The 51,816-nt window shown below is 64.7% G+C and carries 66 protein-coding genes and 1 tRNA gene (2 of these 67 only partly in view); 18 read left to right on the top strand and 49 right to left on the bottom strand.

Features of this window, described 5'->3' with window-relative positions:
- A protein-coding gene (locus ADJ79_RS11065) for a YbjN domain-containing protein (RefSeq protein WP_050716015.1) crosses the window boundary here: on the top strand, positions 1-373 show its 3' portion. 89 nt of this gene lie to the left of the window's left edge; the window shows 373 of its 462 coding nt (coding positions 90-462); its start codon lies beyond the left edge, outside the window; the stop codon is at positions 371-373.
- 309 nt (positions 374-682) lie between these two features.
- On the opposite strand, the gene ADJ79_RS11060 is transcribed toward ADJ79_RS11065, so the two are convergent.
- The 4 genes from ADJ79_RS11060 to ADJ79_RS14515 form a co-directional block, all read right to left on the bottom strand.
- The gene (locus ADJ79_RS11060) at positions 683-1,141 is read right to left on the bottom strand and encodes a hypothetical protein (RefSeq protein ID WP_050716014.1); all 459 of its coding nucleotides are present in this window, start codon (positions 1,139-1,141) and stop codon (positions 683-685) included.
- A 77-nt stretch (positions 1,142-1,218) separates the two neighbouring features.
- Positions 1,219-1,341: a hypothetical protein gene (locus ADJ79_RS15595; RefSeq protein WP_256381496.1), complete on the bottom strand. Its 123-nt coding sequence runs from the start codon at positions 1,339-1,341 to the stop codon at positions 1,219-1,221.
- An 82-nt stretch (positions 1,342-1,423) separates the two neighbouring features.
- Entirely contained in the window at positions 1,424-1,957 is a 534-nt protein-coding gene (locus ADJ79_RS11055; protein ID WP_050716013.1) for an Ivy family c-type lysozyme inhibitor, read from the bottom strand.
- Positions 1,958-2,318: 361 nt separating this feature from the next.
- Entirely contained in the window at positions 2,319-2,585 is a 267-nt protein-coding gene (locus ADJ79_RS14515) for a hypothetical protein (RefSeq protein ID WP_156304166.1), read from the bottom strand.
- 20 nt (positions 2,586-2,605) lie between these two features.
- Here ADJ79_RS14515 and ADJ79_RS11050 point away from each other — a divergent pair, with 20 nt between their 5' ends.
- The 5 genes from ADJ79_RS11050 to ADJ79_RS11030 all read left to right on the top strand — a co-directional run bounded on the left by ADJ79_RS11050 (position 2,606) and on the right by ADJ79_RS11030 (position 8,021).
- A complete protein-coding gene (locus tag ADJ79_RS11050; RefSeq protein WP_082203272.1) occupies positions 2,606-4,096 on the top strand; it encodes a mechanosensitive ion channel family protein in 1,491 nt (496 codons plus the stop codon).
- Positions 4,097-4,293: 197 nt separating this feature from the next.
- A complete protein-coding gene (locus tag ADJ79_RS15255; protein ID WP_050716012.1) occupies positions 4,294-4,617 on the top strand; it encodes a hypothetical protein in 324 nt (107 codons plus the stop codon).
- Between the two features lie 12 nt (positions 4,618-4,629).
- A complete protein-coding gene (locus ADJ79_RS11040) occupies positions 4,630-5,652 on the top strand; it encodes a homoserine kinase (RefSeq protein ID WP_050716011.1) in 1,023 nt (340 codons plus the stop codon).
- Complete coding sequence (locus tag ADJ79_RS11035; protein WP_050716010.1) at positions 5,649-6,443, top strand: BPSS1780 family membrane protein; 795 nt, start codon at positions 5,649-5,651, stop codon at positions 6,441-6,443. Before ADJ79_RS11040 ends, ADJ79_RS11035 begins: the two co-directional genes overlap by 4 nt.
- Before the next feature lie 378 nt (positions 6,444-6,821).
- Positions 6,822-8,021 carry an amino acid aminotransferase gene (locus ADJ79_RS11030; protein WP_050716009.1) on the top strand — a complete coding sequence of 400 codons (1,200 nt, stop codon included), beginning with the start codon at positions 6,822-6,824 and terminating at the stop codon, positions 8,019-8,021.
- A 168-nt stretch (positions 8,022-8,189) separates the two neighbouring features.
- Here ADJ79_RS11030 and ADJ79_RS11025 read toward each other — a convergent pair whose 3' ends face one another.
- The gene (locus ADJ79_RS11025; RefSeq protein ID WP_050716008.1) at positions 8,190-9,935 is read right to left on the bottom strand and encodes a LysM domain-containing protein; all 1,746 of its coding nucleotides are present in this window, start codon (positions 9,933-9,935) and stop codon (positions 8,190-8,192) included.
- Positions 9,936-10,317: 382 nt separating this feature from the next.
- Here ADJ79_RS11025 and ADJ79_RS11020 point away from each other — a divergent pair, with 382 nt between their 5' ends.
- Together ADJ79_RS11020 and ADJ79_RS11015 are read left to right on the top strand one after the other, a co-directional pair.
- Positions 10,318-13,245 (top strand): LysM peptidoglycan-binding domain-containing protein, encoded by a 2,928-nt coding sequence (locus ADJ79_RS11020; RefSeq protein ID WP_172674056.1) that lies wholly within the window; start codon positions 10,318-10,320, stop codon positions 13,243-13,245.
- A 153-nt stretch (positions 13,246-13,398) separates the two neighbouring features.
- A complete protein-coding gene (locus ADJ79_RS11015; protein WP_146006791.1) occupies positions 13,399-13,614 on the top strand; it encodes a hypothetical protein in 216 nt (71 codons plus the stop codon).
- Here the strand turns inward: ADJ79_RS11015 and xseA are convergent.
- A complete protein-coding gene (gene xseA / locus ADJ79_RS11010) occupies positions 13,599-14,993 on the bottom strand; it encodes an exodeoxyribonuclease VII large subunit (RefSeq protein ID WP_050716582.1) in 1,395 nt (464 codons plus the stop codon). The two genes, ADJ79_RS11015 and xseA, sit on opposite strands and share 16 nt — an antisense overlap.
- Before the next feature lie 417 nt (positions 14,994-15,410).
- Here xseA and ADJ79_RS11005 point away from each other — a divergent pair, with 417 nt between their 5' ends.
- Together ADJ79_RS11005 and ADJ79_RS11000 are read left to right on the top strand one after the other, a co-directional pair.
- Complete coding sequence (locus tag ADJ79_RS11005) at positions 15,411-16,052, top strand: MotA/TolQ/ExbB proton channel family protein (protein WP_050716005.1); 642 nt, start codon at positions 15,411-15,413, stop codon at positions 16,050-16,052.
- Positions 16,049-16,468, top strand: a complete 420-nt coding sequence (locus tag ADJ79_RS11000) for a biopolymer transporter ExbD (RefSeq protein WP_050716004.1) — start codon at positions 16,049-16,051, stop codon at positions 16,466-16,468. The genes ADJ79_RS11005 and ADJ79_RS11000 overlap by 4 nt, the downstream gene beginning before the upstream one ends.
- Before the next feature lie 146 nt (positions 16,469-16,614).
- Here the strand turns inward: ADJ79_RS11000 and ADJ79_RS14500 are convergent, their stop codons facing one another.
- Entirely contained in the window at positions 16,615-16,812 is a 198-nt protein-coding gene (locus ADJ79_RS14500; protein ID WP_156304164.1) for a hypothetical protein, read from the bottom strand.
- Here ADJ79_RS14500 and ADJ79_RS14495 point away from each other — a divergent pair.
- The 6 genes from ADJ79_RS14495 (at position 16,811) to ADJ79_RS10975 (ending at position 23,096) form a co-directional block, all read left to right on the top strand.
- Complete coding sequence (locus tag ADJ79_RS14495) at positions 16,811-17,029, top strand: hypothetical protein (protein ID WP_156304163.1); 219 nt, start codon at positions 16,811-16,813, stop codon at positions 17,027-17,029. The two genes, ADJ79_RS14500 and ADJ79_RS14495, sit on opposite strands and share 2 nt — an antisense overlap.
- A gap of 2,083 nt (positions 17,030-19,112) precedes the next feature.
- The gene (gene greA / locus ADJ79_RS10995; RefSeq protein ID WP_050716003.1) at positions 19,113-19,589 is read left to right on the top strand and encodes a transcription elongation factor GreA; all 477 of its coding nucleotides are present in this window, start codon (positions 19,113-19,115) and stop codon (positions 19,587-19,589) included.
- A 21-nt stretch (positions 19,590-19,610) separates the two neighbouring features.
- Positions 19,611-20,039, top strand: a complete 429-nt coding sequence (locus ADJ79_RS10990) for a DUF4149 domain-containing protein (protein WP_050716002.1) — start codon at positions 19,611-19,613, stop codon at positions 20,037-20,039.
- Between the two features lie 259 nt (positions 20,040-20,298).
- Complete coding sequence (locus tag ADJ79_RS10985) at positions 20,299-21,576, top strand: aspartate kinase (protein WP_050716001.1); 1,278 nt, start codon at positions 20,299-20,301, stop codon at positions 21,574-21,576.
- Positions 21,577-21,630: 54 nt separating this feature from the next.
- Positions 21,631-21,723, top strand: a tRNA-Ser gene (locus ADJ79_RS10980).
- 167 nt (positions 21,724-21,890) lie between these two features.
- The gene (locus ADJ79_RS10975; RefSeq protein ID WP_050716000.1) at positions 21,891-23,096 is read left to right on the top strand and encodes a site-specific integrase; all 1,206 of its coding nucleotides are present in this window, start codon (positions 21,891-21,893) and stop codon (positions 23,094-23,096) included.
- A gap of 83 nt (positions 23,097-23,179) precedes the next feature.
- On the opposite strand, the gene ADJ79_RS15725 is transcribed toward ADJ79_RS10975, so the two are convergent.
- The 11 genes from ADJ79_RS15725 to ADJ79_RS15720 all read right to left on the bottom strand — a co-directional run bounded on the left by ADJ79_RS15725 (position 23,180) and on the right by ADJ79_RS15720 (position 28,455).
- The gene (locus ADJ79_RS15725) at positions 23,180-23,359 is read right to left on the bottom strand and encodes an AlpA family transcriptional regulator (protein WP_050715999.1); all 180 of its coding nucleotides are present in this window, start codon (positions 23,357-23,359) and stop codon (positions 23,180-23,182) included.
- Positions 23,352-23,846, bottom strand: a complete 495-nt coding sequence (locus ADJ79_RS10965) for a hypothetical protein (protein WP_050715998.1) — start codon at positions 23,844-23,846, stop codon at positions 23,352-23,354. Before ADJ79_RS10965 ends, ADJ79_RS15725 begins: the two co-directional genes overlap by 8 nt.
- Positions 23,843-24,052 (bottom strand): hypothetical protein, encoded by a 210-nt coding sequence (locus ADJ79_RS10960; protein ID WP_050715997.1) that lies wholly within the window; start codon positions 24,050-24,052, stop codon positions 23,843-23,845. The genes ADJ79_RS10965 and ADJ79_RS10960 overlap by 4 nt, the downstream gene beginning before the upstream one ends.
- Complete coding sequence (locus ADJ79_RS10955; protein WP_156304162.1) at positions 24,049-24,294, bottom strand: hypothetical protein; 246 nt, start codon at positions 24,292-24,294, stop codon at positions 24,049-24,051. The genes ADJ79_RS10960 and ADJ79_RS10955 overlap by 4 nt, the downstream gene beginning before the upstream one ends.
- A gap of 12 nt (positions 24,295-24,306) precedes the next feature.
- Positions 24,307-26,919 carry a replication endonuclease gene (locus ADJ79_RS10950; protein WP_050715995.1) on the bottom strand — a complete coding sequence of 871 codons (2,613 nt, stop codon included), beginning with the start codon at positions 26,917-26,919 and terminating at the stop codon, positions 24,307-24,309.
- Positions 26,916-27,302, bottom strand: a complete 387-nt coding sequence (locus ADJ79_RS10945; RefSeq protein ID WP_050715994.1) for a hypothetical protein — start codon at positions 27,300-27,302, stop codon at positions 26,916-26,918. The genes ADJ79_RS10950 and ADJ79_RS10945 overlap by 4 nt, the downstream gene beginning before the upstream one ends.
- Positions 27,283-27,456, bottom strand: a complete 174-nt coding sequence (locus tag ADJ79_RS14490; protein WP_156304160.1) for a hypothetical protein — start codon at positions 27,454-27,456, stop codon at positions 27,283-27,285. Before ADJ79_RS14490 ends, ADJ79_RS10945 begins: the two co-directional genes overlap by 20 nt.
- The gene (locus ADJ79_RS10940; protein WP_050715993.1) at positions 27,449-27,679 is read right to left on the bottom strand and encodes a hypothetical protein; all 231 of its coding nucleotides are present in this window, start codon (positions 27,677-27,679) and stop codon (positions 27,449-27,451) included. The genes ADJ79_RS14490 and ADJ79_RS10940 overlap by 8 nt, the downstream gene beginning before the upstream one ends.
- A 111-nt stretch (positions 27,680-27,790) precedes the next feature.
- Positions 27,791-28,114, bottom strand: coding sequence for an ogr/Delta-like zinc finger family protein (locus ADJ79_RS10935; protein WP_082203269.1), 324 nt, complete (start codon positions 28,112-28,114; stop codon positions 27,791-27,793).
- Between the two features lie 15 nt (positions 28,115-28,129).
- Entirely contained in the window at positions 28,130-28,330 is a 201-nt protein-coding gene (locus ADJ79_RS10930; protein ID WP_050715991.1) for a hypothetical protein, read from the bottom strand.
- A complete protein-coding gene (locus tag ADJ79_RS15720; protein WP_371256953.1) occupies positions 28,327-28,455 on the bottom strand; it encodes a ribbon-helix-helix protein, CopG family in 129 nt (42 codons plus the stop codon). The genes ADJ79_RS10930 and ADJ79_RS15720 overlap by 4 nt, the downstream gene beginning before the upstream one ends.
- A gap of 7 nt (positions 28,456-28,462) precedes the next feature.
- Here ADJ79_RS15720 and ADJ79_RS14480 point away from each other — a divergent pair, with 7 nt between their 5' ends.
- Positions 28,463-29,338, top strand: a complete 876-nt coding sequence (locus tag ADJ79_RS14480; RefSeq protein ID WP_172673984.1) for a hypothetical protein — start codon at positions 28,463-28,465, stop codon at positions 29,336-29,338.
- Between the two features lie 63 nt (positions 29,339-29,401).
- Positions 29,402-30,037, top strand: coding sequence for a BRCT domain-containing protein (locus ADJ79_RS10920; protein WP_050715989.1), 636 nt, complete (start codon positions 29,402-29,404; stop codon positions 30,035-30,037).
- Positions 30,038-30,084: 47 nt separating this feature from the next.
- Here ADJ79_RS10920 and ADJ79_RS14475 read toward each other — a convergent pair whose 3' ends face one another.
- The 31 genes from ADJ79_RS14475 to gpM form a co-directional block, all read right to left on the bottom strand.
- On the bottom strand, positions 30,085-30,378 hold the full coding sequence (locus ADJ79_RS14475) for a hypothetical protein (protein ID WP_156304156.1): 294 nt from the start codon (positions 30,376-30,378) through the stop codon (positions 30,085-30,087).
- 108 nt (positions 30,379-30,486) lie between these two features.
- Positions 30,487-30,723: a hypothetical protein gene (locus tag ADJ79_RS10915; protein ID WP_050715988.1), complete on the bottom strand. Its 237-nt coding sequence runs from the start codon at positions 30,721-30,723 to the stop codon at positions 30,487-30,489.
- 249 nt (positions 30,724-30,972) lie between these two features.
- Entirely contained in the window at positions 30,973-31,182 is a 210-nt protein-coding gene (locus ADJ79_RS10905) for a hypothetical protein (RefSeq protein ID WP_050715986.1), read from the bottom strand.
- Positions 31,183-31,569: 387 nt separating this feature from the next.
- The gene (locus tag ADJ79_RS10900; RefSeq protein ID WP_253273817.1) at positions 31,570-32,694 is read right to left on the bottom strand and encodes a contractile injection system protein, VgrG/Pvc8 family; all 1,125 of its coding nucleotides are present in this window, start codon (positions 32,692-32,694) and stop codon (positions 31,570-31,572) included.
- Positions 32,673-33,143: a phage tail protein gene (locus ADJ79_RS10895; protein ID WP_050715985.1), complete on the bottom strand. Its 471-nt coding sequence runs from the start codon at positions 33,141-33,143 to the stop codon at positions 32,673-32,675. Before ADJ79_RS10895 ends, ADJ79_RS10900 begins: the two co-directional genes overlap by 22 nt.
- Before the next feature lies 1 nt (position 33,144).
- Positions 33,145-35,751, bottom strand: a complete 2,607-nt coding sequence (locus tag ADJ79_RS10890) for a phage tail tape measure protein (protein WP_050715984.1) — start codon at positions 35,749-35,751, stop codon at positions 33,145-33,147.
- A gap of 21 nt (positions 35,752-35,772) precedes the next feature.
- Entirely contained in the window at positions 35,773-35,907 is a 135-nt protein-coding gene (locus tag ADJ79_RS15590) for a hypothetical protein (RefSeq protein WP_256381495.1), read from the bottom strand.
- Between the two features lie 21 nt (positions 35,908-35,928).
- Positions 35,929-36,060 (bottom strand): GpE family phage tail protein, encoded by a 132-nt coding sequence (locus ADJ79_RS13345; RefSeq protein ID WP_371256848.1) that lies wholly within the window; start codon positions 36,058-36,060, stop codon positions 35,929-35,931.
- Positions 36,061-36,101: 41 nt separating this feature from the next.
- The gene (locus ADJ79_RS13340) at positions 36,102-36,488 is read right to left on the bottom strand and encodes a phage tail assembly protein (RefSeq protein ID WP_156304155.1); all 387 of its coding nucleotides are present in this window, start codon (positions 36,486-36,488) and stop codon (positions 36,102-36,104) included.
- A gap of 164 nt (positions 36,489-36,652) precedes the next feature.
- Positions 36,653-37,159 (bottom strand): phage major tail tube protein, encoded by a 507-nt coding sequence (locus tag ADJ79_RS10880; RefSeq protein WP_050715983.1) that lies wholly within the window; start codon positions 37,157-37,159, stop codon positions 36,653-36,655.
- An 18-nt stretch (positions 37,160-37,177) separates the two neighbouring features.
- Positions 37,178-38,374 (bottom strand): phage tail sheath subtilisin-like domain-containing protein, encoded by a 1,197-nt coding sequence (locus ADJ79_RS10875; RefSeq protein WP_050715982.1) that lies wholly within the window; start codon positions 38,372-38,374, stop codon positions 37,178-37,180.
- A gap of 158 nt (positions 38,375-38,532) precedes the next feature.
- Positions 38,533-38,805: a hypothetical protein gene (locus ADJ79_RS10870; protein WP_050715981.1), complete on the bottom strand. Its 273-nt coding sequence runs from the start codon at positions 38,803-38,805 to the stop codon at positions 38,533-38,535.
- The gene (locus tag ADJ79_RS10865) at positions 38,802-39,188 is read right to left on the bottom strand and encodes a hypothetical protein (protein WP_050715980.1); all 387 of its coding nucleotides are present in this window, start codon (positions 39,186-39,188) and stop codon (positions 38,802-38,804) included. Before ADJ79_RS10865 ends, ADJ79_RS10870 begins: the two co-directional genes overlap by 4 nt.
- Positions 39,185-40,201 carry a hypothetical protein gene (locus tag ADJ79_RS10860; protein ID WP_156304154.1) on the bottom strand — a complete coding sequence of 339 codons (1,017 nt, stop codon included), beginning with the start codon at positions 40,199-40,201 and terminating at the stop codon, positions 39,185-39,187. The genes ADJ79_RS10865 and ADJ79_RS10860 overlap by 4 nt, the downstream gene beginning before the upstream one ends.
- On the bottom strand, positions 40,198-40,731 hold the full coding sequence (locus ADJ79_RS10855; protein ID WP_050715978.1) for a hypothetical protein: 534 nt from the start codon (positions 40,729-40,731) through the stop codon (positions 40,198-40,200). Before ADJ79_RS10855 ends, ADJ79_RS10860 begins: the two co-directional genes overlap by 4 nt.
- A 13-nt stretch (positions 40,732-40,744) precedes the next feature.
- Positions 40,745-43,867, bottom strand: coding sequence for a DUF4815 domain-containing protein (locus ADJ79_RS10850; protein WP_050715977.1), 3,123 nt, complete (start codon positions 43,865-43,867; stop codon positions 40,745-40,747).
- 82 nt (positions 43,868-43,949) lie between these two features.
- Positions 43,950-44,447, bottom strand: coding sequence for a hypothetical protein (locus tag ADJ79_RS10845; RefSeq protein WP_050715976.1), 498 nt, complete (start codon positions 44,445-44,447; stop codon positions 43,950-43,952).
- A gap of 20 nt (positions 44,448-44,467) precedes the next feature.
- Complete coding sequence (locus ADJ79_RS10840) at positions 44,468-45,403, bottom strand: phage tail protein (protein WP_050715975.1); 936 nt, start codon at positions 45,401-45,403, stop codon at positions 44,468-44,470.
- The gene (locus tag ADJ79_RS10835; RefSeq protein WP_050715974.1) at positions 45,400-46,224 is read right to left on the bottom strand and encodes a baseplate J/gp47 family protein; all 825 of its coding nucleotides are present in this window, start codon (positions 46,222-46,224) and stop codon (positions 45,400-45,402) included. Before ADJ79_RS10835 ends, ADJ79_RS10840 begins: the two co-directional genes overlap by 4 nt.
- Positions 46,221-46,562 (bottom strand): GPW/gp25 family protein, encoded by a 342-nt coding sequence (locus tag ADJ79_RS10830; protein WP_050715973.1) that lies wholly within the window; start codon positions 46,560-46,562, stop codon positions 46,221-46,223. Before ADJ79_RS10830 ends, ADJ79_RS10835 begins: the two co-directional genes overlap by 4 nt.
- Positions 46,559-47,176 (bottom strand): phage baseplate assembly protein V, encoded by a 618-nt coding sequence (locus ADJ79_RS10825; RefSeq protein WP_050715972.1) that lies wholly within the window; start codon positions 47,174-47,176, stop codon positions 46,559-46,561. The genes ADJ79_RS10830 and ADJ79_RS10825 overlap by 4 nt, the downstream gene beginning before the upstream one ends.
- Positions 47,177-47,238: 62 nt before the next feature.
- Positions 47,239-47,730: a phage virion morphogenesis protein gene (locus ADJ79_RS10820; protein WP_050715971.1), complete on the bottom strand. Its 492-nt coding sequence runs from the start codon at positions 47,728-47,730 to the stop codon at positions 47,239-47,241.
- Positions 47,727-48,275, bottom strand: a complete 549-nt coding sequence (locus ADJ79_RS10815; protein ID WP_050715970.1) for a phage tail protein — start codon at positions 48,273-48,275, stop codon at positions 47,727-47,729. Before ADJ79_RS10815 ends, ADJ79_RS10820 begins: the two co-directional genes overlap by 4 nt.
- Position 48,276: 1 nt before the next feature.
- A complete protein-coding gene (locus ADJ79_RS10810) occupies positions 48,277-48,564 on the bottom strand; it encodes a hypothetical protein (RefSeq protein WP_050715969.1) in 288 nt (95 codons plus the stop codon).
- Complete coding sequence (locus ADJ79_RS10805) at positions 48,561-48,926, bottom strand: hypothetical protein (protein WP_050715968.1); 366 nt, start codon at positions 48,924-48,926, stop codon at positions 48,561-48,563. The genes ADJ79_RS10810 and ADJ79_RS10805 overlap by 4 nt, the downstream gene beginning before the upstream one ends.
- Positions 48,923-49,393, bottom strand: coding sequence for a lysozyme (locus ADJ79_RS10800; RefSeq protein ID WP_050715967.1), 471 nt, complete (start codon positions 49,391-49,393; stop codon positions 48,923-48,925). Before ADJ79_RS10800 ends, ADJ79_RS10805 begins: the two co-directional genes overlap by 4 nt.
- Positions 49,390-49,728: an HP1 family phage holin gene (locus ADJ79_RS10795; protein WP_050715966.1), complete on the bottom strand. Its 339-nt coding sequence runs from the start codon at positions 49,726-49,728 to the stop codon at positions 49,390-49,392. Before ADJ79_RS10795 ends, ADJ79_RS10800 begins: the two co-directional genes overlap by 4 nt.
- Positions 49,725-50,591, bottom strand: coding sequence for a hypothetical protein (locus tag ADJ79_RS10790; protein ID WP_050715965.1), 867 nt, complete (start codon positions 50,589-50,591; stop codon positions 49,725-49,727). The genes ADJ79_RS10795 and ADJ79_RS10790 overlap by 4 nt, the downstream gene beginning before the upstream one ends.
- A gap of 28 nt (positions 50,592-50,619) precedes the next feature.
- Positions 50,620-50,826, bottom strand: a complete 207-nt coding sequence (locus tag ADJ79_RS10785; RefSeq protein WP_050715964.1) for a tail protein X — start codon at positions 50,824-50,826, stop codon at positions 50,620-50,622.
- A gap of 11 nt (positions 50,827-50,837) precedes the next feature.
- On the bottom strand, positions 50,838-51,320 hold the full coding sequence (locus ADJ79_RS10780) for a head completion/stabilization protein (protein ID WP_050715963.1): 483 nt from the start codon (positions 51,318-51,320) through the stop codon (positions 50,838-50,840).
- A gap of 113 nt (positions 51,321-51,433) precedes the next feature.
- Positions 51,434-51,816, bottom strand: partial view of a phage terminase small subunit gene (gpM, locus tag ADJ79_RS10775; protein WP_050715962.1) — the 3' portion only. 445 nt of this gene lie beyond the right edge of the window; only the last 383 of its 828 coding nucleotides appear in the window; its start codon lies beyond the right edge, outside the window; it ends in the stop codon at positions 51,434-51,436.

Genomic DNA, 51,816 nt, shown 5'->3' with positions numbered 1-51,816 from the left:
GGGGCAGCTCATGAACCTGGCCCGCGAAGAGGGCTATTCCTGCTCCCTTGACGAAGACGGCGACCTGCTCTGGAAGATGGACGGCTACACCACCTACCTGTTCATATCCAAAAGCGGGCGCATCATCACTTTTCAGACGGGCTTTCAGTGCGGCGACGAAGACGAGGCCGCGCTGCTTCAGCGCATCAACCAGTGGCATCGCGGTATCCGCTTCGCGCGCACCTACTACGAAAAGCGCCCCGAAAACGCTGATCTGCTCAAGCTGGAGCTGGACATTGATCTGACCGGCGGCGTGACCAAGGAGCGTCTGATCGACTTTCTGATCACCTGCCGCGACATGTTCGGCAAGTGGCGCGCCGAAGTGCTCGATTGACTCAGCATCTTTTGCTGCAAGGAAAAGGCCAGTCTCTTTGCGGAGGCTGGCCTTTTTGTCTGGCATCCGTCCGCGCGACGCAGGTGCGGACCACGGCGGGTAGAACGCATCAATAAAAAGAGCAAATTCAAGGGAAAGAAATGCCGTTTTGCGCAGATTCCACTAGGACATCATGCTATGAATAAAAGAGCGCCATGAGGCTGCTTTTTTACCTCTCCTGGAGGGGCCGCGAACGGTTTTCGAGAGAAGCGGGCATGAAAAAAACCGGCTGGCGCATGGCGCGCAGCCGGTTTCCGGGGGCCTGCCGCGTTACTCGCTGGCGGGAGCTGATGCCGCAGCCGGTTGGGCAGGCTGCTCGATGCGCTCGACCTTCGTGCGAATGCCGCCGCCCTTGGCCGGGGTGACGGGCACGGAGCCTGCGGCGCGGCGCGCGCTCCTTTTGCCGCGCACGGCTGTACTGCGGCGAGCGGTTCTCTTTTTGCCTGCCTTGGCGCGCGGGGCGCTGGCTGAAGAGGATTTGTCCCAGGTGTCGATTTCCTTGCCGCAGTCGGGGTCGGCCACGCCAAAGCTCATGGTGGCGCCAGCGCCGAACTTGCGCGGCACGGTGTCGTGCAAGGGCAGCGACATGTCCACGGGCGGGTTGGGCGATTCGGAAATGATCTGGCCTTTGGCGTTGCGCACGATGTAGCAAGAAGCCTGGGCGGAGATGGAGGCCAGGGCGGCAGCGCCTGCAACGAGGGCGATGGCGAAGGCTTTGGATTTTTTCATGCGGGTCTTTCGCGGCTGAACGGGTTGGAGTTACAAAGTTTACAAGAGCGGCATGTTTGCCGCGCCTGCGCTGGCTGTCAAGCGTGGCGGCGCAAAGCGGCCTGGCCCAGGGCGGGCTGATGTGGCGCATAACCCACGCTGGGCTGCCGGAGCTTGCCCGCGCGCCTGCGGTTTGACTGCTGGGCGCTCATGACCAGCATGGCTTGGCTGCTCAGCCAATGCTTGAAGAGGGCATGAAAAAACCGGCGCGAGACCGGTTTTCTTTATGCAGGAAGATGGCTCTTATTCGTCGGCCATCTGGCGCTCGCGTTCAGCCTCAAAGGCTTCGCGCAAGGCGGCCTTCTCAGCGGCGGGCGGCGCGCCGTAGTACACGGGGCGGACCTTGGCGGGTTTGCCGTTCGCAAAGTTGGCATGCAGGCCATAGGCTTTGGTTTCGCCCAGCAGGAAGAAGAAGGTGTTCGGGCAGTTGTGCTGCTCGCATACGGAGCCTTGCCAGTAGCGCTTGCCATTGATGAGGGCTTCTTCAGCGGGCGAGGTGGGGCCTTCGCCTTTGCGGATCCAGGCGGGCGCACCTTTGCGGCTGGCAGTCATGCGTGCCCATGCCTTTTTGGCGGGCTGATCTTCCAGCAGGTTGTAAAGGTAGGGGCCTTCAGGCTCAGCGGCGGCTGGCTCGGCAGCCGGCTCTGGCGCGCTTTGCGTCTGGGCTGGCTGCGGTTCTGGCTGGGGCGCCGGGGCTTTTTCAGCCGATCCGAAGCAGCCTGACAGCAGGGCGATGGCGGCAACGCAGGCCGAGAGAGTGGCGAGGCGGATTTTCATGAGGTGATGCCTTTCATGAAGTTGAAGAAAGCGCGAGTGTAGGCCGGACAGGCTGGAAAAAGCTGTTTCGCAGCGGGAGAAAGAGAAACGAATTCAGGCGCAGCAATACGCAAAGGCCCCAAGTTTTATCGGCTCCCAAAGTTTGAGATGGAAAGATATGAGGTTGATGTGTTCGGGAGAAAAACCCGCCGCTCTGACGAATCACCCTCTGTGTGGAGCGTGTGCTGCGGCTGACGCTGTTATTCGTCTCCAGAATTCATTCATATGCACGCATGCAGCCGTTTTTTTCCTGATGGGAGATGCCAAACCCTGCGGCTCCGGAGTCTGTTCTCCGCCTGAGCGCAAATGCGGAAAGAACGGGTTAGACGTGGCTGCTCGCAAGCAGGATTGGCGCTTCTTTATTCATAGCGTCATGTCCTAGTGAAACCAGCGCGAAGCGGCATTTAAGCTCCTTGAATTCGCTCCTGTTTTTGATGTACCAGGGCGAGCAGCCAAAGCGCCCAGCAAAAAAGTGCCCAATAAAAGCGAAGATTCGCCCAATAGTCCGCCAGCGCCCGTGAATCGGGAGCTGGCGGCTATTAAAAAAGGAAGCAAAATCGCGCCCTTTTTTTGTTTTGCCCTTTTTCATCCACCGCTTCCTGAGCCGACATGAACGACGCCAGCCGCCTTCTTGAAATCACCCCCCGCGCGGGCACGCTGCAAATTGACAACTGGGCTGAGTGGTGGAGCGCGTTTGCCCAGCGCACCACCTGGCTGGATGCGCTGGCGCTGGCTTTGGGCGCTTTGCTGGCCTGGCTGCTGGTGCGCTGGCTGGGCGCGTGGGCTGCCCGCGTGGCCGGGCAGCTGCGGGCCGCGCGCCATGAGGCCGATGGCGCAGGCAGTGGCGCGGCGGGCCAGTCGCGGCTGTCGGTGCTGTTTGGCACGCGGCAGGTTGACGGGGCGCTGTTTCCGCTGTTCTGGCTGGGGCTGACGTATCTGGAGCGCATGGCGCTGCTGCACTGGGTGGGGCACGCGCCGCTGCTGCGGCTGGCGCTGCCCGCGCTGACGGCGCTGCTGCTCATTCGCAGCGTGGCGACGGTGCTGCGGGCGGCGCTGCCGGGCGTGGCGGCAGTGCGGCTGCTGGAGCGCACGGTGTCATGGGCGGCGTGGATGGGCATGCTGCTGTGGGTCAGCGGCGTGCTGCCAGCGGTAATGCGGCAGCTGGACACCATCACCTGGAAGATGGGCGGCACGCAAATGTCGGTGACCGATCTGATTGAGGGCGCGCTCACCGCCGGGGCGCTGATGCTGCTGGCGCTGTGGGCGTCTTCGTATCTGGAAGAGCGCCTGCTGCGCCGGGCCACGGGCGCGACGCTGTCGGTGCGCAAGGCGGTGGCCAAGGCCACGCGGGCATTCATGCTGTTTCTCGGGCTAATGCTGGGGCTTTCGGCCGTGGGCATCGACCTGACGGCGCTGTCGGTGCTGGGCGGCGCCATGGGCGTGGGCATCGGCTTCGGGCTGCAAAAGCTGGCGGCCAGTTACATCAGCGGCTTTTTGGTGCTGGCCGAGCGCAGCCTGCGCATAGGCGATCTGGTGCGCGTGGGCGGCTTTGAAGGCAGCATTGCCGACATTCGCACGCGCTACACCGTGATTCGCGCCGCCAACGGCTCCGAGGCGCTGGTGCCCAACGAAACACTGATGACCAGCACGGTGGAAAACCTGTCGTTTTCAGACTCGCGCCTGAACCAGAGCACAACCATCACCGTGGGCTACGACAGCGACGCCGCCCAGGTGCAGCGCCTGCTGGAGCAGGCCGCACTGCAATGTTCGCGCGTGCTGCGCCAGCCTGCGCCAGCCGCGCTGCTGAACAACTTTGGCGCCGACGGGCTGGAGTTCACCCTGAGCTACTGGCTGGGCGACCCTGAAAACGGCGGCCTGGGCGGCGTGCGCTCGCAAGTGAACCTGGCCATTCTGGATGCCCTGCGCGGCGCGGGCGTGGACATTCCCTACCCGCAGCGGGTGCTGCACATCAACCCGCCCGAAAGCGCCAGTGCTGCCGTTGCCGGCGCTGGCGCCAAACAGGCTCCAGGAGCCGGCCCGCAGACCATCCATGAAGGTGGGCAGGGCACGGCCGCCAGCGCTGAAGCAGGCATGCGCTAATGCGAAGGCAGCGCCTGATTAGCTCCTCTTTCAATAGCATGAAGTCCTAGAATAAAGGGCGCGAAGGCGGTTTTTCCGCCCTTCAGATTCGCTCTTGTTTTTAATGAATTGAGCGCTTCTTGGAAAGCCTTGTTCCGAGGAACAGAAGGGTATCCAGGCCGGGCATGCGAAGGAGCGGCTTCTACAATCCGCCGCCTATGTCCAAAGCACTCCTGACCACTGTCTTGCTGGCTGCTGCGCCAGCCTTTGTTTCTGTTTCCGCGCTCGCGCAGGCCGTGGCTGGGCAGGCCGCGCCTGTGGAAGCTGCCGCGCCGCAGCCGGGCGTGAAGGAGAGCGGGCAGCGCGTGGAGCATTTGCGCGTGGAAGACGGCGGCAGCCGCATTGACGAGGTGCGCGTGGGCGGGCAAACGCGCAGCATTTCCGTGCAGCCGAAGGTGACGCAGCTGCCTGCCTATGACGTGCGGCCCGCCCGCCAGGGGCAGCAGCAGGGCGATCGCGTGTGGAAGATTGGCAATTTCTGATCTGCGCGGCGCATGGCTGTCTTTACCCCGGTTCCTGAAACCGATGCCGCGCCGCTGTTCAAGGCGCTGGGCCTGGGCCGCCTCAAAGCGCTGCGGGGCATTGAGGGCGGCATCGAAAACACCAATTTCTTTGCCACGACCGAACGCGATGGCGCAGAGCATGAATGGGTGCTGACGCTGTTCGAGCGGCTGACGCACGCGCAGCTGCCGTTTTATTTGCACCTGATGAAGCACCTGGCGCAGCGCGGCATTCCCGTGCCCGAGCCGCAAGCCAAGCCCGAAGGCATGCGCCGCCGCCCCGGCGAAGACGAGCTGCTGCACACCTTGCGCGGCAAGCCGGCGGCCATCGTGAACCGCCTGCGCGGCAAGAGCGTGCTGGCGCCCGCGCCCGCGCACTGCGCCGCCGTGGGCGGCATGCTGGCGCGCATGCATCTGGCCGGGCGCGACTACGGGCGCAGCCAGCCCAATTTGCGCGGCCTGCCCTGGTGGAATGAAACCGTGCCGGTGGTGCTGCCGCATCTGGCCGCAGGCGAAGCTGCGCTGCTGCAAGCCGAGCTGGCGTATCAGAACCACGTGGCCGCCAGCAGCGCCTGGGCTGCTTTGCCGCGCGGGCCGGTGCACGCCGATCTGTTCCGCGACAACGTGATGTTTGACGATGAAGCGGGCGCGCCGGATGCGCCGCGCCTGACGGGCTTTTTCGACTTCTACTTTGCGGGCGTGGACGCCTGGCTGTTCGATTTGGCGGTGACGCTCAACGACTGGGCCACTGATTTGCCCACGGGCGCGCTGGATTTGCCGCGCGCACGCGCGCTGGTGGCGGCCTACCAGGCCGAGCGCGCGCTCACGCAGGCCGAGCGCGATCTGCTGCCCGCCATGCTGCGCGCGGGAGCGCTGCGCTTTTGGCTCTCGCGCCTGTGGGACTGGCACTTGCCCCGGCAGGCCAGCTTGCTCAAGCCGCACGATCCCACGCATTTCGAGCGCGTGCTGCGCCAGCGGCTGGCGCAGCCGCTCACGATGGCGGCGCTTGAATCATGAAACTGCGTATTGCTGCGGCCCGCGAGGGCATTGACTGGCTACGCAGCGGCGCGCGCGCCTTTGCCCGCCAGCCCGTGGCGCTCATCGGGCTGCCGCTCATGCTGGCGGCGCTGCTGGCTTTTGTGGGCATGCTGCCGCTGGCCGGCCCGCTGCTGGCGCTGGCGCTGCTGCCGGCCGGCACGGTGGGCTTGATGGAGGCCGCACGGCAAGCCACGCAGGGGCGCTTTCCGTCGCCCGCCGTGCTGCTGACGGCGCTGCGCACCGCGCCGCAAGGCGCGCGGCAAATACTGCTGCTGGGCCTGCTGTATGCCCTGTGCGGCGCGGCAGCGGAAGGGCTGGCCTGGCTGCTGCTGGGTGCGCCGCCCGACATGACCGCGCTAGTGAACCTGTCGCAAGAGAAGCTGGCCGACCCTGCCACGCTGGAGCAGGCGCACGCCGCCATGCGCTACAACCTGGGCCATCTGCTGCTTTTCGCGCCGCTTTCGCTGGCCTTCTGGCATGCCCCGGCGCTCACGCACTGGCACGGCGTGCCGCCCGTCAAAAGCCTGTTTTTCAGCGCGGTGGCCGTGCTGCGCAACTGGCGCGCCTTCACCCTTTATGGCCTGGCGGCAGCGGCCCTGATGGCCAGCGCCACCCTGGCGCTGACCTTGCTGGTGCTGCTGCTGGGCGCGCCCGCGCTGGCGGCGCACGGCGTGGCGTTGCTGGGGCTGGTGATGGCGGCCATCTTCTCCGCCTCGGTGTGGTTCAGCTTCTGCGGCTGCTTCGAGGACACACCGCCGGAGCAAAGCTGAGAGCCTGTTGGCGATTTGTTTCCGGGAGCGAAAAACGCGGTCTCGGGCGGTCTGCTGCGTTGCAAGTCTTTGCTTCGCCGGATCACAAGGCAGTCTGTCTGCGGTTTGTGCTTTGTGGCCCATCCCGATCCGCGCTTAGCCCCTCACGGCCAGATGGCAAACAGGTTCAGGGCACATGGCATGTTTTTGCTCCTCTATCCATAGCAATATATCCTAGTGCAGACTGCGCAGAACGTACATTCCTGCCTCTTGAATTCGCTCCTCTTTTTGATGCATCCTGGCCGCTGCGTCAGGCCCCGGCGCGAAACCGGTGCGCGGGGCGGACTGTGAACCGGTTCTTACAATCGGCGCATCTCTCACTCCTCTGGAAGCATCCGCATGTCCCTGTTCTCCGCTGTCCAACTGGCTCCGCGCGACCCCATCCTGGGTCTGAACGAGCAATTCGCCGCTGACACCCACCCCGCCAAGGCCAACTTGGGCGTTGGCGTTTACTTTGACGACAGCGGCAAGCTGCCCCTGCTGCAATGCGTGCAGGCAGCCGAGCAGGCGCTGATGAGCAAGCAGGCCCCGCGCGGCTATCTGCCCATTGACGGCCTGACGGCCTATGACAGCGCCGTCAAGGCGCTTGTTTTCGGCGCGCAGGCTCCCGCCGTGCAGGATGGCCGCGTGGCCACCGTGCAAACGCTGGGCGGCACCGGCGCGCTGAAAATCGGGGCGGACTTTCTCAGGCAGCTCACGCCTTCGGCCAAGGTGCTGGTTTCCAACCCCAGCTGGGACAACCACAAGGCCCTCTTTTCCCGCGCTGGCTTTGAAGTTGCCGCCTACCGTTATTACGACGCCGCCCGGCGCGGCGTGGACTTTGAGGGCATGCTGGCCGATCTGAACGCCGCCGCCGCAGGCGACATCGTTGTGCTGCACGCCTGCTGCCACAACCCCACGGGTTATGACCTCAGCGCCGCGCAGTGGGATCAGGTCATTGCCGCCGTCAAGGCCAAGGGCCTCACCGCCTTTCTCGATATGGCCTACCAGGGCTTTGGCCAGGGCTTGGCGGAAGACGGCGCCGTCATCGGCAAATTTGCGGCCGCTGGCCTGAGCTTTTTCGTCTCCACTTCTTTCAGCAAGAGCTTCAGTCTCTACGGCGAGCGCGTGGGCGCTCTCTCCGTGGTGTGCGAAAGCAAGGATGAAGCCGCCCGCGTGCTCAGCCAGCTCAAGCTCACCATCCGCACCAATTACAGCAACCCGCCCACGCATGGCGCCGCCGTGGTTTCCGCCGTGCTGAACACCCCCGAATGGCGCACCTTGTGGGAAAAAGAGCTGGGCGAAATGCGCACGCGCATCAAGGCCATGCGCCAGGCGCTGGCCGATGGCCTGAAAGCTGCGGGCGTCACGCAAGACATGAGCTTCATCGTCAATCAGGTTGGCATGTTCAGCTATTCCGGCCTGTCAAAAGAGCAAATGCAGCGCCTGCGCAGCGAATTTGGCGTTTACGGCACCGATTCGGGCCGCCTGTGCGTGGCCGCGCTCAACAGCCGCAATATTGACCATGTTTGCCAGGCTATTGCGGCAGTTATGAAATAGTCATTTTGTCCTCTCGCGGCCTGACCGCATCCGGCAAAAACGGCGCTGCAAAGCGCCGTTTGCATTCGGGCATACGCGTTCCCATGCCCCCGGCATGAAAAAGGCGGCAGGCCAAATACCTGCCGCCTTCGTGTTTTTCTGAAATGGTCTTCAGGCCATTATTGCAAATCAGCCAATGGTCAGCTGCCCTGGCAGTTTGGCATATTGTTTGTCGCCGACATCGAAACCATCTGAAATATTAAACAAGCGATAGCATGTGTTGTAATCATCGCCATTCAGGTTGCGCGCCAGACTGATTGCAAAATCTTCAACCGAAGCAGCTTGCCCGCCCAATGTGGTAGCCAGCGCCCGTAAATCCGGGTTGCGCTCGCCAGCTTTCGCGGTTTGATCAAGCAGGGTTTTCATTTCGCTGCTGGTATAAGTCAGCGTAACAGTCTGGCCCGCCTTGACGGGGCCGCTGGTGGCTTTGTTCAAATCCCCTGTTTGCGCAACATTCAGCAGCTGGGCACTGTTTTCATCTACCTTCACGGTGTAGGAATAACGCCTCTCCGAGACCACTTCCTTGCCGCTGGCATCAAATTTCTGCGTGACGGTCATGGGTACATTGCCCGAATATTGAAGGGTGACCGTGCCTTGTGCCGTACCATCCGGGAATTTCGTGATGACGGTATTGCCAGTATTTTTGGCGCCTTCCAGGCCAAGATTGACCGGTCCCAGCTTGATATCCAGCTTTGATTGCGAACTGAAATCGAGTTTCTCGATTGTCTTTACGCTCGAGATACCCGTTCCATTGTTTTCCGGCATATTGCCGTTGGCAAGAAAGTCATTATAGGCGGCCTTTCCTTCCGGGGTGGACAGATCGAATTCAGCGGTTTTCAAATGCGCAGTTTCCAGCTTGTCATTGCGCCCCAGCATGATGCTGGCCATTTCAAAATCAACGCCCACGCCGTTATACGCGTTAATGGCCTCTTTCGGGCCTGCCGTCACGCGCACCTTGTTGGTATCGGTTTTCTCCACCAGCAGGCTGACGCCGCTTTCATCCGTGATTTTGGTCTGTGTGGCCAAATGCTTGAAAGTCGCCTTGAATTCATTGGTGGAATACGAAGAACCGTCCATTTTGACCACGGTTCCGGTCGGCATGGAATCAGGCGAAAACGGGCTGACGGTGCGCGGCGCCGTGCTTTTGGCGGCCTGCTCCGGCATGGACACTTCAAAACTGCTCTTGATGCCGCTGGTATGCCCCGCGCTGAGGCCGACATGGCCACCGCTGGCGCCGCCCTGCAAACTCACGGACACATCGCCAGACGAAGTGAAGGTGGTGACGCCGTTTTTGGTGTTCAGGCCGCTGACCACCGTGGCATTGGTATTCACGCCAAAGCTGATGCCATAGCCCTTTGAAGTTTTGACGCTCTCCGTAAAGCCCGTGCCAGCCGAAACGCTGAATGTGCCTTTGCTGGGGTCCACAGACGCATCCAGGCTGCGTGACGAAGAGGATGAGCTTTCGCTGCCGTCCAGATTCGTGGTCTTGGTGGTGTCCGTCTGTTTGCCGCCAACTGAAACCTTGCCATCGGTATCCCCGCCGACATGGGTGTTGGTCTTGCTGGTTTTTTCTGTTGTAGCGCCGCCCTGCGGCACGCCAGGAGCGGAAGCAGACTGGTCGTCATTCATCGTCACGCTGCCCTTGCCCGGCTGGGCTGCTTTTGACTGTTTTTCGGGGATGTTCAGAACATCGCCCGGATAGAGCGCATCGGGATTGCTGATTTGCGGATTTTTCGCGATGAGGTCCTGCGTGCTCACGCCCTGCTTGCTGGCAATGCCGCCAATCGTGTCGCCATGCTGGACGGTGTAGGTTTTTTGCTCCTGCGGCGGCTGCACTCGCGGCAACAGGCTAGCGTTCAAGGGGGCAATGCTCATGGCTGAATCTCCTTTGGGTGGTTGCACAAAAGCGGACTTCAACACTTTAGAAGCTTGGATGTCATAGCGATAGCTGGGGTGATTACCAGTCGGGCAGACACAAGCCCCTGGGTTTTGCGTCTTCCTATACAAAGATACCCCTAGGAAAACGCCCCAGCTAGGCAGCAGATATCGCGCTCAATAGACTGGAAGCGCAAGTTCAGCTGGCTTTAAGGCGAATCCAAAGCAAGCCGTCCGGCTGGTATCACCCCCTCCATCTTTGAAAGGTCCTGTTATGGCTTCCGGTATTCATGGCACCAATCTCATTTCCCATACCAAGTTTGTGCCGCCTCCGCCCCCACCTCCGCCACCGCCACCGCCCCGCAAAGAGGTTGATAACGCCGTGCGCCAGCCAAACTTGCATGCAGGAAAGTCCGATGCGCCCCCGCCAGAGCGCTATGTGCAGCACGAAGTGCAAAAAAACGAAAACCTGACTGAAATCGCCCACCGCTACCAAACCTCCACCCCCATGCTGGAGGCAGCCAATCCGCAGCTGAACAATCCTGATGCGCTGGAAATAGGGCAAAAACTGAATGTGCCTATCGGCGCCAATTACGGAACCGAACCCACGCGCGATGTGCTGGAACCCGGCCAGACGCTGACCGACATGGCGCGTGAGCACCCAAACGTGAGCGCACGAGACATCGCCCGCGCCAACCGCTCCAGCGTGCCCAACAGCAACCGCGTGCAGGCTGGCCAAGAACTATGGGTGCCCGCGCAGAAAGATGCTTCACCGCTGGAGCAGAAAGTGCAGGCCACCGACCAGGCCCAGGCTTCGCTGGACCATGCCCAGCAGCGCTATGACTCGCTGCCGCCTGACGCCCACCCTGCTGTCCGTGAAGACGCACACCGCAGCGTGCAAACGGCGCAAGGCAATCTGAACCAGGCTGTGCGCGAAGAGCTGGACCTGCGCGCCAAAGACGCCACCCCGCCAGAAGGCGCCTGGAGCAATGATGAAGAACGCTACGCCGCTGCTGGCGCACAGCTGAAGGAACGCTATCAGGCTGACGCAGGCGCCACCAAGCAGCTGGACACGGCTTTGCAAACCCTGGCAAATGAACGCTATCGCGCCAGCCCCGCAGGCCGGGCGGAAGAAATCGTCACTCAGGCCACGGCGGCAGGCAAGTCGCCAGAGCAGCAAATGCAGGAGCTGTCCAAACGCTTGGCAGATGCACCGCCCGAAGTCAAGTCAGCCGTGGCAGCCAGCCCGAAGGGCCAGCAAATGTTGCAGGACGCAGCCAACTGGGCGACAGAACCGCTGGCAGGCGGTGATGCCCAGCAGGCTGAACGCGACCACGGCACCCCTTTGGCCGCAGGCATCCAAAGCGCAGAGCGCCTGGAGCAAGTCACAAGAGGCCTGCCGCCTGACATGGCCGCGCAGCTCACGGGCAAGGCCATGCCCACGATCGAAGCCTTCAGTGGCAGCTTCAAGGAACATTACCCCACGCTGAACTCGCCTTTCACAGACGATGGCTTCCAGAACCTGATGAAGGCAATGGACCGCGGTATCGATACCCCGCAGGGCCAGATCAACATGCAAAAACTGGCTGCGCAGGACGTATGGGACCGCACGGCCATGCATCAGCACATTGCGGAAGGAGGCCGCCCCGCCTACGCGCTTGAATGGGCCAAGCAGCAAGGCGTGGATATTGACGCCGTAAAGCAGGACATCCGTTCTGCCATGAAAACGTATGCCAGCAGCATTGACCAGACAGGCAAGGCATACGCCGAACACATGAGCGAGCTGGGCTGGCTGGTGGCCAATCATGGCGGCGCCATGACGCCTGAGCAGCTTGAGCAGGCCATTGCCCAATACGCCAAAGAAAAAGGCCCTGAATGGGAAGCCAAGGGCAATGAGCTGAAAGCCCGCCTGGTTGCGCATGGCGAAAAACTGGCAGGACAGATCGCCGATCTGGATCCGGAAGGCGGCGGCGCGGAAATCGCCAAGGAAATCCTCAGCAATCCTTCGGCGCAGCTGGCGTTCAGCTCCGCCGTGCAGTCAAACCCGGAACTTCTGGCTGGCGCGCAGGGCGAGAAAGTCGCCAACTTCTTCTCCAATCCGGGCGTGCAGGCCAAGCTGGGCGATCAGGGGCGCAAGCTGGTTAATGAACTGGCCTCGGCCTATGCCAAGGGCGTCGTTTTGGACAAGATTGGCAACCTGGACCCCAGCGATGCCGCCAGCGTGGCCAGCGCCAAACAAGCGCTGACCGGTCTGAAAGACTCACGCTTTGCCAAACTGCTGGGGCTTTCGCCCTCGCAGATGGACGAAGTCGTCTCGGCGCTGGAAAACACCATTCCCAAGGCAGGCGAATCGGCTGATGACATCGCAAAGCGCACGAGCGCGCTGGATACCAAGCTCAACGGCATCAAGGGGCTGAATGGTTCCACGGCAGCCGGGCGGCTGATACGCGGGCTGGGCATAGCGCTTTCTGGCGTGAGCTTCCTGGCTTCCACAGGCAAGGCCATCAATGACCCCACCGTCAAAAATGGCCTGCAAGCCATCGTGGGCGCTGCTGGTCTGGGCCAGCGCGGCAGTGAGCTTCTGGTGGCCATAGGCAAGGTGGATGCCGACTCCGCTTTGGGTAAGCTGGGTGGCAAAACTGCAGGCAAGGTGGTGGGTGCTTTAGGCGCCGCCCTTGACGCCTGGAGCATGGGCGAATCGTTTGCCTCTGGCGATATTCCTTCCGGCGTGCTGTACGGCACTAGCGCCGCAGGCGGCCTGATGGCCACTTTTGGCGCAGGCAGCATGGCCGGCCCCATCGGCATCGGACTGGTGGTGGTCTCCGTGATTGGCCTTGGCATATGGAACTCCGTGAAGGAAGCCAACAAGCACGAACCCGGCAGTGACGGCGGCGCATCTTTGCGGTTCCTGCAAAACGCAGGCATTTCCGAAGCAGCGGCCCAGGAACTGGTCAATCAGAACGGAAAGGGACACAGCCCAGTGCCGCTGCTGCTGCGTTATGCCGAACACAAGGGCTTGGACATGCAAAAACCGGAAGACCAGAAAAAGTTCGTTGACTGGCTCAACCACATGCCTCATGACAAGCTGGTCAATTTGCGTGACCGCCTGCACCAAACGCTTGACTACAACGACGGAAACATGGAGAAATTCCCGGCGGCCAAGGAGGGCGACGATCGCTGGAAGCCCGTCCAGAAAGTGCCAACGGGAGGCCCTGGTTACGGAACGATGGATGTCAATATGCCCCCCAGCTCCGCCGCGCAAATGGACAAGGTGCTCACCCACCTGGGTCTGCCCGTGCTCACTCCTTGACGGCAAACAAAGTCATCGCACATGTCAGCCACTACCTGTCCCCACTGCGGGCAACCCGCCATGTCTTCATTGAAGAAGCTCGCTCTCGGCTGGGCACGCAGCGTGCCTTGCAAGGCGTGCGGGCTGCGGGTTTCGGTTTCACCTTTGCCTGCCGTGGCAGCCATGCTGCCAAGCATGGCCGTGGTGCTGGCGGTCACATTGCGCTGGGTGCGCGATCCCGCCCTCATGATCATGCTGGGCGTTGTGGCCTTGTCGATTTCTTTTGTGCTGCACCTGTGGGCTGTTCCGCTGATCAGGACGCAACTGACTGATCCACGCGCCGTGGCCAGAGCGCGCGGCCAGGATCAGGGCGATCAGCCGCCTCGTTGAACAGGCGAAACCTCCGCGCTCTGCACGGTCAGCGCCAGCGCGCCGTCGGCCAGCGTGGCCCGCACGGGCTGGCCGGGCTGGGCCTGGGCGGCGCGGGTCAGGGGCAGGCCGCCGCTGGTTTGCAGCAGGGCGTAGCCGCGCGCCAGGGTGTGGCGTGGGTCGAGCAGGTCAAGCCGCAAGGCGGCGCGGGTCAGGCGCTCGCGTTCGGCTTGCAGGGCGCGGGCAGCAGCCAAAGGCCATGCCTGCGCCAGGCCTTGCAGGCGCTGGCGGGCGCTTTGCAGCGCAGGGGCGCTGGCGGCGGGCAGGCGCTGACAGGCGTGTGCCAGGCGGGCGGTTTCGCGCTCCAGCCGCAGGCGCAGGGCATGCAGCATGCGTTGCTGATGGCGCTCCAGCCGCAGGCGTTCGGCGGCCAAGGCGCTGGCAGGGCGGCCCAGACGCAGCGCCAGGTGATCCAGCCGCTGGCCTTGCGTGTCGATGCGGTGGCGCGCGGCGCGGGCCAGCCGCGCGGCTTGCGTTTGCAATGCGGCCAGCAAAGTGGCGCGGTCAGGGCAGGCCAGTTCGGCGGCGGCAGTGGGCGTGGGCGCGCGCAGATCGGCCACGAAGTCGGCAATGGTGAAGTCGCTTTCATGCCCTACGCCACTGATGACGGGAATGGGGCTGGCGGCAATGGCGCGGGCCAATGCTTCATCGTTGAAAGCCCAGAGGTCTTCAATGGCGCCGCCGCCGCGCACAAGCAAGATGACATCCACGCGCGGCTGCCGCTGCTTTTCCGGCGCCGCCGCACGGCGATGCAGCCGGGCCAGTGCATTCATGGCATGGATGAGTTCGGCCGGCGCGCCCGCGCCCTGCACAGCAGCGGGCGAGACGATGACGGGCACGTGCGGCGCGCGGCGGCGCAGGGACGTGAGCACGTCGTGCAAGGCAGCGGCGTGCAATGAAGTGACCACGCCAATGCCGCGCGGCTGCGCGGGCGGCGCCCGTTTGCGGGTGGCGTCAAACAGCCCTTCGGCCTGCAAGCGGGCCTTGAGCTGCAAAAACTGCTCAAACAATGCGCCCTGCCCGGCGCGGCGCATGGTCTCTACCACCAGCTGCAAATCACCCCGCGCCTCGTACACGCCCAGACGGCCGCGCGCCAGCACTTGCTCGCCATCGCGCGGCGCGAAATCCAGCCCGCTGGCCGCGCGGCGGAACATGGCGCAGCGCAGCTGCCCCGTTTCATCTTTCAGCGAGAAGTAGCAATGCCCGCTGGCCGCGCGCGAAAAGCCAGTGATTTCGCCCTGCACCGTCACCGGGTTCAGCCGCGCATCCAGCACCTGCGCGATGGCCTGGCACAACTGGCCCACGGGCCACACATCGGACTGCGGCAGGGCGGCTTGCAAACCACCCTGCGCAGCAGCGGAAAAACCGGCGCGAACGCTCACTGCCACGGCCACACCTGCCGTTCTTCCACAGAAAGCGCGCTCCCGGGGCAGGCGCGGCGCGCCTCCGCGCAAATGACGATTCGGCGTAGCAACTGCTTGATTTGAAATGATTTTTTCATGCCAAAAATTTCATCGACGCGCCCAAAACCGCATCAAATCAGGCTTTGCAAAGGCTTTTCCACCCGGTTTTTCACAGAGTTGTCCACAGAGCGTGTGGATGAATGCCAGCCAGCCCCCGGCCCGCCGCTTCCGGCCGTGCAACAGGCTGAAACGCGGGTAATGCGTGGGTAATAATTGCCCCTTATCACGCTTCGCAGGCGCTGGCACAGCCGGTTTCTGCTTTTTCATACAGTATTTTTGCAACGGAGAACCGTTTTGCTTTCCATCATACAAGCGGCCGGCTGGCCCATCTGGCCCCTCATCCTGGCATCCATCATCGCGCTGGCGCTGATCATCGAGCGCTTCATCAGCCTCAAGCCTTCGCGCATTTACTCGCCCAGCGTGGTGGACGAAGCCATCAAGGTCTCGCACCGTGGCGTGCCTGGGCCTGACACCGTCAATCAGCTCGCGCAGCATTCCACCGTGGGCGAAGTGCTGGCCGCAGGCTGGCGCGCGCTCAACAGCAACCCGCAATGCAGCCCTGAAGAAATGCGCGCGGCGCTGCAAGCCGCTGGCCGCAGCGCCGCGCACAAGCTGGAGCGCTTCTTGCCCGCTCTGGCCACCATCGCCTCGGCCGCGCCGCTGCTGGGCCTGCTGGGCACCGTGATCGGCATGATTGAAATCTTCGGCTCGCAAGCGCCTGCCGGCTCGCTTGCAGGCGGCAACCCGGCCAAGCTGGCGCACGGCATTTCGGTGGCGCTCTACAACACGGCCTTTGGCCTCATCGTCGCCATTCCGGCCCTCATCTTCTGGCGCTACTTCCGCGCCCGGGTTGATGGCTACGTGCTCGCGCTGGAGCTGGCCGCCGAGCGCTTCGCCCACCATCTGGAGCCGCTTTGCAAAGGCAGCAAGCGATGAAATTCAACCCCCGCCCCCACGCCGATCCGGAGATCAACCTCATCCCCTTCATCGACGTGCTGCTGGTCATCCTCATCTTCCTGATGCTGACCACCACCTACAGCAAATTCACCGAGCTGCAACTGAACCTGCCCTCGGCCAGCGCCGACGCCTCGCAGACACGACCGAAGGAAGTCGTTGTCTCCGTCGCCGCTGACGGCCGCTACATGATTGCCGGCCAGGAGCTGCCCGCCCGCGACACCGACACCGTGGCCGCAGCCCTCAGCCGCGCCGCCAGCGCGGCGGGCCAAGGCAGCGTCATCGTCATCAGCGCCGACGCACAGGCCAGCCACCAGTCCGTCATCACCGTGATGGAAGCCGCCCGCCGCCAAGGCCTGACGCAGCTGACCTTCGCCGCGCAAACCGGCGGGCAATAGCCGCCAGGCCGCCCAGATGGCAGGCGGCCGCAGCACCGAACGGCTTTTGCACGACTTTTCCGCCCAACTTCACTGCCGCCTTGCACCAGCGCTTTGGCCTGCCGCCTTCACGATGCAAGCGCGGCGGGTGAGAAGGAACCGCGCCATCAAGCTTTGGCAGACATGGCCTTATTGGCTTTAATTGGAAAGAAGTTTTCCAATTGCGCGTTTCCAAAACAGGCCATGAAATAAGAAAGGCAATGGCCGCAATCGTGCTGGCAGCCGCGCTTTTGCCGGGCTGCGGCGTTTTCAGCCACAAGCTGGCGCGGCCCATCGTTCATCACGCGCAAAGGCAATGGACGCATGAAAACACCGCCATTTACGGCAGCGTTTCCAGTTTCCGCGTGCGCCGCATGCAGGCCCGATGAAACCCATGAATTTCTCTATATCCACAGCCAACCAGCCGACGGCGCCTGCTCCTGCCAAATCATTTCCAAAATGCTGATGGCAGACTTTTTCAGCAGCCCGCCCGTCAAAGGTCCGTTCAGCCTGGGCCAATGCATTGGCGGTGCGGCCAGATAACACGCTTTCGCCGGATTTCATTCTGCGTCTTGCTGCCCATTCAATCCGCCGCCCTCCCACAAGCAGATTTCAAGCAGGCTCCAAGGGATCTTTTCGCTCTACTATCAATAGCAATATGTCCTAGTAGAACGGGCGCAGAAGGATATTTTTGCCCCATTGGATTTGCTTCTGTTTTTGATGCTGCAAGCTGTCGTGCAGCTGCTCGGTCAGCGCCGGGCCGCGTGAAGCAGTCGGCGCAGGTGAAGGCGATGACGGCGGCGCGCGCAGCACGAGCCAAGCGGGCGTAAAGCTGTTCACGGAGAAGAAAAAGCAGCGGCAATCCAGGCATGGCCGTTTGCGCGCGAGGGCGGCAAAGACGCGAGCGTCTTGACATCCAGGATTGATTTGCGCTGGCTCTCTGCTGAAGCGGCAGCGTGGGAAGGGGGCGAAAAGGGGAACGCTGTGGGGGACGCGAAAGGGAGAAGCGAAGCTTCTTGCTCCATCTTTTTGCTCCTTGTTTGATAGCGAAAACTCCCCGTATTTATTGCGACAAGGGCTGTTTCCATGCCCTTGAATCTGCTTCTGTTTTCATGAACACGCCCACGGCCTGGCCGCCTACGGCGGACTGGCCACTCAAACCGTCTGTGCCGTTCGGTCTGCCGCTGGCTGGGCACACGCTGGAGCGACGGCTGGACTGGATGGATCGCGCGCGAGGAAGGCATTTACCGGCTGGGGGCTGCTTTGGCCTGCCCCGTGGCTGATGAAGCGTGCAATGCCGTCAGCGCCCCGGTCTGGCGCTTGCTGACCAGCGGCCCGCGCGGCGTCCGCCTGCCAGCGGGTGAGCCAAAGCCAATCACCACCCGCCATTCCGCGCCTTCAGGCGGTGCGGCCCCGCCGCGCCTGGCGTTCGCTGTTTGACATTCCGCCGTTGGCTCACTGTGCAACGCCGCCCCGGGCCTGCTGGAGTAATCCGCCAATGGCATGGAGGGCCTGACAAACAACAGCCGCAGCCAACACGTGCAGCAAGCGCGCGGTCTGCCCGTGATCGCACGCTGAATACGCCAGCGGCCACGGCTACTGCGCCTGGAGTGAGGAAGTGCCGCCGGGTCTGCCAAGCCTGCTGGCGGCAGATGAGGCGGCGGGCCGCGAGGCGCACCATGAAAAAACCTGCAAATAGCCGATAGGCCGATGCGGGCGCACCCTCTGCCACCCGGCCCTGACGCGCCATGATCCGCCCGTTTTTCCGTCTGTTTCCCACCGGCGCATTCAGGCACGCCTCGCATCAAAAATAGAAGCAAATTCAAGCCATTAAAAATGCCATCAGCGCTGATTCCACTAAGACCCCCCGCTATCAAAGCAGAAGCAAATTCATGCCCCTGTCACGAGGCGGCTTGTCTGCTTGTGCACGGTGCCATCGCTTTGCCACGCCATTGCCCTTCATCGCCTCGTCCGCCCGTCCGCACTCGGCATGCGGGCAGTTCTCCATCCACTACCAAGGAGTTTTGAGCGTGATGAAAACCCAATCCATCCAGGGGCCGTCGCAGAACCCAGGCCCTGCTGCCCGCCGCCGCAGGGGCCGCTTTCGTGCCAGGCGCGCCGCAGGCCTCGCTCGAAGAGGAGGATGCGCCTGCCCAGTGGGGTGACAACGCCAGCGCCTTCCGCGTGCCCGCTTTTCGCTGATCAACGCCTGGCTCGACCGGAACCCAACCAGCCCTTTCCCGCCCTGCGCGGCAGCTTCGTGCAGCTGAACGCGCAAAACCTCGCTGGCAGGCGCTACGTGGCTTCCTGCGCTGGCGACTTTTCCCGTTTTCTGGGTCAAGGGCGCCGCGTGATGCTGAGCGCAGGCTACCGGTAGCAAGAGCTGGCAGCAACTGAAAAAAGGATGGGCGCGTCTGCGCGAACGCGCTTCGCGCGCTGCTCCCGGCCTGCATCCACCCAGCGGGATTTCCACGCCGTCCGCAACCGGCTGCGCGGCATGCGCCAGCAGCTTTCAGCCTGCCCGTCAAGGCTTGGCAAAAAAGCGGGCGCAGGCATAATCCGACCGAAATTTATTGACCGGCCGCCGCGCAGCAATGCGCGGCGGTTTGCTTTTGGAGGAACCCTCATGGCCACCACCCCCCTGACCAAGCGCGGCGCGGAAAAGCTCAAGGCCGAACTGCACCGCCTCAAAACCAAAGACCGCCCCGAAGTCATCAACGCCATTGCCGAGGCGCGCGCGCAGGGCGATTTGAGCGAAAACGCCGAATACGAAGCCGCCAAGGACCGCCAGGGCTTCATCGAAGGCCGCATCAAGGAAGTGGAAGGCAAGCTTGCCAGCGCGCAAATCATCGACCCCGCCGCCATTCACGCCGAAGGCCGCGTGGTCTTCGGCGCAACCGTCGAGCTGCAAGACGAAGCCACGGGCGAAACCGTCAAATACCAAATCGTGGGCGAAGACGAGGCCGACCTCAAGCAGGGTCTCATCAACATCTCCAGCCCCATCGCGCGCGCCCTCATTGGCAAGGAAGAAGGTGACAGCGCCGAAGTGCAGGCCCCTGGCGGCCTCAAGCACTACGAGATCATCAGCGTTGCCTACATCTGAGTCGTCTGTTCTGAAACGCCCATGCCCAGCGTTCTCAGTGCTTTCGCCAGCGCCCTGAGTGCGCGCCTGCCCTTGATGGCCGCCGCCTTGTGGTGGAGCAGCGGCATCTGCCTGGGCTTCGTCGCCGTGCCGCTGGTGTTTCAGAACGCGGGCAGCGTGGCGCTGGCCGCGCGCATCACGCCTCACCTCTTTGCCGCGCAAACCTGGCTGGCATTGGGCTGCGGCGCCGTACTGCTGCTCACGCGCCCCCACGAGCCGCAGCGGCAAGACACGGCGCTTATCAGCCTGACCGCCTTGGGGATGCTGCTGGCGCTGCTGGTTCAGCACGTTGCCGCCCCGCGCATTGCGGCCCGCATCAACCTGCCGTTGTGGCACACGGCAGGCACACTCCTTTACGCGGGCCAGTGGCTGTGCGCCACTGTCGTGCTGTGGCGGCTGGCGCGGCGCTGAGCCAGAATCAAAAACAAGAGCAATTTTGAAGGGTGAAAAAATGGCTTCTGCGCCCTTTCCACCAGGACCCAATGCTCTCATAACAAGAGCAGAAATACGCCACCCTTCTACTCCTGAACTCTTGGGCCGCGCCTGGCTTGGCCAGAAAGAACGCAGACGGGCCGGTCTGCGCTCCTCCTAGAATTCGCCCCTTTCGTACATGGGGTGAGCGCGTGATGCCCGCCCTGCTTCTTCATCCTTCACCCATACCGATTTCCCGATGGCATTGATCGTTCACAAATACGGCGGCACGTCGATGGGCTCGACCGAGCGCATTGCCAACGTCGCCAAGCGCGTGGCCAAGTGGGCGCGCGCCGGCCACCAAATGGTGGTGGTGCCCAGCGCCATGAGCGGCGAAACCAACCGCCTGCTGGGCCTGGCCAAGGAGCTGGCCCCCGAAAAGCTGACCGATGCCTGCCTGCGCGAGATGGACATGCTCGCCTCCACAGGCGAGCAGGTCTCCGTCGGACTGCTGTCACTGGCCCTGCAAGCCGAAGGCGTGCCCGCCGTGAGCTACGCTGGCTGGCAAGTGCCCATCAAAACCAGCAACGCCTACACCAAAGCCCGCATTGAAAGCATTGACGAGCAGCGCGTGCGCCGCGATCTGGCAGCGGGCAAGGTGGTCATCATCACCGGCTTTCAGGGCGTGGATGCGGACGGCAACATCACCACGCTGGGCCGTGGCGGCTCTGACACCTCCGCCGTGGCCGTGGCCGCCGCCCTCAAGGCCAGCGAATGCCTGATCTACACCGACGTGGACGGCGTTTACACCACCGATCCGCGTGTGGCCCCCAAGGCCCGGCGCATGCAGACCGTCAGCTTTGAAGAAATGCTGGAAATGGCCAGCCTCGGCTCCAAGGTGCTGCAAATCCGCTCGGTTGAATTCGCTGGCAAATACAAAGTGCCCGTGCGTGTGCTCTCCAGCTTCACGCCCTGGGACATCGACATCAACGAAGAGGCCCGCTCCGGCACCCTCATCACTTTCGAGGAAGACGAAAAAATGGAAAAAGCCCTTGTTTCCGGCATAGCCTTCAGCCGCGATGAAGCCAAGATTTCGGTGCTGGGCGTGCCCGACAAGCCCGGCATCGCCTACCAGATACTGGGCGCGGTAGCGGCGGCCAACATCGAGGTGGATGTGATCATCCAGAACCTGAGCAAGGACGGCAAAACCGATTTTTCCTTCACCGTGCACCGCAATGATTTGGCGCGCGCCGTGGACTTGCTCAAGAGCAAAGTGCTGCCCCAGCTGGGCGAAGCGCAATTGGTGAGCGACACGCACATCTGCAAGGTCAGCATCGTCGGCATCGGCATGCGCAGCCACGTGGGCGTGGCCGCCAAAATGTTCCAGACGCTCAGCGAAGAAGGCATCAACATCCAGATGATTTCCACCAGCGAGATCAAAACTTCCGTGGTCATCGACGAAAAGTACATGGAGCTGGCCGTGCGCACGCTGCACCGCGCCTTCGGCCTGGACCAAACGGCATCCTCGCCGGCCTGACGCCGTAAACGGCCGAAAGCGCCCTTTTCTCTGCTAGAATCCGCCGCTTACCTAGGAGACGTGACCGAGTGGCCGAAGGTGCTCCCCTGCTAAGGGAGTATGGGGTGTAGAGCCTCATCGAGGGTTCGAATCCCTCCGTCTCCGCCAGAACACTGTTTTTTGGTGTTTCATAAAGCCCCCTCGCGGGGCTTTTTTGTTGCCTAAATGCTTGGTTTCGTGGCACATTTCGCGCTTTCTTGTTGCGGCGCGTTTTTTGGCGTTGCGCTTTGTGCCCTTTTCTGTTGGCCCATCTGTTGGCCCATTGAGTTCGATTAATGCCAAAGGTCGCTCGTGAGCTTTCGGCGCAGGCTGTGGCTCGCCTGCGCGAAATCGGGGATCACGCCGTGGGCGGCGTGCCTGGCCTGTTTTTGCGCGTGGCCGAAAACTCACGCCACTGGTGTTTCCGGTATTCGTTGCAGGGGCAGCGCCGTCTGATGGGCCTGGGGTCTTATCCGTCGGTTTCCCTGGCCGCTGCGCGTGACCTGGCTCGCAGCGCACGCTCGCAGGTCAGCCTTGGCGTTGATCCCATACGTGACCGCGCCCAGGCTCTGGAAGCCGCCCGCGCCGCCGCGCGCAACGCGATGACATTTGACAAGGCCGCCGAAACCTACATTGCCAGCCGCGATGCTGAATGGCAAAGCAGCAAGCACCGCGCGCAGTGGATCAACACACTTGCACAGTACGCCAGCCCCGTTTTAGGCCGGCTGGATGTGGCGGCCATCGACCAGCCCCACATCCTGCGCGTACTTGACCCCATCTGGCGCACCAAAACCGAAACCGCCACCCGCGTTCGCGGGCGCATTGAGGCCGTGCTTGACTGGTGCGCCGTGCAAGGCAAGCGCAGCGGCCCAAACCCCGCTCGCTGGCGCGGCCATCTTGATCAGCTCTTGCCCAATCCCGCCCGCATTGCCCGCGTCGAACACCACGCCGCCGTCGATTGGCGCGAGGCTCCCGTCATTTACGCCCGCATCTCGCAAGTCAGCGGCGCAAGCGCCCAGGCTCTGCGCCTGCTTGTCCTGACGGCCCTACGCACTACAGAAGTGATAGCAGCAACCTGGGATGAAATCGACCTTACTGCCGCCGTCTGGACACTTGATGCCAAACGTATGAAAGTCAAAACGCAAGGCGCGCACCGTGTCCCCCTCTCGCGCCAGGCGCTGGCCCTGCTGAATGAGCTGCCGCGCATGCAGGGCGAAAAATATCTTTTCCCCGGTGCCCGCCCCTGCGGCCACATCAGCAACATGGCCATGCTGCAAACCATGCGCCGCCTGCGCATCCAGGCTGTCCCGCACGGCTGGCGCTCCACGTTTAGAGACTGGGCGGCGGAAGCCACCGACTACGGCGCTGAAGTGGCTGAAAAAGCCCTGGCTCACACCATCAAAAACAAGGTTGAGGCCGCCTACCGGCGCGGCGACCTCTTTGACAAACGCCGCCAGCTCATGCAAGCGTGGGCTGATTACCTAGCCCCGCCTGCAAACTAGTCCGCTGCGGCGGCCCACCCCCCGCAAAGCCTTTATTTACGGGACTTTGATGCTATGAATTTAATAGCTGCAAATGGGCGAAATCACCCCTGCCGCGCCAGCCAGGCATCCACATCCGCCACCCGGTAGCGCGCCGCGCGCAGCCCCAGCTTTTTAGGCGCCGGAAACTGGCGTTGCTGCTGCCAGCGCCACAGTGTGCTGCGCGTTACCTTTAAGCGCTCGCAAAGCTGCTTTGTCGTGCAAAAAGCATCCGCCTCACGCATAGTCATCCTCCCGCAAGTCAATGGCTACCCCGCCGCTGCACCGCACCCGCGCCACCGCCTGCGCGCAGGCTTGCCGGTACTCCCGGTAGCTAAGCTGCGCAAGCTGGAACTCATGCACGTGCAAAAACTCGCCCAGCAGCCTGATCTCATCTCCGCGCAAAACTGGCGCACGCCACTTTTCCGCGCTGCCTGCGCGGTTGGCAATGGCATCCAGCGCGGCATCTGTTTCCGACAGCATCCCGGCCAGCCCTTTGACAACCCCTTGTTTTTCGATCGACGCCGCAATCGTCAGCGTGGCCGCCATCACCTGCCATTGCCTATGCGTGGCCTGGCCGCGCCGCAGCGCCTCAAACGCTGCCCGCGCCGGCGCCATCTGGTGCGCCACCTCTTGCGGCGTCAGCCGCGTGGCGCGCATCAGCGCCAGCTGCATGGTGTCCACCAGCCGCCTGTGCTGGCGCGGCTTGTTGTTGCGCTTGCGCGTTTTCATCGCTTGCCCCCTTTGCTCTCAAAGATGTAGCGGAAATACTTGCCGGCCTCACTGCAAAACGGATACGGGCACGCGTCGTTCAGACTGCGGCCGGCCGCTGCGGCCTCGCTTGCTTCGCGCGTCACCGTCTGCCGGCTGATCTGCATCCGCCGCCCCTCAATTACGCCAATCAGCAGCAGCTCTTCGCCTGTTTCTGTGCGTCTCATGCCACCGCTCCCAGCAAATCCATTTGCTCCATCCGGTTCGCGCTCCCCATCCGGCCCGCGCGGCGCCCCAGCGCCAGCGCAGGCTGCGCCGCCTGCGCCTGGCGTATGCGCTCAAACGTCTTGCGCACATCCGTCTCCGCGCTTCGCACGTAGCAAAACGCCGGGTTCATCAATGACCCTTCCGGGTAGCTGTTCAGTGTTTTCAATGGCTTCATTGCCCACTCCTTTTCGTCAAAAAACACGCTGCCCGCCGCTCACGCCACGGCCAGCTCCATGAATGGCCCGCGCCGGCGCGCCAGCCCCTCGTTTTCCATGTGCGCCACGGCCTGTGGCACCGTCAAATGCAGCCTGCGCAGCAGCTCACGCCCATGCAGCAGCTGCGCCTGGCTCATTTCGTCGGCGCTGGCATGTGTCATTTGCAGGGTTTTGAGGTACTGGCCGCGTGCCCAAAGCGCTAGCGCATCCCACTTTTGCCGGTCGATCTCCGCGTTGCAGCGGCCTTCGACCCCCGCCCAAAGCTCATTCGGTGCCCCCAATCTGAGCCGGGCGGTACAGTTATTGAAACCAGTCCAAGGCAGGGCTAAAGCCCTGCGGCGCGCCTCATCCTGCGGCGCTTCCCCCCTCTTTGCGCGCTCAATGGCCTGCTGCGCCTCGCGCCCCGCATTCGCTTGCAGCTCATGCCAGCCCAGCCGGCGCGAAATCAGCCACCGGCCTGAAGGCGTCACCACCCCCACCACCGTGTTGTTCGGCAGGCGCTCGCCAAAACGCGTCACGCGCAAGCCCCCGCGCTTGGCCGCTTGCAGCGCATAGTCCTTGCGCGCCCGGCACGGCCCGCCCAATGCGCGCATGAAGGCGTGCCAGTCCGCCTGCTTTTCACCGATCTTTTGCGCCGCATGCCACGCCAGCCGCGCCTTGGCATCCGTGTTCCACGGCAGCTCTTGCACTTGGTCTTCCGTCACACGGCGCACTTCGCGCCACACCGTCACGCTGGGCTGCCCCAGCGGTTGGAACTGCCGGATGCGCCACGTGCTGGCCCAGGCATCCACCCGCATGTGCCCCGGCACTCCGCCCATCTCTACCGTAAACAGGTCGCCCGTCGCTTCGTCGATGTGTTCCTTCAATGCGTGGTGGCCAATGCTTTTCGCAATGTATTTGGCGATGTAGCCCGCCGCCCCGCCGCGCAGCATCCGTTTGAAATTCGTGCGGTTCTTGGCCGCCCCTTTTTCCTGCGCGTACTGCTTGTCGTTATGCACCCAGTATTCAAAAATGGTTTCCTGCACGGCCTTGGCTTGCGCCTCATCCCGCGCCCAGATCAGCATGTGCCAGTGCGGCGTGCCATCGTGGTGCGGCTCCGCCACGCGAAAGCCGTAGATCTGTAAGCCTTTTTTTTGCAGCGCCGTCCGGCAGCGGCTCCACTGCCGCACCAGCCAGTCCTGCGCGTCACGCGGGGTCGTGCGCCCGTCATAGCGCGGGTTGGACACTGCGCGAAACACCTCATGCGCCCGCGCCTGCGCCTCATCGCCCGCGCTCATCTGCGCCAGCTCCGCTTCGCGCTCCGCGCTCTTGTCCCGCCAGTCTTTGGACAACATGGGGTGCATGGCGCTGGGCGTGGTCAGCGTCACAAACAAGCCCACATGTCCGCTGGCGTCTGCGCACTCTTCACATCCTCTGATGCGCGTCATCAGCTCCCCACCCCGATTGACGGGGTTGGCCACGCTGGCCGCCGCCAGCTCGGCCAGTGTGAATATCTGCCCCGCTTCGTTTTGGAACAGGCGCGTAGCCAGTGTGTTTGCATTGCGCCGCAGCTGCTGCTGGCGGCGGCGCAGCGCCTCATCGCTGCAATAGCCGCCCGTGCGGCGGCTCACCATCCCCATCTTGATAGCGCCGGCCTCAGTCACGCGCGCCGCCGTCTCGCGCAAACGCATCCGCCACCAGCGCACATCCCGCGCTCTTTTCAGCGCGGCCAGCACCTCATCCATCGACGGATTGCGCTTGCGCAGCTTCGGCGGCTTGCAGCCCAGCCCCGCGCAGTGCTTGTGCACCCACTCTACGGCTTCCTGCATGGCTCCTTTCAAACGGTCAATCAGCTCGCGCGCCATCTCTTTCTCCGCTTCGTCCATCACCGCCTCACGGCGCCACAGCTCCACATCGCGCCCCGTCCGGTGCATCACCTGCCAGGGCGTCAGGCCCTTGGTCTGCGCCTCAAAGTCAGTGCAGCGCGCCATCCTCTCGCGCGCCTTTTCCGCCGCGCCTTCGGTCACCCGGTGGCGCGCAAACACTCGCCCCAGCGCCTGCGTCACGCTATCGGCCTGCTCCTCTGCCATTTGGCAGATCTCCTCATCAGTCATCGCCCAGCGCAGGGCCTGCCCGTGCTGCTTCGCAAAAGCCCCCAGCCGGTCAAGCGCCGCCCAGGCGTCTAAAAACGTCCAGGTCGCCCGCCTTTTCGGGTCTTTGGGCACGCCGGCCATGCGCTCTACGGCAGGCCGCCACTGGCGCGGCAGCGCTTCGCAAAGCAGCTCCACGGCTTCCTGCACCCGGCCCACGCTGGGCCGCTCGCCGCCGTGAAACCACTGCGCAAAGTCCGCGTCGCCTCGCACCGTGAACGTGCGCCCCGTCAGCCGCGCGCGCTTTTCGCGCCGGCCATGCGCCGCCGCCTCGCGAATCAGCCGCTGCCGCTCGGCCTGCGCTTGCTCCTGCTGCGCCTGTGCCTGCGCCGCAGCAATGGCCGCCGCATCCACCGCCGGCGCCGGCGGGGCAGGCGCATCCAGCTCATACAGCTCATCAAAAGCCGCCTCCAGCGCCCAGGCGTCAAAGCCTGCGTAATCGCCGGCGCCCGATCCAGCCGGATAGCCTGCCTGGCCGCTCATCCCCGCCCCAGCGCCATCAGCCGGCCCAGGCGGCGGCGCAGCTGGCGCACGGCCTGTGCCAGCGCCTGCCGCTCGGCGGGCGGAAACTCATCCAGCGCGCGCCGGGCGCGCTCGCTCAAAGCCTGGCCCGGCTGGCGCAGCCCGGCCAGCGCCAGCAGCACCACGCGCTCCGGCTCGCCCAGCTGCGCCCACTCGCATGCTGCGCGTGCATCCACCGACGGCCCCCCGGCGCTGGACTGGCGCAGCCCGGCGGCCCACGCCGCAAACCATGCCGGCGGCGGCCCTGTGCGCTCACCCGCCTTTTGCTGCGGCTGGCACAGCGCGGCAAAGCCCTCTGCCAGCGCCTGTGCCTGCGCCGCGTTATCAAACGTCACGGCCTGCATGCGCGCCCCTTTCCTGCTGCGTGCCTTGCCGTGCGGGCGTTGGTGCCGTTTGCACCGGCAGGCCCAGCCCGAAAAACACCGCCGCCCGCGCCAGCAGCCGCCGCACCACATCGGCGTGCAAGCCGCCTGCGGCCCTCTTGCTGCCATCAGACATGCCCCGCTCCTTTGGCCTTGTCGGCCCGCGGCAAATCCGTGGGCAGCCCAAAGCGCAGCCGGTCGGCCTGGCTCATGTCCGCCAGCCGCTTGCACACCAGCCGCGTGCCATCGCCCAGGGCGTCAAAAGCGGCGCTCACTGCCTCATTCACGCGGGGCGCCTCGAAGAAATGGCGGCTCACCTGCCCGTCCTCGGTCACATGCTCGATAAAAAACGTTGCCATCTCGCAACTCCTTTTCAGACAAAAAAATCCCCTGCCGCCCAAAGGCCGGCAAAAAAACAAAACAAATGGGTGATGGGAAAACCGCGCCGCGCGGGCGGTTTTCAGGCCGCCTCAGGGCGGCTTGTCGCTGGTAAACAGCTCGCCATTGACCGGCGGCAGCGTCTGCGCCACATACGCCGCGTCATCCGGCGACAGCGCCAGCACATCCCGCTGACGCTGGCGGTTGATGTGGCGGCTCAACGGAATCAGAACCGACTGCGAAGGCTGCGCCGGCGTGTTCAGGCGCGCCGCAATCTCTACATGCGCCACAAAGCACGCGCCGCACTCCACGTTCAGGCACTGGTAAGTGAGCCGTCGCATCGTCTCGCCCAGCTGATGGCTGGTGCGGATGCGCAAATCGGCCCCACAGTCCGGACAGGGGAAGTGATGGCTCATGCGCGCCGCCCCCAATCAGTCAGCCAGCCGGGCCAGCTCGGCCACCTGCCAGCCCTCGGGCGCCAGATGCGCGGCGTAGCGCTGCGCCTGGCCTGCGCTGGTGGCTTGAAAGCGCAGCCGCTGCACAAAACCGGCTTCCAGCGCCTGCCGGATTTCGTCGCCGGCCAGCGTGGCCGGCACCAGCAGCGCCTCGTAGCGGTAGCTGACGGCGCTCATGGCTGGGCCTCGGCGGGCTGCTTTTGCGCTACGCGTTGCATGCACATCCGCCGAATAAAGGCGGACACGCTGCGCTCGTCTTGGTCTGCCAGCTCCTGTATGGCCTTGGCGCATTCAATCGGCATGTAAACCATGACCGACACCGATCGGCCAGTAGTTCGCCGCTCTTTTCGTGCTTTTCCCTCTTCTGTCATGTTTGACTTTCTGTTAAGCGTGATGCTTAACTATAGCACATTTCAGACGAAATTAAGCATGCTGCATATTGTTTTGCTTTACCGCAAGCTAAACAATTGCGGCATGATGAACACCATCCATGACACCTACCGCGCCCGTTTGCGCCTACTTGCGGATGAAGCTGGCAGCCAGGCAAAACTGGCCGAACTGATCAACCGTTCTCCCGCGCAAATTAGCCAGTGGTTAAGCACCAGCGCCAGCGCTAGGCAGCTCTCGCCAGCGTCTGCACGACACATCGAACAAGTGCTAGGCAAACCTGCCGGATGGATGGATCAACCGCTGGATGCATTCCGCTCTGATACAGCTGCTTCGTTGCCGGAACTGCGCCGCCGCCACCTTTATGAACTGTTTACGCAGGCGGGTGGCTATGGCCCTCTTTCTCAGCGTGTAGGCATTAGCCCGTTGCATCTAATGTCTTTTGTTGAAGGTGGGCGTGAAATGGATGGCGAAACGGCGCGCCGCATTGAAAGCGCGCTTGCTCAGCCCGCCGGCCAAATGGATACCTTCATCGCTGCCCCCACCAGCAACTGGCGTCCTTTGCCTGATAGCGGTGGGCGGCTTGTCCCCCCGCCTGCGCCGTCTGTCTCGGATGATGAGCGCGCCTTGCTTGTTGCCTGGCGCAATGCAAAACGGGCCACGCAGCAAGCCGTTCGGCTGGTGCTGCTGCCGTCCCGTGACGGGCTGGACAACGAAATCAGCCTTGCCTTGCGCCTGCTTGAGCTGGCCGCTCCGGCCATCTTGAACAACAACTGCCAGCAGCCTGCGCCGGCATAACTGCAAAAACAGCCTTGGATGCCCGCCGCGCCTGCTTTCTTTGCTATTTTTTTAGGAGTAAAAATGACTGAAACCGCCGCACAAGCCGCGCAACGCCAGCAAATGGAGCGCGCCTGCGCGCAGCTGCTGGGTCTCATCGGCGGCATCACCGCCGACGGCCATTTGCACGACATGGAAATCCAGTTTTTGCGCACCTGGCTGGCTGGTGAGCGCGTGGCCTCCGATCACTGGCTGGGCCGCGCCGTCTCGCAGCATCTTGACGCCGTGCTGGCTGACGGGCATGTGACTGAAGAAGAACGCGCTTGGCTGCTTGAAAAGCTGCAATCGGCCAGCGGCGCGCAGTTTGCCGAAACCGGTTGCGCCAGCGCTGAAACCACGGCGGCCTTTCCCGCAGATGATGGCCCCGTGCACTTTGACGGCAAAACCTTTTGCCTGACTGGCAAATTCCTGTTCGGCTCGCGCGGCCAGTGCACGGCGGCCACCAAAGCCGCAGGCGCAGCCTGCACCGATCGCGTCACGCAAGACACTGATTATCTTGTCATTGGCGCCGCTGGCGCGACTGCCTCATGGAAACAGGCCAGCTATGGCGCAAAAATTGATGCCGCCATGAAGCTCAAAGAAAAAGGCCACCGCATCCTGATCCTGGCTGAACCCACCTGGCGCGCCGCTTTACCGGCCTTGCCTGATGCGCAGGCATAAAAAAACCGCCAGCCCATTAAAGGCTGGCGGCTTTGCGTTTCATCTACTTATTCACCGGGATACAGATACCACTCTTTTTTGATCTCCATGTTTGAAAGCGGCGTTTCAAACAAATGGTAGAAGTTGTTTTCTCCCTCTCCGTTTTTCTCGTTTGCCTCATTCAGTGCCGCTATTTTGTTCATTATTTCATCGGCAACTTCTCTCGGCAGACGCATACCCCAATCCGAAAACGCGGCTGACATGATTTCATCTGCATTTTCTGGAAGGCTGTCATTTCCGTAATCGTAATACGTATTGAACAGCTCGAAAGCGGTGTGCGGCCTTTGTGGATTCCATTCCATGATTTTCTCCTAAGAGTGCCAGATGCCGCCTGGCGTCGGTGTTGATCACCCCGATCAACATAGCTGTATTGTGCACGACTAACGCCCGGTAGTCAAGCGCTCATCATGTTATTTTGTTTCAAAGTGTTCATGCTTGCCCAGCCCGCGCCGGGCGACGGCCTCTACGAGCGCCTCATTGATGGCCGCTGTCTTGCTGGCCGCCCCAGCGGCCACGAGCGCATCCAGCGCATCGGCGGCGGCGGGCGTCATCAGCCCGCCGGGCAGATAGCGCGCGCCTTTCGCTATGCGCTTGCGCTCGTTGGCGCGCGTCCATTGGGCTTGTTTTTCCCTGTTAATTTTTCGCATGTCTTTTCTCCCAGGCCGCAAACAAGGCTGCCTCTTTGCACAGGCGCGTTAAGCGCGCCGTCAGGTCATGCAGCGGCACGCCGCGCGCGCATTCCCACGCGGCCCACGCCCCGCATGATTCTTCTGTGGCTGCCCAGCAGCCCAGCTCACGGTCGTACTCCACCACCAGCCCGCTGTCATGCAGCAGGCGGGTGGGACTGGCGGCATCACGCCGCCAGGCGCGATGCCATCGGTAATGCTTTCCCGTCATCAGCAAACCGTCAGGCGCACCCAGCGCGCATCCATCGTTTGCGGGGCCGCGCCACGGCCCCAGGTTTCAGGCCGCTGCCAGTCCGGGCGGGTGCATTGCAGCACGAGTTCGCCGTTGCAAAAGTCAATGGCTGCATGCCCGCCACGTGCTTTGATTTCTTCAAATTGACGGGCGATTTCTCGTGCTTTTTCGGCGCTGGTGATGTTCATGGTTTTCTCCTGAGAGTGCCAGGTGCCGCCTGGCGTCGGTGTTGATCACTGCAATCAACATGGCTGTATTGTGTATGACTATCGGGCGGTAGTCAAATCTTTTTTTATTTCCGACTTATTCGTATGGTCTTTGCCGTTGCCTTTTTGCCGCTCGCTATCGTATTAATAGCAGCAAAGCCCCGCGCGCAAAGGCTTTTCGGCGGTTGGTGCGTCCGCCGCCCATCGGGGCCAGGGCAAAAAAATGGCCCCGTGAGGGGCCATTTTTCTGGATGCGATCCAGTTCACCGTTGCCGGTTCGTTTGTTTCAACACACAGCCGCAAGCTTCGCGCGGCTGAAACACCTTGCGGTGCGTTGCGCATTGTAGCGCATGGCGGCCCTGGCTGCCGTCACTCGCCCACATCATCGGCGCCCAGCCCGCCGTCATCGCCGGCGGCATCGTCTGCGCCGGCACCGCTGTTTGTGCCCAGGGTCTCCAGCTCTAGCCGCGTGGTAAAGCCCTGGGCCGCGTCCAGCGTGTGCGTGCAGCTTTTGACCAGCCATTGCTGCCCGTCAATCTCGCGCTTGCCAAATCCGCGCACTTGCGCCGCGCTTTGCGGGGCAATGTCGGGGCGTGCAAATGCTAGGTTGATCTCTAGCGTGGCGCCGCCGCGCTCTATGCGCTGCATCTCCGCCTGCGCCGCCTCCATCGCGGCCTGCTCGCTGCCGTAAATGTCGCGCAGCTTTTTGACTTTTCCCTTTTGCCCGGCCACGGCAGCGCGCTTGCGTGCCCGTGCGTTGTCCTGCCACTCGGCTTTGACGCCCGTGTACACGCCCCGCTCGGCGCGGTGCCATCGGTGGTCGTCGCCCTGGCGGCGCTCAATCAGCACTTCGCCCAGCTGCGCGCCCGTGGCCGTGGCGCGCGCGTTGATGCCCTGAAAAATCAAAGTGCCCTTTTTGATAGTAGCCACCGCATCCCAGCGACGGCCCAGGCGCGTCAGAAAGTTGAGGTCGCTCTCATGCGTCTGGTCGATGTGCGCCACCTGCACGCCCGCCAGCGGCGGCGCCACGCGCGCGCGCAGGCCGTGGCGCTGTGCCACGCGCTGCACGATCTGGCCCAGCGTCGTTTTGTGATAGCTCGCCTCGCGCCGCTCGCGCAGGGCGCTACGCATGTCGGCCGACCGCGCGCGGATGGTCAGCACATCCGGCGCGCCCCGGTGCTCCACCTCATCCACGACAAATTCGCCTTTGTCCATGAGCGGGCTGCCCTGCCAGCCCAGGCGCAGCGCCAGCTTTTCGCCCGCCGGCGGAATGTTGATACGCCCGCTTGAGTCATCCAGCTCGATTTCCAACTGATCGGCGGCGTCGCCGCGTTTTTCCGTCAGCGTCAGCCGCATCAGCAGGGCCGCAATGCGCGGCGAAATGTCGCGCCCGCCTATGCTCAGCACGTAAGCGGGCGCGTTGTGCCCGCGCTGCGCCTCTTGCTCGCGGGCGGCGGCTTGCGCGCTCTCGCTCACACCCAGCCCCCCAGCCACCAGTCCCAGCCGTCAAATTCCCCCTGGCCGGTTGATGCATTGTCATCCGCCCCGCCGGCTGGATCCACTTGTGCGGCATCCGCCGTCTGCTTGAGCGCCAGCGTAAAAGCCACTTTGCGCGGCACGCCCTCGGCCACAAAGTGCGAGCCGGTTTGTTGCAGGCTCTCAATCACGTAAGCCCCGTAAACCTGCCCTGTTCCGTCTTGCAGCACGTAGGCCGCGCCAGCGTCGGCCATTTTGCGCAGCGTGTCCAGCGCGCGCCGGTCGCCAATCTCGGGCACGGCGCAGCCCGTCAGCGTGATTTTTTCCGACTGCGGCCCCAGGTACTGCACGCCCGGCAGCGCGCCCACGCGCGCATTGTCGGCGTGGCGCCATTCCAGCTGGCGCTGCATCTCTGCAAACGCCAGCGTGGGCAGCCCAAACGTAAATTGCCCAAGCTGCATCAGCATCTCAAATGTCCCCTATGCGTGAGTAAGCGCGCGCCGCCCGCTCACGCTCGCGCCGGTCAAGCTCGCGGCTCACGGCCTGGGCAATGGCCTGGGCATCCTGCCCCGGCGCAGCGTGAATGGTGATGTTGATCGCCGGCGCGGCCTGCGCCGCTGCGGCGGGCGCCCTGGCCGCCAGCGCCGGCACGCCGCCGGCCATTGCAGGCGCGGCGGCCATTGCGGGCATGGCCGCCATTGCCGCCGCCGCACGGGCCACCAGCGCGGCCTTGCCCTGGATGCCCAGCGCCGCGCCCTCGCTCACCCAGCCGCCCAGCCGCATAAATACGCGGCTGGGGCTGTTGATCTTGAGCTTTTCGGCAAACCAGCCGCGCGCGCTGTCGGCCACACTGACGATGGAGCTTTTCAGCTCGCCCAGCTTGGCGCGGATGCCGCCAATCACCCCGCCAATGATGTTGCTGCCCGCCTCCCACATTTTTTGCGGCAGCGCTTGCAGCCAGGCCAGACCGTCCAGAAAAGCCTGCTTGATGTCCTGCCACAGCAGCAGCGCCCCGCCCTTTATGTCTTGCCAGCGCGTCACCCACATGTAAACAGCCGCAGCCATCAGGCCAAAGGCAATGCCAATGGGTGAGGCCATGAGCGCCAGCGCCGCGCGGCCCACCACCATGAAAGCCCGTGCGGCCACGCCGCCAAACCGCAGCAGCCAGGCCCCCGCCTGCATGAGCTGCCCGCCCAGCAGGCGCAGGCCCACAATGGTTTTTTGCAGGGCAAAGCCGCCCATTTGCACCACCGCGCCCCAGGCGCTTTTCAGCCCGGCAGCGGCGCGCGCCAGCAGGCCCGCCCTGGCGGCTGTGGCGCCCATCTGTGCAGCGGCGGCGGCGTTTTTGGCGGCCAGCAATGCAAACACGGCCCGCAGGGCATATGCATTGACGGCGGCCACCGCCAGCGCGGCGGCCAGCGCGCCCAGCACGGTCATCAGCGCCCCCACGGCTACAGCGGCCATCATCAGGCGCTTGGTCAGCACCGGGTTGTCCTGCATCCACTGCGTCACGGCTTTGATGACCGGCGTCACCACCGCCAGCAGCTCGGCCAGCGCAGGCGCCAGCGCCTGCCCAGCCACCGCGCGCAGGTTGAAAAGCTGGTTTTCCAGCAGCTGCATCTGCGCAGATGTTGTGCTGTAGCGCGCCTGCGCCTCGCGGGCCATCGACCCGCTGGCCTCGGCTGAGCCGGCCAGATCCAGCTGGCGGCGCAGCTCATCGGGCTTGCTCACCAGCTTGGCCAGCGTGTCGCTGTGCTCTTTTTGCACCAAGTCCACCATCACGCCAATGCGCTTGTCCTCTGGCAGCTTTTGTATGGCGTCAAACACGCGCAGTAGCGTCCCCATTGCGTCGCGCTGCATGCCCTGCTGGATGTCCGTTGCGCCCAGCCCCAGCTCCTTGATCGCGGCGCGGAACCCCTTTTTGCCTTTTTCGGCGGCGGCAAAAGTCTGGATGATGGCATTCGTGGCCGTGCTGGCCGTATCGGTGCGCTCGCCCAGCGTCAGCAACGTGCTCCCCAGCGCGGCGGCCTGCTTGCTGCTCATGGCCACCGTCGAGACCACGCCGCTGGTGCGGTTGAGGTAGTCAATGATGTCGCTGCCCTTGCTGATCGCGTTGTCGTCAAGATAGTTGATGGTGTCCGCCAGCCCCCGGATGTCGGTCACGGGAATGCGAAAGTTTTTCGCCACCTTGCCCATGCTCTCGGCGATTTCGTCGGGCACGGCGTCAAAGGCAATCGCCATCTCCGCCGCCAGCTTGACCTGCTCTTTCAGGTGTTCGGTCGGCACTTCCATCCGCGCCGCCGCCGTGGTCATGTTGGCGATCTCCACCGTGGTCAGCGGGATGGTTTCCGACAGCTCTCGCACCTCTTTTTCGGCCTGCCGGTACACATCGGTCAGGCGCCCCATCTCATCGCGCGCGCCCGGCACCTGGCGGGCGATGCCCAGCATGGCGTCCTCGTGCGCCATGTATTGATGCAGCGGCGCCACGGATGCACGCACCAGCGCCTTGCCGCCCACCACGGCGCCCGCGCCCATGCTGCCCGCCACGGCGGCCACATGCAAGCTCTTGGTGTGATCCTGGCGCGCCTTTTCCAGCTTTTTGAGCGCCGTCTCTTGCGCCCGCAGCGCGGCTGTGGCCTGGCGCACCTCGGCGCCCATGCGCTGCTGCTGGCGCGCGATGTTGTCCACGCCCAGGCTTTGGAGTTGCTCGCGCGTGCGCCGCAGCTGGCTGAGCTGGCTTTGCTGGCGCGCTTGCAGCCGGGCCAGCGCCTTTTCGCCCGCCTTGATCTCGCCCGCATACGCTTTGTATTGCGCCCCGGCGGCGGGCAGCGCGCCCTTGAGTTCGGCCAGGCGGGCGCGCATGGCGCTCAATTGCCCGCCTGTGGCCTGCGCCTGGCCTTTGAGCCTCTGGAAAGCCTCAATTGCCGCGTTTTGCTGGCCCAGCTGGCGCAGCCGCTGCTGCGTGGCATCCAGCCCTTTTGCTAGTTGGTCGGAGCCTTTTGCGATGGATTTGAGCGGCCCCAGCGCCTTGTCCTTTACCTCTAAAAGGACTTTGAGGCTCAGATCAGAGGCCATAGCAGCCTCCGCACGCAGCGTCTATTTGCGCTCTAGCCAGTACAGCAGCGCCAGCACGTAAGGCCCCGCCGCAAGCGACAGCGCCGCCACCAGCAGCAGCAAGGCCGCGCCGGCCAGGCCGGCCCAAAGTGCAAAGGTCAGAAAAGTAGCGCCCATGCCTCATCATAGCGTGCCTTTTTATGTCGCGCCCGGCGGGTTGCGCTCCACGGCCAGCGCGTGCCAGTGCAACAGCTCCGGCAGCGTCATGTCCCACATGTCCGCCGGCGGCCAGTGCCACACCTGGGCCAGGTTGGCCAGTACGGCATGCAAATCCGCCGGCAGGCCGCGCGCCACGCCGTCCGGGCCGCTGCTTACAAAAAACTGTTCACCGCTGCATAAAGGGCCAATGTGTCCGCGTAACCCAGCTTTTGCAGCTCCGCCGGCGCCAGGCGCGGCATGGCAATACGTTCCAGCAGCGGCAGCAAGGCGGCGGCATCCATTACCAGCAAATCGGTCAGCTTGATGCCGCGCAAATCGCCCGCCTTGGGTTCGCGCAAATACAGCCGGGACACCGGCTCCATTTCGCGGCTGGCGCGCTCAATCGGTTTTTGCAGCGTCACGCGCGTGGCAAACGGCGCGCCGAAATCGTGCTCGGCGGCCACCTCGGGGCCGCTTTGCACGGCGCTATCCAGCCTTTGCGCCAGCGCCTGCGCTTCATCCTTGTTTTCGGTGTTTTCTTGCGTGATGCCGCTTTGCATTTCCGTTTTCCCAAATGATTTGATGCGTTTCAAAAAAAAGCCGGTTTTGCGGAGTGGCGGATGACCGGAAACCGCCTGCCACGAAGGGAAAAAAGCCGGTTTTTCGGGAGCGGCGGATGACCGGCAACCGCCTTCGGCGTCAAAGCCTGTTTTCCAAATGCTTTTCAAATGCCCAGCACGGCGCGTGTTTGCGCCACCCTGTCCACGCCGCCCACCACTTCAATCATGTTCAGATAATCAATTTCAACCAGCGTATTGCCATTGTCCACCCATTTCAGATAAGACAAGGCAAATTCATATTCATGCTCGGTCATATCCCCCGTTTTGGCCTTGCCGGGGTCAAATTTCACCAGCCTTCCCCGGCAAACGATTTCCACGCCTTCCACGCGCTCCGAATCGTCGGCCTGCACGGCCTGCGCCAGCCGCAGCAGCGTCCCGGATAATGCGCCGCCGTATTTGGCAATGAGCGCGGCCACATGCCCGGCCATTTTGAGCGTCAGGATCATTTCCTTGCCGCCCATGTCGATTTTCACGGGGCCATTCATGCCGCCCGCGCGGTAGTCTTCAGTTTCCCTTTCCAGCGTGGGCGGCGTGGCTTCTGTGCATTCACCCGCGTAATGCACACCATCCACGAAAATAGCCATTGCTTTGAGTTTGCGCGGCAGTCCCATTTTCCAGTCCTTTCAAAATCAAACGCCGGCGGATGCCACGCGCGTTGCGAATTCGGCCAGATATTTGTCGGTAAAGCTCTGCACCAGATGTAAATGTTCCAGCGGCGGCACAGGCGTGTATTCGTAATTGATGGTCAGCTTCCCGGCTTTCAGCTGGGCGGTTTCATTCAAATCTTCCGAATACCACACCTTGAAGCCTAAAAGCCGGTTATTCGCCACCAGATCACGCCCATAGGCCGCGATGTTTTCGATAATGTCGCGCGCCAGCGAAGGCGTCAGGGGCCGGTCTATATAGGCAAAGTGCGCCTCTGCGATGCTCTCACGCAGCACCTGGGCCGTGCGCGTGTAGCTCTCGAACATGTATTGATCGTCGGTAGCCGTGGTGCGGTTGCCCCAAAACCTAAAACCCTGCTTGTGAATCAGGCAGGATACTTTGGCTTCGTTGAGCAAATTGGCATCCGTATTGGCATCCACCAAATCAAAATGCACGGTTTTGGATTGTGAGACGCCCGTCACGCCCGATACGGGCACATTGGATAATGTTTTGTGCCACCCCATTTCGGCGTCAATTCGCGCGCGCAGGCCCAGCGCGCAGCCAATGGGCGAGATTTCATCCGTGCGCTTTTTGTCCACGTCAAACCGGGTAAAGCGCCCGTAAATGATCATGCATTCGCGGTCACCATAACCGCCTGCGTCGGCAATGGCTTCCGAAACGCTGCTTTTATGGCTCTCGATATAGGCCACGCCGTGCAGCTTTTTGGCAATACTGACCAGCACTTTGGCCGCTTCGGGCACATCCAGATACGGCGCACCTATGATTTTCGGTTTGACGCCCGTTATGGTTTCGGCGCCCAGCAGGGCATAAGCGCCCGTATAAGCGCCCGCCGTATTCGTGCCTATGGTTTTTGCCAGTTGATCGGCGGCTTTTTCGGTTTCGCTGGCGCCTGCGCCTTCGGGCACGCGCACGATGACCATGACGGGCTTGACCTGATCGGCAATATCGCGCAAGGCTTTTGACAACGTGCCTTTCGTGCCCGCCTTGCCCTGTGCGTCGCTGATTTTGGTCACCAGCTTGGGCACATTGAGCGGGAAATAATCATTATCGGCATCATCAGCCGTGGCAATCAGTCCGATAACTGACGGGCTTTTTGTGCGGATTACCTGCTGGCCGTCCAGCGTCTCGGTCACAGATACGCCGTGATGAAAAGTGCTCATTCGCCTGCCTTTGCGTTTTTGAAATCAATGGCGGCAATTGGGCCATGCCCCGCGCCATTTGAAAAGCCGGGGCGCTTGTAAGGGCGTGCGCTACTTTTTAGCTATTGTTTTAATAGCGCCGGTATTTTGAATGCCATTTTGCCGGCGCATTTTCCGGGCTATTTTCCGGGCGGCGGGCCGTCATCGGGCATTTCGGCCCACATTTCGCGCGGCAGGTGGCGGCGCCTGACCTCGGCTCGCCAGCTCTCGTAGCAGTGCTGCGCCTGCCAGAAAAACAGCGCGTCAATGCAGCCGGCCACCCAGCGCCAGCCGGGTTTGCAGGCGGCGCGTGCGCGGTGCGCGCGGCTCGATAGCGTCTCATCCGGCGCGCCGTTGGCCAGCGCATTGAGCAGCTGATCCAGCGCAATCAGCACATTTTTGAGCCGGCTCATAGCGCAATGCCCGCCGCCGTGCGGAAAAGCTCGTCCAGCCGCTCCTGCGTCAGCCCCAGCTGCTTTGCCGCCGCGTTCAAAAACGCGCTGCCGCGCTCCCAGTTGTTGCAGTCGCTCAGGGCGAACTGCGCAAAAGCCTTGTCTTCGCCTTCGGGCAGGCCTTCGACAAATGCCTCCACCTGCGCCAGCAGCCCCGCTTTGTAGAGGGCCGCCTTGCCTTGCGCGCGCGTCACGCGCTGCGGCACGGGCGCCGCCGGCGCGGGCTGCAACACCTCGGCCACGCGCCGCCAGCGCCCAGGGTATGCCTGCTGCATAAACGCCTCGCAGGCCACAATGCGATTGATCACGCGGCCCGCATCATCCAGCACTTCAAACGTGTTCACGGTTGCGCCTCCAAAAACTCAAACACCGCAAACGCATCACCGCCTTTGCCGCTTTTGTATGCGCCTAGCTGACCGTAAGTCACGTTCGCGCACACCGCGCCGCCGCCGCCGCCGGTGCCGCCTGCGCCTGCGATGCCGCAGCGCTCATACGCAGCGCCGCCGCCGGCGCCAAAGCCGCCGTCAAATGCCGTGCTGTTTGCATTGCTATCTTTATGCCCGCCATTACCGCCTCCCATGTTCTTGTTCCGATAGTTGCTGTCCTTGTCCCCGTTGTAGTAATCGGCGCCGTCGGTGGGGGCCAGCAGCAGGCAATAGCTGTTGTCTGCTGGGCGCATTGCGCGGGGGTTGTTTACCAGTTCGCCCAGCATCGTCCGTCCCGGCAGCGCGCCTGCCGTGCCAATTTGTATGTCGGAGCCGCCATTGCCTACGCCGGCGCCGTTTTCGGATTGCGCGGCGTGGCTGGCGCCGCCGGCCAGGATGCCCGCCGCCGCGCCGCCGGTGGCGCGGCCATTTTTGAGCGTGTTGCGCGCGCTGGACAGGTGCCAGTCCAGCCCCTGCGGGGCGGGGGTGGGCGCGTTTTGCTGCCCGGCCTGCGCGCCCGTGATGCCTCCGCTGGCGCCGGGCACGTTGATGTTCACGCCGGGGCCGGTGATCGTGGTCGCGCCGCCGTCCCGGCCGGGCGAGCCTTGCGTGATCACGCTTTCGCCGCCCGCGCCCAGTGCCGCCGTGAATACATCGCCTTTTTTGACCGGCACGCAGCGCATGCCCACCGTGCCCGCGCTGCCGCCGGTTGCGCCGTGCCTGTCCGTCTCTTTTTGCTGCGCGTACCACGCTGCCGTCGCGCCGCTGCCGCCGGCGCCTAGCACGCGGATCACCAGCACGCCGTCGGCGGGCGCTGTCACCTGCCTGCTGCTGGCCACGTAAATGAGGGTGCGGCGCGCAAACAGGCTGCGCGCCACGCGCGCGGCCAGCACCTCGGTTGCGGCCAGCGTGGCCGCCGTCAGCTCCATCATGCTTGTGTCCTTTCGATTTTTGTGACGCGCCCGGTGCCGTCGCGGGTGAATGTCACGCTGGCGGCCTGGCCGCCCCACTCGGTTTGCACGCGCTCAATGCCTTGCGCGCCGTAGCTCAGCGTGCTACTGCCCGCCTGGCCTTGCAGCACAAACGCCACGCGCGTGATGCGGCCTTGCGCGTCGCGCGTGAGCGCTGCGCTGGCTGCGCCGTCGGTGGGGCGGTTGGGCACCAGGGCCAAATCAGCCGGCGCCAGCTGCACCTCGGGGCCGGTCTTGCCATTGACGCGGCCCACTTTTTGCGCGGTCAGGGCCTCTACCCGCTCTTGCAGGGCCTGGTTGGCGCTGGCCATGCTTTGCGCCAGGCGCTGCACGTCGGCGGTGTCGCTTTTTTCCAGCAGCGCCGCTTGCGCGGCGGCCAGCAGCGTGTCGATGCCTTGCAGCGCCGCGCGCAGGCGCAGCACATCGTCGCCCAGGTCGTTGTCGGGGTGCGGCAGCGGCAGGCTGTTTTGGGCGGTGCGGTCGTCTCTCATGCCCCGGCTCCTTTTACAGCGTGACGGCGCGCAGGTTGCGCACCTCGGGCCGGGCCTTGTGGCTGCCTGCCAGCGTCAGACGCAGGCGCAGCGCCTGGGCCGCAAAGCTGGGCAGCTCATACGTGATTTCCAGTACCCCCGCCGTTTGCGGGCTGCTTTGCAGATACGGCACCTCCGTCCAGTCACTGCTGCCCTGGGCCTGCGCGTGCACCGTGACGGCGCTGCCGGCAGGCAGCAGCGCCTCCAGCACCACCCTCACGCGCACGCTGCCGCCCGCGCCGATCATGGGGCTGATGTACGTGCCCTGCGCCTGCAAGCTGCCGGCCACCAGTTGGATGCCCGGCTCCATCAGCGCGGCCAGCCCGTCTGCGGCGGTCAGCTCGGCCTGCACTTTCACTTTGCCCGAATACCGCTCGGCCAGGCTCACCACCTGCCCCGGCGCGGCGCGCAGCGGCTCTTTGCCTTCGGGGGTCAGGATGAACACGCCTTGCGCGCCCACCGCCGGCTGCGTCATCACGGCTTGCACCATCAGGTCGGTGGCATCCAGCACATCGGCTTCGCCCAGCTCAATCAGGCGCGTGTTTTCCGTGTAGTCGGCGGCCAGCAGCTCGAACGTCAAATCAGCGTCCTGGTGAGCCGTCCAGGTGCTGGCGTTGCTGCTGGACAGCAGCACGCCCACTTGATACGGCTGCGCCGTGACCCAGCGTTTTTTGTCTGCATCAAATTTGCCCAATTCGGCTATGGCCAGCGCGGTTTCGGCGTCATCGCAAAGGATCACCAGCGCATATTCGCGGCTGGCCTGCAAAGCCGTGGCCGCCCAGTACACGGCCTGCCACTGGCCCAGCGTGATGTCGCCTGCCTTGACGTGCGTTTCGGCCAGAACCCTCTGCGTCGGGTAGCCGTTTTCGGCCTCGCGCAGCTGCACCAGCACGCCGTGGGCGCCCTTGGCCGTAAACCACAGGCGCACGCCCACGCATTGCCGCTCGCGCGTGACCGTAAACGTTTGCGCCAGCGGGTCATAGCGCTGGTAGCGCACGATCTGCTGGCGGCGCGTCACCAGCTCGCCCTGGCCGGTGAAATCGGCATCGCCAAAGCTGCCGCCCGTGCCGCGAAACTCCACCCGGTGCGTGCCCGCTGGCAAGGTGTCGGGCACGGTGAACGCGCCGCGCAGTACGCCTTGCGCGTCCGCCGTGAGCGTGCCGCCCGGCGGCGGCTCGCACGTGAGCGACAGGCCGCCAAAGGTGGCGCTTTGCAGCCCCTCGCCGGGGCCGAAATCCAGCTCGAAACTCACGCGCGTGGCGCGCAGCTTTTCGATCTTTTGCGTGGTCTCGCTCAGCAGTTTTTCCTCTTGCGCCACGCGCCAGCGGCTGGCCTGCACGCGCTGGGTGAGCGGGTCGGCCCACTGGGTGTCAATCTGTGTCCAGCGGTCGATGGCCGGCGTCAGGCGCACGGCGCGCGGCAGCAAGTCAAAGGCTCTGTAGGGATTGACCAGCATTTGCCCCGTGCGCTCGGGCTGGCTCACCTCTGCCGCGTCGCGCCAGGCGGGCGCCTGGGTCTGGCTGATGGTTTTGCCCACGTCATGCACGTTGATTTGCATCGGCAGCCGCAAGGCGCTGGCCGTGATGGCCGCCGTTTGCGGCTGGCCGGCGTCGCGCATGCTGCTGTCCATCAACGGGTCGGCAAACAAGCCTTTGCGCACGCCGCCATAGCGTCCCGCAATGTCCACGGCCAGCCGGATTTCGGCCTGGTCTGTGCGCAAGCGGGCCAGTTGCTCGGCGTAGTCGGCCAGCTGCTGCATCGGCACCACGCGCACGCCGTCTTGCGCCACGCGCGTTTGCCCGTCTGCGCCGTCCCAAAACTGATGCACGCTGGCCAGCGCCAGCATGCCGTCGGGCACTTCGGGCGCCACCGGCTGCCAAATGGCCGGTATGCCTTTGACCCATGCAATGTCGCCGCTGGCGCTCATGCACAGGCGGTCAATGCGGCGCAGGGCGTGGTCGTAAGTGACGGTAATCAGCTGCCCGGCCAGCGCGCCCGTCACCGTAAAGCCTTTTGCATCTACGCCCGTTGGCTGGGCTACCAGCAGGTATTGGTAGGTCACTTCGTAGGTGCTGCCGGGCGTGGGTTCGGCGCCGCCGGCGCCCCAATCCACCTGGCCGGCTGAAAGAGAGTAGTCCGCAGGGCTGGCAAACGTGGCGCCGCCTTGCTTGACGCTCTCGATTTTGAGCACGCTCGCATCCGGCAGCGGGTCAGCCGCCCCGGCGTGGCCGCCGTGCGTGACCTGTACCGTCTTGCGCGCCACGATGCGCACCTGCGGCTCGCCCACCATCGGCGGCGTGTCCACATTGACGCGCTGCGCCGCCTCGGTGGTGCTGGTGTGCGGCTCTGAGTCCACACGCCGCAAATCGGGCCGCGCGGCATACACCACGCGCCGCATGGTGGGCAGCTCCACGGCGTGCCCGTTGATGCGCGCCGCTCCCTGTGCCAGGCTGAACACCTGCTCGCCGGTGGCCAGGTCATCCATTCTTGCCACGCGCAGGCCGCTCACCACGTAAGTGCCGCCGGCAGAGTCGCGGTCATAGCGCGCCAGCGCCTGCGTGACGGCATCCAGATTGGGCGGCGTCTCGCGGGGGCGCACCCATCCGTCTTCCACTGTCCAGATTGCAAAAAAGTCCCCTTCTTGCCCGTCGCCGGTGGCGGCGTTTTTCCAGCCCCAGGCGGTGTCCAGGCGCTCGCGCAGCGCGCCCGGCTCACGGTAGCCGCGCGTGCCCACGGCGGGGTTGAGCAAGCCGGGGTCTTCCATCTCGCTGACCTGGTGGCGCGTGACGTACACGCCCACCTGCACCGTGCCCACCGTGGGGATGGTGATGCTGCCGCTGGGCACGCCGCGCACGGCGCCGTCCAGATACACGGCGCCGCTTTCACACAGTGTTTGCCCCGTGGCGGCATCGACTTTGATGATGGCGCCGCGCACCACGCCGCCCTCTTTGAACAGCACGTCGCCAATGCTTTTGACGCGGCCAAAAATGTTGCTTTGTACCTCGTTGAGTTCCGCGCTTTGCAGCACGCGGTCGGCCCGGAACAGGTGGCGGCTGTAGCGCTTGCTCTCATCGTGCCGGTTGTAGATGTCGCTCATGTTTTTGCCTCATGTTTTGCGCTGCAAAAGGCCGCCGGGCCTTGCTGCGCGGGGGTTTGTTGCTATTGATTTGTGAGCGCCGTCAGAAAGGCAGCACGTATTCAACGGTGTTGCGCACGTGGCCGCTGCGCGTAAAAGCCTGCACGCGGTCAATCAGATACAGGCGGCCCTGCTTTTCGATCTGCGCCGGCGTGAAATAGCGCTGCCCGGCGGGCAGGCCCGCCTTGGGCTGGCTGCCGATAAACAGCCCGAATTCACGCAGCGTTTCACCGTCGGCCTCGGCAAAGTCAAACACCACGCGCACATACACCCAGGGTGTGGGCTGGGCGCTGGCGGTGTAGCGGGCATTGCCCGGCAGCTCGATTTCGGCGGGCAGCGCCGGGTCGCTCACCGGCTTGCAGTAGCCCACGTGCGTAGCCAGCCGGCGGCCCACCTCATCAACTAGCGCCGTGGCGTCCGACGGCTCCGGCTCGGGCGTGCCGTCCCACGCGGGGCGCCCCCGGCCCCAGGCCAGGTACAGGCTCTGTGCCACTACGGATTCGGCCAGCGCCAGCCGGCCGGCATCTTGCAAAGTGCTCATGTGTGTTTCTCTCCATGTATTTACGGGTGTTGCGTGTGCCGCCCGGCCACGCCCTGGGGCCGCCAGGCGCCGCGCCACGGCCCGCACCAGCAGCGCGGCGCGGGCAGCAGCGAAGGCGCGGCCAGCGCGCGGCGGCTCTGGCGTGCGTCCAGCGGCTGGCCGGCGGCGGCCGTCGCGCTGGCGCGCCGGGTGTGGTGCGCCTGCGCGGCGCTGCCCAGCGGCTGCAAGCGCGGCGGCGCGGCGCAGGTGCGGCTGGCCAGCTGGCCTATGCCGCCAAAAGCGTCAATCAGGATGCGTGAATCCAGCCGCCAGCTGTCCAGCGTCAGGCTGTCATCGTGAATGTGGCGGCCCAGCCGGGCGTGCGTGTGCACGGCCAGCGGCTGGCCGGGCACGAATGCCGGCGCCTGGCCGGCGTGGCGCTGCACAAAGTGACCCAGGATGGGCGGGTCGGTTGGCAGCCACACGCCGCCGTCGTTGTCGAGCACGCCGGCATCCAGCGCGGGGCCATGATCCAGCCGCAGCACGCGCGGGTCATCGCCGCCAAAAATGCGCCAAAAACGCACGTGCGCCGGCACGCTGGCGGTCACCAAATGCACGATGGCCGGCAGCTGCTGCGGCAGCGGCTCGCGCTCGAAACGGATGTGCAAGTAAGGGCCGTCCTCTACGCAGCGCGCGCTGCCAAAGCCGATCCAGCCCAGCGCGCGGTGCACGGCGCGCTGCGTGCCCCGCTCCAGCAGCCAGGGCTGGCCGGCGGCAATGAGCGCGGCAGTGTCGGCAAAGTAGCGCGCCAGCGGCGACAAGGCCCACTCGGCGGCCAGCCAGGGCGCCAGCTGCTGCGGGTGCCCCCACAGCGGCCCGCGCAGCGCGCCGGCCAGCGCGTCCCACTGGGGCGTGGCCTTGTCCACGGCGCGCATCAGCGCGCTGGCGTTGGGCGGCAGGATATGCGCGCGGCTCATGCCTCGGCCAGCTCCACGGCCTGCAAGTCGGCGTACTCGCCGGGCCGGATGGCCAGCAGCTCGGGCGGCTCGGCGGCGCTGGGGAATGTGACGGCGGCCACGCCCGGCGCATACAGCTGGGCGCTCACCCAGGAACGCGGCAGGCTGCGCCCCAGCGGCCAGCTTTGCAGCGCCGCTTGCAGCCGCTCGCGCAGGCGATCCAGCAAGTCGGCAGGGGCGCCCTCGGCGCGCTCTACCTGCGCGCGCACGCGCAGCGGCACGGCGCGCGCCAGCGCCACCTGCACGGGCACGCCCATGATGCGCGCCGGGTCGCTCTCGAGCGCGCGCTGCACGGCGTCGCGCACGGCTTGCGGGTCATGCCCGCGTGCAGGCCACAGCATCACGGTAACGGCGCCGGGCAGCGTGGGGTGGGCGCTGGCGGCGGCCTGCCGCACGCCCGGATGCGCGGCCAGCGCGCGCGCCTCATACGCCTGGCGCGTGCCGTTGCCGGCCAGGGCCGCGATGTGCAGGCGCAGCCGCTCGCGCAGGCGCTCATCGCTTTCGCCGGCCAGGCGGGCCAGGCCGTAAAAGTCGGCTTTGTGATCCAGGTCGCTGCCCGTGGCCGTCTCGATGTACTGGGCCTGCGCGGCGTCGTTCACGCGCGCTCGGTACAGCAGCTCGCGGTAGGCAAACGCCTGGGCCAGGATGTTCAGCGGCTCGCTGTCCAGCTCTATCACGCTGGCCGCTTGCGGCAGCAGGCGCACGATGTCGGCCTTGATGCTGGCCAGGATGGCCTCGAAGCTCAGGCTTTCGACTACGGCGGGGCGGTCAAGATGGCTCATGGCGCCACCTCCATATCAATCTCGATGGGCCGCCCCCTGGCCCCCAGCTCGCGCACGCTCGCTTCGATGTGCAGGCGGGCATGGCCGCCCGGCTGCATGTATTCAAGTCGGATTTTGCGCACCAGCAGGCGCGGCTCCCAGCGCATGAGTGCGCTGGCCGCCGCAGCGGCCACGCGCATTTGCAGCGTTTTGTTGAGCGGCTGATCCAGCAGGGCCGGAACCAGACTGCCATACGTGCGGCGCATGACGCGGCTGCCTATGGGCGTGGTGATGATGTCGGCCACCGACTGGCGCAAGTGCGCCGCGCCGGTGAGGGCCTGGCCTGTGTGGCGGTTCATTGCGGCCTCCCGGTGGTGCTGGGGCCGGGCTTGACGCCGCCGTGTACATGCCGCGTCAGGCTGATGCCGCCGGCGATCACGTCGCGGCTGGCCGTCACCACGCCGCCGCCCAGCGTGAGCGTGGCGCCGCCGGCGCTCAGGTGGATTTCGCGGGGCGTGATGCGCAGCAGCGCATCGCCCACGGCCAGCGAGATGCTGGCGCCGGTTTGCACGTGCAGCGCGCCGCCCTCATCTTTTTGGCGCCACTCCCAGAAGTCGCCCTCGCTCCAATCTTCACGGGCCACGCGGGCGCTGCGCTCGCTGGCGGGCATGGCTGTGGAAAAGATGCCGGGCAGCACCACCGCGCGCGTGAGATCGCCCCCCGGCGCCAGCAGCAGGCCCTGTTCGCCGGCCACGGGCGGCCACCAGCTGGTGCCGCCTTTTTTGCCGCCCGCGCGCCGCTCTATCCACGGCAGCCAGTCAGTGAGCAAGCCGCCTGAGCGGAAACGCACCCGCGCGCGCGCATGGCTGACGGCGGCAATGGTGCCCGTGCGCAGCATGGCGCCTTGCGCGCGGGCCGCTTCCTGGGGGTCGGTTTCGGGGTTGTATTCGTCGGGCAGCATGACGGCGGGCATGTTGCCCGCGCCGGCGGGCAAATGCCAGCGATGCCGCTTGTAGGGGCGGGCGCTACTTTTCGCTATTCTTTTTGTAGCGCTTTTTGCAGGTGATCCAGCACGGCGGCGCGGATGATGTCCGTCATTTCCGGGCTGATGCCCAGCATGGGCCGGGCGGCGTAAGTGTGCATGACGCGGTTGCGGCTGCTGACGCGATCGCTCAGGCCCCACTGGTGCACGGCGGCGATGCGCTGCACGCGGCCCACAAAAGCCACCACGGCCTCGTCGGGCGTGGCCTGCATTTTGAGGTTACGCGCCAGCGCCAGCCGACGCATCATGGGGCCGCGCGCGGCGCGCTGGCGCAAGGCGGCGCGCGGGCCGCTGGCGGCCAGCAGCTCGGCGCGGCGTTTTTCCCAGGGCTGGCCCTCGGGGCTGGTTTGTGCGCGCATGGTGCGTTGCGTTTGCTGCCGCACGGCGCGCGCCACCTGTGCCGCCAGCTGGCGGCGCTGGGCGGGCGCCAGCGCGTGCAGCAGCGGCGCCAGCCAGTTTTGCAGCTCGCTCAAATCTGCGTTCATGGCTGGATGCCCAGCTGTCGCAAGTAGGCCAGGGCGCGCGTCAGGGCCGGGCCGTCAAATTCGGCCAGGCGCTGGCGCTCGCCGTCGGGGTGCTTGAGTTCGACCACCCATCTTTCGGGCTTGTCAGCAAAACCAATGGGGCCGGGTTCGGGCGCGTGGTGCGCGGCTGTTACGCGCCCGGTGGCGGCATCTTGCGTCACGATCACGCGCTCGCTCATTTGCAGGCGCAAATGCAGGTCGATGGCTTCCAGCTCATCCAAAGGCTGGGCCTCAAATCGAAACGCGTCGCCGGGCTGGCCGCTGGCGTATAGCTCGGCTTGCTGCAAGCGGTGCCAGGCCAGCGCGGGCACGATGACGGCGTCCGGATGTTCGCTCAGGCCCAGCACCCACACGCAAGCTGTGTAGTGCATCTCAAAACTCAGCGCGTCGGTGCCGGTGGCCTGGATGCGCCCGCCCTCGGCCATGACGATGACTTGCCCCGGCGCGTCTTGCAGGCGTGGCACGGCGGTCAGGATGAGGTTGCGCAGGCTGTTGAGTTTGAGCATGTCAGGGGCCTTCCAGGGGGGCGGTGCAGGCGGACAGCGCGGCGCGCAGCTGGCCCTCGTAGCCTTCGCGGCGCTCAATCTCCGCAATGGCGGCGGCCGCGAAAGCATCCAGCGTCACATCGGCATCCAGCGCTTCGGTGGGCATGGCCGGGCGCGGCGGCTCGCTCTCGCGGCATGGCACAGGCACGGGCACATGGACACGCTGCACGTGCGGCGCGCTCGGGGCGGCGCAACCGGCCAGCAGGGCGGCCAGCGCCGCAGTTGTCAAACAATCTTTGATCACTGTCATCGCGCGCGCCCCTTGAGCCACTGGCCCACGCGCACGCGGGCGCTGGCGCAGTCATCGCCGGGCACAGCGGGCGGCGCGGCCAGCGCGGCATCCGCCCGGCGGGCATGTTCGGCGGCGGTTTGCGCGGCTTGCCGGCGCGCGGCGGCGGCTTCGCGCGCGCGGCTCTCGGCCAGCGCTTGCAGGCGCTGCACGCCGTCGCTGCACGCTTGCGCCGTTTGCAGGGCGTGGTCGCGCTCGCCTTGCGCGGCGGCGATTTGCGCTTGCAGCTCGCGCGCATGGTTGCCCGCGCGCTGCCAGGCCACGCCCAGCGCGGCGTTGATCGCCACGCTGGCGGCCAGCAGGTAAATAGGGATTGGCGTCATGGCGCGGCCCCTTCGCACATCGCGCGCTCTGCGGCGCGGCGTTTGACAAGTCCGGGCAGCTTTTGCCCTTTTGCATACACCCACTTGCTCAGCTCTGCGCACGCGCCCGGCATGTCGCCTGCGTTGGCTTTGCGGGCCAGTGTGCTGTCGCAAAAGGCTTGCGCTCCGACGTTGTAGGCAAAGCTCACAAAGGCCGCTTTTTGCCCGTCGGTGAGCGGGCGCTGGATGCAGGCCAGGGCCTGGGCGTGGCGGGCCAAATCACGCTCCAGCAGCTCGCGGCATTGCGCGGGTGTGTAGTTCTGGCCGGGCTGCACGTCCGGCCCGGTGTGGCCGTAGCACGCGGTCAGCACCCCTACCGGGTCACGGTAGGCCCACAGGCGCAGGCCCTCGTGCTGCGCAACAAAAGCCGTCACCAGCGCCGCCGCGCCCGCGCCGATTTGCGCGATGAGTTTTTGCTTCGGGGTCATGGCTCGCCTGCCTTTTCCAGCCGGGCCAGGTCGGTGTCCATGTGATCCAGCGCGGCCTTTTCTTGCTCGGGCGTCATGTTGCCGTTGGTGATGCTGTAAACGCGCGCGCGCTGGATTTCCATCAGCGCCGCGTGCGCTTGCTCCGCGCGCTGGTCGGCGCGGCTTTTGTAGTACCAGGTCACCAGCAGCCCCGCAACGCCGCACAGCACGCCGATCAACGAAAAGATGCGTTCCACTGTCAGCCAGCCCCACACGGCGCTGGCCGCGCCGGCGGTCATGGTGACGCGCCCCGCCATGTCGCCCACTTTGTCCATCATGTCGGTTTTCATGGTCATGCTTTTGTCCTTTCGGGTCGCATGCTCCACGTCACCGGCGCGCGGCGGTCAAAGCCGGGGCGCGGGTGCGCGTGCTGCGCGTTGTCAATCTCAAAGCCCAGGCGCCAGCCCAGCTGCCAGCGGCCGGCCAGTTGGTATTGCGCGTTGATTTGCCAGGCGTCGCCCTGGTGCAGCACTTCGGCGCGCCAGCGGCCTTGCTGGCCGCGCCAGCGGGACAGGCTGGCGCCTTCGGGCAGCGGCTGGCCGCGCGCCCACGCTTCGCGCTCGCCGCCGTTGCTGCGCAGCCAGGCCGTGCGGGCCTTGACGCTGCGCGGATGCTGCCCCTGTCCGCCCGAAAAAAAACGGTGGCCCCAGTAGTTGCGCTGGCAGGCGCACTGGTAGTCCAAGCTGTCAGGGTTGGTGTCGAGTTCCAGGGGGAGCGTGCAGGGCGCGGCTTTGAGCCACTTGCCGCCGGCGCGCACCACGGCTAGGCGGCGCGCGTTCACGTCGGCTTCGGCTTGCTCCTTAAGGGCGGCGGGCAGCTCGCCGCCGCGCGGCTGGCCCAGCATCCACACTTGCCGCACGCTGCCGTCGGGCATTTGGTAATGCTCGGCCCAGGGCACGTTGTCTCCATTAACGCCATTGCCCCAATTTGGGGCTACGCCGTAGCTGGCGCAGGCGGGCAGGGCGTCTTCCACGGTTTCCGCCGCCCACGGCAGGGCGCGGGCAATGCGTTTGGCGGCCAGCCTGGCGCGTAGCTGGTGCAGCGCCAGGCCCTGGGCGCGGCTGCGGGCTTGTTCGAGGGCGTTTTGCGCCTGGCTGTGCAGATGTTCGGGCACGCCGGCCAGCGCCAGTGCGCGGCCAATGATTCGGGTGTGTTTCATGGTGCTTCGTTTTCAGTGGCGGCGGCGGTCAGTCCCACAGGTTGATGCCGCTGCCTTGCGGCGGCGGCGCCTGCACGATGCGCACGCTCTGGCCTTCGGGCAGCACGGCGCCCAGATCGGCCAGGCCGGGGTTGGCGGCCAGCGTGGCCTCGGTGTTGCCTTGCGTGCGGGCGGTGTGGCGGTGGATGAGTGCGTCCAGGGTGTCGCCCTGGCGGGCAATGGCTGTTTGCTGCATGGGCGCCTCTGTCAAATCAGATCGACGGTTTCGCGCATGCGGCCCATGACGTCAGCGATGGCGTGGCGCATGGCTTGCCAATGCTCATCCAGGCGCAGGCCCACGCTCTCTAGCACGCGGGCGTCTTTGCCCAGGCCGGCGGGCAAGGTGGCTTGCGCGCGGCGGGTGTTTTCCAGCTGCGCCAGGGTGGCGGCGGCCACGGCGCGCTGGTAGGCCAGCACGCGGCGCGATTGGCCGGCCACGCGCGGCGCGGGCACGTCACCCAGCGTGGCAAAGCCGGCGGCTTGCTGTTGCGCGGCCCAGGCGCGCAGTTGGTCATTGACGTGGATGAGCGCGCCGGCGATGGCGCCGCGTAGTTGCGCGCTGGTGTGCGTGCCATCCAGCCGCCCGCTTTCGCGCACGGCGGCGGTGTCGATGGCAGGCCAAAACGGCTCGTTTTCGACGGTTTCGGCGGGCGGCTGGCCCGCCGGCAAGTGGGCAATGAATCCGGTCATGTCTGTTCATGGCCCTGCCGGGCCGGCGGTGGGCAGGCAGGCGGTGCGCTGGCTGTTGATTGCCGCGCGCCGCCTGCCGCGCCGCCGGGCGGGAGGTGCTCCTTTGCGTGGGGTCAGCGCCGGGCGCTGGCCCTGGGGGTTGCTTTGCCGGCGCCAGCGTTTTTGCGCGGGCGCGCCGCGCTGCTTTCGCCGGCTTTTTCCGCGTCGGCGGTGGCCGCGCTTTCGCCGCTTTCGGGCGTGGCGGCGCGCAGCAGTTTTTGCACGGCGGCAATGTCTTTTTTGACGCCGCATTCGGGGTCAAACTGTTCGGCGTGCGTGAGGTGATGCAGCGCCATTTGCAGCGCGGCGGCATCCAGCGCGGCCCAGTCGCCAGCCTGGCCGGCCAGCATGGTTTTACCGGCCAGGCCGTAGGCGATGGCTTTGTGCACCTTGGCGCGGGCGGGGTCGGGCATGTCTTGCTCCTGGGTGATGTGCAGCACCTGCTGCATGAGCGGCA

The sequence above is a fragment of the Ottowia sp. oral taxon 894 genome, from assembly GCF_001262075.1.
Taxonomy (GTDB): domain Bacteria; phylum Pseudomonadota; class Gammaproteobacteria; order Burkholderiales; family Burkholderiaceae_C; genus Ottowia; species Ottowia massiliensis.
The sequence above is the reverse complement of the archived record's forward strand: the minus strand, read 5'-3'. Positions and strand labels throughout refer to the sequence as shown.

Bases quoted from the DNA above. Each gene is read 5' to 3' on its own strand.
- ADJ79_RS11060 (WP_050716014.1), bottom strand. From the start codon at position 1,141: ATGAAAAAATCCAAAGCCTTCGCCATCGCCCTCGTTGCAGGCGCTGCC.
- ADJ79_RS15595 (WP_256381496.1), bottom strand. From the start codon at position 1,341: ATGCTGGTCATGAGCGCCCAGCAGTCAAACCGCAGGCGCGCGGGCAAG.
- ADJ79_RS11055 (WP_050716013.1), bottom strand. From the start codon at position 1,957: ATGAAAATCCGCCTCGCCACTCTCTCGGCCTGCGTTGCCGCCATCGCC.
- ADJ79_RS14515 (WP_156304166.1), bottom strand. From the start codon at position 2,585: ATGAAAAAGGGCAAAACAAAAAAAGGGCGCGATTTTGCTTCCTTTTTT.
- ADJ79_RS11050 (WP_082203272.1), top strand. From the start codon at position 2,606: ATGAACGACGCCAGCCGCCTTCTTGAAATCACCCCCCGCGCGGGCACG.
- ADJ79_RS15255 (WP_050716012.1), top strand. From the start codon at position 4,294: ATGTCCAAAGCACTCCTGACCACTGTCTTGCTGGCTGCTGCGCCAGCC.
- ADJ79_RS11040 (WP_050716011.1), top strand. From the start codon at position 4,630: ATGGCTGTCTTTACCCCGGTTCCTGAAACCGATGCCGCGCCGCTGTTC.
- ADJ79_RS11035 (WP_050716010.1), top strand. From the start codon at position 5,649: ATGAAACTGCGTATTGCTGCGGCCCGCGAGGGCATTGACTGGCTACGC.
- ADJ79_RS11030 (WP_050716009.1), top strand. From the start codon at position 6,822: ATGTCCCTGTTCTCCGCTGTCCAACTGGCTCCGCGCGACCCCATCCTG.
- ADJ79_RS11025 (WP_050716008.1), bottom strand. From the start codon at position 9,935: ATGAGCATTGCCCCCTTGAACGCTAGCCTGTTGCCGCGAGTGCAGCCG.
- ADJ79_RS11000 (WP_050716004.1), top strand. From the start codon at position 16,049: ATGAAATTCAACCCCCGCCCCCACGCCGATCCGGAGATCAACCTCATC.
- ADJ79_RS14495 (WP_156304163.1), top strand. From the start codon at position 16,811: ATGAAAACACCGCCATTTACGGCAGCGTTTCCAGTTTCCGCGTGCGCC.
- ADJ79_RS14500 (WP_156304164.1), bottom strand. From the start codon at position 16,812: ATGCGTCCATTGCCTTTGCGCGTGATGAACGATGGGCCGCGCCAGCTT.
- greA (WP_050716003.1), top strand. From the start codon at position 19,113: ATGGCCACCACCCCCCTGACCAAGCGCGGCGCGGAAAAGCTCAAGGCC.
- ADJ79_RS10990 (WP_050716002.1), top strand. From the start codon at position 19,611: ATGCCCAGCGTTCTCAGTGCTTTCGCCAGCGCCCTGAGTGCGCGCCTG.
- ADJ79_RS10985 (WP_050716001.1), top strand. From the start codon at position 20,299: ATGGCATTGATCGTTCACAAATACGGCGGCACGTCGATGGGCTCGACC.
- ADJ79_RS10975 (WP_050716000.1), top strand. From the start codon at position 21,891: ATGCCAAAGGTCGCTCGTGAGCTTTCGGCGCAGGCTGTGGCTCGCCTG.
- ADJ79_RS15725 (WP_050715999.1), bottom strand. From the start codon at position 23,359: ATGCGTGAGGCGGATGCTTTTTGCACGACAAAGCAGCTTTGCGAGCGC.
- ADJ79_RS10965 (WP_050715998.1), bottom strand. From the start codon at position 23,846: ATGAAAACGCGCAAGCGCAACAACAAGCCGCGCCAGCACAGGCGGCTG.
- ADJ79_RS10960 (WP_050715997.1), bottom strand. From the start codon at position 24,052: ATGAGACGCACAGAAACAGGCGAAGAGCTGCTGCTGATTGGCGTAATT.
- ADJ79_RS10950 (WP_050715995.1), bottom strand. From the start codon at position 26,919: ATGAGCGGCCAGGCAGGCTATCCGGCTGGATCGGGCGCCGGCGATTAC.
- ADJ79_RS10945 (WP_050715994.1), bottom strand. From the start codon at position 27,302: ATGCAGGCCGTGACGTTTGATAACGCGGCGCAGGCACAGGCGCTGGCA.
- ADJ79_RS14490 (WP_156304160.1), bottom strand. From the start codon at position 27,456: ATGTCTGATGGCAGCAAGAGGGCCGCAGGCGGCTTGCACGCCGATGTG.
- ADJ79_RS10940 (WP_050715993.1), bottom strand. From the start codon at position 27,679: ATGGCAACGTTTTTTATCGAGCATGTGACCGAGGACGGGCAGGTGAGC.
- ADJ79_RS10935 (WP_082203269.1), bottom strand. From the start codon at position 28,114: ATGAGCCATCACTTCCCCTGTCCGGACTGTGGGGCCGATTTGCGCATC.
- ADJ79_RS10930 (WP_050715991.1), bottom strand. From the start codon at position 28,330: ATGAGCGCCGTCAGCTACCGCTACGAGGCGCTGCTGGTGCCGGCCACG.
- ADJ79_RS15720 (WP_371256953.1), bottom strand. From the start codon at position 28,455: ATGCCGATTGAATGCGCCAAGGCCATACAGGAGCTGGCAGACCAAGAC.
- ADJ79_RS14480 (WP_172673984.1), top strand. From the start codon at position 28,463: ATGACCGACACCGATCGGCCAGTAGTTCGCCGCTCTTTTCGTGCTTTT.
- ADJ79_RS10920 (WP_050715989.1), top strand. From the start codon at position 29,402: ATGACTGAAACCGCCGCACAAGCCGCGCAACGCCAGCAAATGGAGCGC.
- ADJ79_RS14475 (WP_156304156.1), bottom strand. From the start codon at position 30,378: ATGGAATGGAATCCACAAAGGCCGCACACCGCTTTCGAGCTGTTCAAT.
- ADJ79_RS10915 (WP_050715988.1), bottom strand. From the start codon at position 30,723: ATGCGAAAAATTAACAGGGAAAAACAAGCCCAATGGACGCGCGCCAAC.
- ADJ79_RS10905 (WP_050715986.1), bottom strand. From the start codon at position 31,182: ATGAACATCACCAGCGCCGAAAAAGCACGAGAAATCGCCCGTCAATTT.
- ADJ79_RS10895 (WP_050715985.1), bottom strand. From the start codon at position 33,143: ATGCTGATGCAGCTTGGGCAATTTACGTTTGGGCTGCCCACGCTGGCG.
- ADJ79_RS10890 (WP_050715984.1), bottom strand. From the start codon at position 35,751: ATGGCCTCTGATCTGAGCCTCAAAGTCCTTTTAGAGGTAAAGGACAAG.
- ADJ79_RS15590 (WP_256381495.1), bottom strand. From the start codon at position 35,907: ATGGGCGCTACTTTTCTGACCTTTGCACTTTGGGCCGGCCTGGCCGGC.
- ADJ79_RS13340 (WP_156304155.1), bottom strand. From the start codon at position 36,488: ATGCAAAGCGGCATCACGCAAGAAAACACCGAAAACAAGGATGAAGCG.
- ADJ79_RS10880 (WP_050715983.1), bottom strand. From the start codon at position 37,159: ATGGGACTGCCGCGCAAACTCAAAGCAATGGCTATTTTCGTGGATGGT.
- ADJ79_RS10875 (WP_050715982.1), bottom strand. From the start codon at position 38,374: ATGAGCACTTTTCATCACGGCGTATCTGTGACCGAGACGCTGGACGGC.
- ADJ79_RS10870 (WP_050715981.1), bottom strand. From the start codon at position 38,805: ATGAGCCGGCTCAAAAATGTGCTGATTGCGCTGGATCAGCTGCTCAAT.
- ADJ79_RS10860 (WP_156304154.1), bottom strand. From the start codon at position 40,201: ATGATGGAGCTGACGGCGGCCACGCTGGCCGCAACCGAGGTGCTGGCC.
- ADJ79_RS10855 (WP_050715978.1), bottom strand. From the start codon at position 40,731: ATGAGAGACGACCGCACCGCCCAAAACAGCCTGCCGCTGCCGCACCCC.
- ADJ79_RS10850 (WP_050715977.1), bottom strand. From the start codon at position 43,867: ATGAGCGACATCTACAACCGGCACGATGAGAGCAAGCGCTACAGCCGC.
- ADJ79_RS10845 (WP_050715976.1), bottom strand. From the start codon at position 44,447: ATGAGCACTTTGCAAGATGCCGGCCGGCTGGCGCTGGCCGAATCCGTA.
- ADJ79_RS10840 (WP_050715975.1), bottom strand. From the start codon at position 45,403: ATGAGCCGCGCGCATATCCTGCCGCCCAACGCCAGCGCGCTGATGCGC.
- ADJ79_RS10835 (WP_050715974.1), bottom strand. From the start codon at position 46,224: ATGAGCCATCTTGACCGCCCCGCCGTAGTCGAAAGCCTGAGCTTCGAG.
- ADJ79_RS10830 (WP_050715973.1), bottom strand. From the start codon at position 46,562: ATGAACCGCCACACAGGCCAGGCCCTCACCGGCGCGGCGCACTTGCGC.
- ADJ79_RS10825 (WP_050715972.1), bottom strand. From the start codon at position 47,176: ATGCCCGCCGTCATGCTGCCCGACGAATACAACCCCGAAACCGACCCC.
- ADJ79_RS10820 (WP_050715971.1), bottom strand. From the start codon at position 47,730: ATGAACGCAGATTTGAGCGAGCTGCAAAACTGGCTGGCGCCGCTGCTG.
- ADJ79_RS10815 (WP_050715970.1), bottom strand. From the start codon at position 48,275: ATGCTCAAACTCAACAGCCTGCGCAACCTCATCCTGACCGCCGTGCCA.
- ADJ79_RS10810 (WP_050715969.1), bottom strand. From the start codon at position 48,564: ATGACAGTGATCAAAGATTGTTTGACAACTGCGGCGCTGGCCGCCCTG.
- ADJ79_RS10805 (WP_050715968.1), bottom strand. From the start codon at position 48,926: ATGACGCCAATCCCTATTTACCTGCTGGCCGCCAGCGTGGCGATCAAC.
- ADJ79_RS10800 (WP_050715967.1), bottom strand. From the start codon at position 49,393: ATGACCCCGAAGCAAAAACTCATCGCGCAAATCGGCGCGGGCGCGGCG.
- ADJ79_RS10795 (WP_050715966.1), bottom strand. From the start codon at position 49,728: ATGACCATGAAAACCGACATGATGGACAAAGTGGGCGACATGGCGGGG.
- ADJ79_RS10790 (WP_050715965.1), bottom strand. From the start codon at position 50,591: ATGAAACACACCCGAATCATTGGCCGCGCACTGGCGCTGGCCGGCGTG.
- ADJ79_RS10785 (WP_050715964.1), bottom strand. From the start codon at position 50,826: ATGCAGCAAACAGCCATTGCCCGCCAGGGCGACACCCTGGACGCACTC.
- ADJ79_RS10780 (WP_050715963.1), bottom strand. From the start codon at position 51,320: ATGACCGGATTCATTGCCCACTTGCCGGCGGGCCAGCCGCCCGCCGAA.